Origin of the sequence: Prosthecobacter sp. (genome assembly GCF_029946185.1) — a bacterium.
In the GTDB taxonomy this organism is placed as follows: domain Bacteria; phylum Verrucomicrobiota; class Verrucomicrobiia; order Verrucomicrobiales; family Verrucomicrobiaceae; genus Prosthecobacter.
In genome coordinates this window covers 1-56,583 of record NZ_JAQSEA010000279.1, presented here as the reverse complement: position 1 = coordinate 56,583, position 56,583 = coordinate 1, and the positions used below count along the sequence as shown (strand labels likewise).

The window sequence follows — 56,583 nt, the reverse complement described above, 5'->3', positions numbered from 1 at the left end:
GGTTTCAGTGGCGACGGCGGCTGGATCAATGGCCATGGCGGCATTGACCAGCAATGTCATGACGAGGCTGACGGTGGCGAGTGATGAGAGAATAAGTTTCATGTTTTGGTTGGGCTATTTAATAAGATGTATCGCGGATGCATCAATCCACCGATCCTGCTCAGAGATGCGCGTTTGTTGCGCTCGCAAACAGGCCAATTCTCGCGCACAACGTCACAGAAACAGTGGAGCGACATCGACAGTTAATGTTGCATTGTGCATGCATGTTTGAGACCAAGCCTGACATCGCCAGACGCGCCGAAATCGAAACGCTGGTGAACTCCTTCTACGACCGCATCCGCACCGATGAGGTGCTGGGGTTCATCTTCACTGAGGTGGCGCAGACAAACTGGACCGAGCATCTGCCGAAGATGTACGCCTTCTGGGAGACGGTGCTCTTCCGCACGGGTGGCTTCACGGGCAATCCCATCGCAACGCATGCCAAACTCGTGCCACTGACGGCCATGGGACGGGCGCAATTTGACCACTGGCTAATGCTCTTCCGCAGCACGGTGGACGATCTCTTTGCCGGCGAGAAGGCCGAGCACATCAAAAACTGCGCGGCGGATATGGCAAACGTCATCTACTCACGCATCAATCAAGTTCCCGATCCACGTTTTGATCCCGCCACCCTCACACCGGAGCAACGTGAGCGCTACGCGCGCTACCAACCCTCATCACCATGACAAAAATCGCCAACCGTATTCTTCTCGCACTCACTGCCATCTTGCTCACACAATGTGGCGATGGAGAACTGAGCCCAAACCAAAAAATCTCTCAGGAAACGTTCATCAAAGAGACGGAGTCTTATTCCAAGACTCCTGCGGCCGAAACAGTGGCTGCCACTCTGACGCAGCCGGACCGGCCCCTCTCCGGCAGTGAAGATGCCGTGCTCACCGATGCGCCCAATGTGCCGCCGCCGATCACGCGAGATCATCCCACGAAAGTCACCGTGAAGCTGGAGGTGCAGGAACTGGTGAAACGCATGGCGGATGGCGTGGACTACACCTTCTGGACCTTCGGCGGCAGTGTGCCGGGCAAGTTCATGCGCATTCGCCAGAATGACGAGGTAGAGTTCCATCTCATGAACCGCCCTGACAGCAAGATGCCTCACAACATTGACCTGCACGCCGTGACCGGGCCGGGCGGTGGTGCGGCAGCCTCGTTCACAGCCCCTGGACACGAGTCTGTGTTCTCGTTCAAGGCACTGGTGCCAGGATTGTTTGTCTATCACTGCGCCACAGCGCCGGTGGGCATGCACATCGCGAACGGTATGTATGGTCTCATCCTGGTCGAGCCGGTCGGCGGCCTGCCCAAAGTGGACCGGGAGTACTATGTCATGCAGTCTGAATTTTACACCAAGGGGCCGTATGGTGCGCGAGGCCTGCAGCCTTTCAGCATGGAAAAAGCACTGGCCGAGAATGCGGACTACGTCGTCTTCAACGGTTCCGTCGGCGCCATCGCCGGTGACAATGCCATGTCCGCGAAGGTCGGCGAGAAAGTGCGTCTGTTCGTCGGCAATGCCGGACCCAACCTCACGTCTTCATTCCATGTCATCGGCGAAATCTTCGACACGGTTTACCTCGAAGGCGCTGCTCCGCCCGCACAGCACAACGTCCAGACGACGATGATACCCTCTGGCGGATCGACCATAGTTGAGTTCGGCCTCGAAGTTCCCGGCAGCTACATCCTCGTCGATCACTCGATCTTTCGTGCCTTCAACAAAGGGGCGATCGGCATGATCAAAGTCACGGGCGAGGAGAACAAGGTGATTTATTCGGGCAAGCAGGATGATCGCATCTACCGGTTCGAAGGCGGTGCGATTCAGACCATGCCGCAGGTGGCCACGCAGCAGGCTCCGGCCGCAAACAAGGATGAGCGCATTGCACGCGGCAAAATCATCTACACCTCGGTCTGCTTCGCCTGCCATCAGCCGGAAGGCCAGGGCATCCCGAAAGCCTTCCCGCCACTCGCGAAGTCGGACTATCTCAATGCCGATCCCAAACGTGCGATCAGCAACGTGCTGCATGGACTGGAGGGCAAGGTCACCGTCAATGAAGAGACCTACGAAAGCATCATGCCTCAGCTCGGTCTGAACGACGAGCAAGTCGCAAACGTGCTCACGTATGTTTACAGCCAGTGGGGTAACAACGGCACCGAGGTGCTTCCGGCGACAGTCAAGGAAGTGCGTGAGACCGTTCCTGCGCCGGCCGCGCCCGGAACACATTGATGCATGAAAACTGCCCTCACATCACTGCTGATTTTTGCCGGTACGCTCAGCATCTTGCAGGCAGCAGCGCCGCAGCCGCCACCGCACATGGTTTTCATTTCCGGTGGTGACTACAAGCCGCTCTACGCGAAGGAGTCGAAGAGCCGCAAAACTCAGTCCTTCTTCATGGCTGTGGCGCAGGTGACGAACGGAGAATTTCTCCAGTTCGTGAAGGCGCATCCCGAGTGGCAGAAATCAAAGGTGAGGCGTTCGCTGGCAGATGCGAATTACCTGTCCAATTGGGCGGGTGATCTCGAACTCGGTGACAAGGCCCCCGGCAACGCGCCGGTGACGTATGTTTCGTGGTTTGCGGCGAAGGCCTGCTGCGAAGCACAAGGAAAGCGGCTGCCTACGCAGGATGAGTGGGAGTTCGTAGCACGCGCTGATGCCACGAATCAGGATGCGAGCACGGACCCGGCCTATCTGCGGCAGCTTTTGGAGTGGTATTCAAAACCTGCGACGTCAGCGCTAGAGGATGTCCACACCGGCACGCAAAACGTTTACGGCCTGCGCGGAATGCATGGTCTCGTGTGGGAGTGGGTGCAGGATTTCAACTCCACCTTGCTCGTGGGTGACTCGCGTGGTGACGGCTCACTGGAGCGGAAATTATTCTGTGGCGCAGGAGCGCTGCTCGCAACCGACGTCACCAATTACGCCGCCTTCATGCGTTATGCACTTCGTTCCAGCCTGAAGGGCGCGTACTGCGTGGGCAGCCTCGGCTTCCGTGCCGCTCAGTCCATCACACCGGGCACGCCAAAGAGTCCTGTCATCGCCTTTGCCACCGTCTATGATCTGCCCGGTGAATGGCGCGGCCAGGACAACAAACCGGCCACACTAGCCAGTCTGCGCGGCAAGGTGCATGTTGTCACCATGGGCTTCACACGCTGCCAATTCGCCTGCCCGCGCATCTTGTCAGACATGCAGCACATTGAGCAGGCACTCGGCAAAGACGCGGCCCGGACGGGCTTTGTTTTTCTTTCCATCGACCCGCAGTACGACACGCCTGAACAGATGACCGCCACGATGCTTGAGCGCAGCTTGAGCCCCGCCCGCTGGACTTTCCTTGCCGCCCCTGCTGACGTCGTGCAGCAGTCTGCCGTGGCGCTGGACTTCAAATATCAGCTGGTGGATGGCTTCTTCGCCCACTCCAACCTCATTGCAGTGCTTGATGCGGACGGCAGGGTGGTGCTCCGCGTGGAGGCCCTGGGTGCCGACATTCAGCCGGTCGTCGATGCGGTACGGAAGCAGCTGGAAAAACACTGAACCCCTTTTATCCCGTGAGCTTTCCCGCCTGCAAACATAAGAAGCTCAAGCCCGCCCGCCCGTGCCACGATGGTCTGCGCTGGCTCGCCGCAGAGCCGTATCGCGTGTTCTTTTTCAGCGGTGCCATTTGGAGCATCATCGGCGTGACGCTATGGCCTCTGTATTATGCGCAGCAGCTCGGCTTCTATCCGGGCTTCGTTCACGCGCGTATCATGATTGAAGCCTTCGGCGCGGCCTTCGTCGTCGGTTTTCTCGGCACCGCCGGGCCACGCATGGCAACGGCTCCGAAGCTCACACCACCGGAGCTGCTCTGGCTCTTCGCGCTGCATATGGCCTGCGGCATTTCCCATCTCACCCTGCACATGGCCTGGGGAGATATGTTCTTCATCGCGCTGCTCGGCTCGCTGCTGCTGTGCCTCATGATCCGCGTGGTGAAATTTCGCACGGAGGCACCGCCGCCGCAGTTGCTTCTCGCGTTCATCGGTCTGATCTGCGGTATCACAGGTGCGGCGCTGCTGCTGTCTCCAGCGACCTTGCTTGATCCAGCGCGTTTCCGCCTCGCGAATCTCCTGCTCTATCAGGGCCTGCTGCTGCCCCCGGTGCTGGGCATCGGCTCGTTTGTATTCCCACGCATGCTCGGCGGTGATTTTGGCGATCCAAAAACGGAGGCGCATCTTCGGACCAAACTCGTACGTGCTCTCCTGACCGCCGGCCTCCTCGTGAGCAGTTTCTTTCTCGAAGCCTGCGGTCAGATCATCGCGGGTTATACGCTGCGGGCGCTCGTGGCTGCGGGTTATCTGTTCATGGAGGTGCGCTGGAAAACGGAGCAGAGCGGATCCCTCACTACGGGGCTGCTTTGGTCGTTGATCCTCGGCTGGCTCGGTTTGGCGCTTGCCGGATTTTTCTACGCCCAGCATGTCAGTGTGGAGCATCTGCTCTACATCGGCGGTTTTGGCATGCTGATGATTATCGTCGGCAGCCGTGTGCTGTTTGGCCACAGCGGCGATCTTGACGGCTTCTCCGTGAAGAGCAAGTGGGTGCGCTTCCTGATGTTCCTCGGCATCCTTGCCGCCATCACCCGGGCCACGCCCGCTTGGAGGCCTTCGACCACGGTGTCACATCACATCTACGCCTCCCTGACCTGGGCGCTGCTCGCCACACTCTGGCTGCTGTGGCACCGCAGGCGGTTTGTGAAGCGCGATGATGATTAAAGCGAAGGAGGCGTCCATTCCGGAATGCCGCCGGACTTGAGCTGTTTCTCATAAAGCTCCCAGTAGGGCTTCGTGGGAGACATGGGCGCGGTTTCGTTGATCATGAGAGGGCGTGCTTCCTTCCAGAAGGCCTCGTAGGCGGTGTTCATCTTTTCGGTCACTTCAGGGTAGTCGCCGCTGACATCGGTCTTCTGATACGGATCGGCTTCGATGTCATAGAGCGCGCTTTTTGCGGGTGATGCAGCCGCCTTTTTGTTCTTCTTCGGATTGCCGCCACCACCTCGCGGGCCGACGAAGCGGAAGCGCTGGTTGCGCACGCCGTAGTTGATAAACTCGAACTTGTTCGGTTCTTCGCCCGTGGGCCAGCGTGCGACGTGGGTGAAGAGAAAGCGGTCCTCCCATTTGTCCGCCTTGCCTTCGATCAGCGGCAGCAGGCTGCGGCCTTCGACTTGGTTCTTCGGCAGCTCCGCACCGGCCAGCGCGGCAAAGGTGGGCAGCAGGTCAATGTGTGCGGCGATGCGGCTGATGTCACGCCCGACGTTGATCTTGCCATCCCAGCGGATGAAGAATGGCACGCGCACGCCGCCTTCATCGGTGGAGCCTTTCAGGCCGACCTGATCGCCGTTGAAGAACGGATACCCCGGGGCGAGATCCTTGCCGGGAACGCCGGAGCCGCCGCCAGTGGTGCCGTTGTCAGACATGAAAATGACGACCGTGTTTTGATACAGATCCCATTCCTTCAGCTTCTCCGCGAGGCGGCCCATGTTTTCGTCAATGTTCTCGATCATGCCGTAGAATCCGGCCTGATCTTTGCCAAAGCCCAGATCGGTGAAGCGCTTCGCATTCTTCTCCGGTGCGATGTAGGGGCCGTGCGGCGCGTTGGTGGTGAGGTAGGTGAAGAAGGGCTTGCCGCTGTCTTTCTGCTGCTTCATCCAGCCGAGTGCGGCGGTGAAGAAGACATCTGTGCAGAAACCGTGCGTCTTCACAAAGCTGCCATTGTGACGGATGACGGGGTCCATGTACTTGTTGTCCGGCACATCCGCACAGGAGCAGGGATAGGCCTGGCCGATGCCACCCGCGCCGTGGATGAAGGCTTCATCAAAGCCGCGCTTGTGCGGCTGATACGGCTCTTCATCTCCGAGGTGCCATTTGCCAAAGATGCCGGAGGTGTAGCCTGCGGTTTTAAGTACCTGCGGCAGGATGATCGCGTCCAGCGTCATGCGCTCGCGCTCCAAAATGGTGTGAGTGATGCCGTTCTTCATCGGATGCCGGCCCGTCATGATGGCGCTGCGCGTGGGAGCGCACGTGGGGCTGACGAGGAAGCGGGTGAAGCGCAGGCTCTGTTCATGCAGCGCGTCAAGGTTCGGCGTCTTCAGCCAGGGATGGCCATGACATGCCAGCTGGCCATAGCCCTGATCATCTGTCATAACGAGAATGATGTTCGGCTTGCCGCCCGCGAGATCCGCGAAGGCATGCAAGGAGAGGACAAAGAGAAGGGTCAGGGCGAGTTTCATGGTTGAAAGAGTGAGGACGCAGGCAAGCCGACGCTCTTTCAACGGAATGCCCTCAGGCACGTTCGGGCGCTATTTTTTATACGGCGTGCGCTTCACCTCCTCGATGACGGGCACGTCCTTGTTCATCACCTCATAGGCGGATAGGAGTCGTTTCACTTCATCAGGGTGCTGTGCGGCCACATCATGCTGCTCACCCGGGTCGTTTTGCAGATCAAAAAGCTGCATCTTCGCTGCGGCATCGCCGGTGTTGAGTCCAGGAAAGGCGTCGAGGTTATACTGCTCATACGGCGCGAGGATCGTGACGCCATCGGGCGCGCGTGGATCGGGCCACTTGCCATCCGCACCTGGCTTGAGCTTCAACTGTCCTGCGGGAAGCACATGCAGCTTCCAGCGCGCATCGCGGATGTTGGCCAGCTTGGAATTGAAATGACCAAAGATATACTCGTGCGGCGATTTTGCCGCGCTGGTGAACAGCGGCATGATGTTGAGGCCATCCAGCATACGCTCGTCCGGCATCTTTGCGCCCGTCACTTCCAGCACCGTGGCAAAGAGGTCCATGGTGATCGCCATTTGATCGCTCACATGACCGGCGGGAATCTTGCCGGGCCAGCGCGCGATCATTGGCACGCGGTAGCCACCTTCCCACTGCGCTCCTTTCATGCCACGCAGTCCGCCGCTGTTGCCACCGAACCATGGGCCGTTGTCGCTGGTAAAAAGCACGAGCGTATTTTCATCCAGCCCCAGTTCCTTCAGTTTCGCCAGCACCTGGCCTACGCTCCAGTCGAGTTCCTCCACGGCATCGCCATACAGTCCGGCCTCGCTCTTCTTGTAGAACGCCTCAGATACCGCGAGCGGCTTGTGCGGCATCGCCTCAGCGAGGTAGAGGAAAAACGGCTGGTCCTTGCTGCGCTCAATGAAGCCCAGTGCGCGCTCCGTGTAGCGCCGTGTCAGCGTGGCCTGCACCACGGGGTGCTCAATGACCTGCGTGCCTTCCAGCACCTGAACAGGCCGCATGTCATTCGAGTACGGGATGCCGTAATACTCATCGAATCCGCGATCCGTGGGCAGGAAGCCCGCTTTGTGGCCAAGATGCCATTTCCCCACCATGACCGTGGCATAACCGGATGTTTTCAGCGCCTGCGCCAGCGTGATCTCCGACTCCGGCAGATGCAGCGCATCCGCAGCCGGACCGCCATCCGGCGCGGGATTGGCAGTCATGCCGCAGCGGAAGGGGTAACGCCCCGTCATCAGCGCCGACCGCGTGGGTGCGCAAAACGGTGCCGGGCAGTTGAACTGCGTGAGCCGCGCACCCTCCGCCGCCATGCGGTCAAGGTTCGGCGTTTTGATCTGCGGATGTCCATAGCACCCGAGATCGCCATAGCCAAGATCATCAGCGAGGATGATGACCACGTTGGGCTGCTTCGCGCCCAATGAGGAAAGCAAAAGGACGAAGAACGAAAGCAGAGTCAGAAGTGGAGTCTTCATGCAGATGACGGAGTGGCGGTGGAATGTACTCCACGTACCTAGGTTGAAACTCTTTCAAATCCGGCAACGTCGTTGCACCTCCTTTGCGCTCAGTTCGCCTTGTCGCCTGTCGAGTCCGGATTGCTCGGTGCATCATGTCGCGGTAATCATTGCTGCAAGTCGGCTTTGATCTTGGCAGCCCTCGCGCCGCCAGCGTAGCGTCAGCGCTCGGTGGGCGAAAATATTATGGCTTGGGCAGGTCCTTGAGCCACGCCAGCAGCAGTTCCGGCCACTGTGCGGGCGGAAAGCCGTTTTTCACGCGCTGCGGAATCAGATTGCCCACGCCATGCGAGCCAACGTCAAAAATCTCCATGCGCACCGGCACACCGAGCTTCTCCAGATCCACCTTGATGGCCTTCGGCATCTCAATCGGCGCACCCCCGTTGATGCCATCATTCGTGGCATGCACGAGAAACACCGGCGGCGTGTCTTTCCGAAACACAAACGGCGACTCTTTCTGCCGCCAGTGCCACGTCGCGAGACCGACTGCGAAATCGGGGCGGCTGCTCTCGTGCTCGACAGGGTCGGAGGACTGCGCATCACCGCGATCAAAGTTTGCCGCGAGGTTCATGCTCAGATTTCCACCGGCTGAATATCCGGCGATGCCGATCTGCTGCGGATCAATGCCCCACTCCGCCTCACGATGCCTCACCAGTCGTACCGCTCGCTTCGCATCGAGAAGTGTCAGCGCCTGAATGCCGGCATTATCCAGCTTATGCGGCGGGCGCAGCCGATACTTCAGTCCGATGATGGCGACCCCCTTCGGATTGAAAACAGCGGCGGCGTACTCGACATGCGTTTTCCAGTCCAGCGCACCATAGCCACCGCCCGCGCAAACGATGATCGCCATGCCCGTGCTTTTGTCCGCGGGTGGCAGGAAGCGCGTGATCGTGGGCACGGTGACATTTCGTATCGTGCCGCGTTCTTCATGAGCTTCAGCAGGTGCGTTCTCAAGAAACTGCGGCGGCTTGTCCGGCCAAAGCGGAATGGATTCAGCAGCGCAGAGAGCGACGGCTGAAAAGAGCAATAAGGAGCACAGCAGTTTCATGAGCAGTCCCCTCAAACGTTGGCGCGGCCGAGTCTTTCGTGAAATAAATGCCGGGCGGCCACCTCTCACGGGCATGAAGCCCGCCTTTCAAGTATGACCCGGCGGTGATTTCACTGTCCCAGTTGATCGCCGCAGCGGAGAAGGTGGAGTGCGCAAATGCCGTCTCTGTACCTGCGGCGGACCTGCCCACGGCAAAGACCACGCGGCTCAAGGTCGGCACCATCTCCGGCTACCGCACGGCACCAGCCAGCGATCAGAAAAAGCAGATCAGCGGCACATCGGCGGAGAAGCTGACGCTCTCGCCAGCCCAAGCCATGAAAGTGAATGCATGGGTCCGCACGGATATGCGGAAGGCCCGCAGCTTCCTAACTAAATCGCAGCAGGCACGGTTCAAGACTGGGGATTGACGATGAGGCTTGCCATCGGCGGCGCCTCATACTCCCCCGTGTTTTCATAGCCGGGCAGCTCCTTGCCGCCATGCCGTTCTTCGCGTACTTCCACCCCCGCCCCGTAAGCCATGCGCAGTATTTTGAGATCCTGAATTTTGTCCTCCGCCCGCACTCCGACCTTCGTGTGGTACATCGCGCAATCCTCCACCCTCACCCGCGCATCTCCGCGCCCGCCAGGACCACGTGCACGGATGGCCACCTCATTATCATCAAACACACAGTGCGAGATCACCGCGTCGATGTGCTCCTTTAAATTCAGCGCGGCGCGTGTCGAAATCTGGCTGGGCTGGTTCCACCCATGCATGTAGCACTGGCGGATGATGAGCTTGCAGCGCTCGCCATCGGGAGGGGTTTTGGAGTCGAAGGCATTCTCCCCAGGACTCTGCCCCGCTTTAAATCCGGGCACGTCCTCTGCCAGTGAACCTGTCCACAGATGACACTTTTCAATCGTCAGGCTGCCGCGTGCTCGACGGTCCGGATCAAACTGAATGCAGTCGCCCGAAACGTGGGAGATGGCGCAGTTGCGGATCGTGACATCACCCCAGCGTCCGGTGATTCCATGGGCATCGTTCTGCTCCTCGAAGGTGCCGTTTAAGAGATGATGAATGCGGCAGTTCTCGATGATGACGCGCGTGCCAAACACACCCACGCCATTCCCCTTCCCATTGAAGATCTCGCAGTTGCGCAATGTGACATCGTCTGCGCTGATTTTCACGATGTTGCCACCCTGGCCCTGCGCATCGACACGGAAGTTTTCATACACACCGGGCTTCGTGATCTCCAGCCGGTGCACCAGCTTCGCGTCCGCCGGAGCGTCCACCGGACCCGGTGCCCCTGCCAGCTCAGCTGCGTGCAGTGGAGTCAGCAAACTGAGGATGCCCCCAAGGAGGACGGATGTTTGTTTCATCCATCCAGAACGTTGCAAGGGCAGGCCAGCTTCCAAAGCTTACCAAGGAATGACCGTGAGGTCTTTGACGAATTTTCCACGCAGGTCATGCGGTGATTCGAGCGCCAGCCAGGTCAGCGTTTCAGCGCCTTCATCGGGAGTACGGGGCGCATCGCTGCCGCCCATTTCTGTTCGGCACCAGCCAGGGCACATGCTGTTGATGATGACGTCAGGCAATGCGGCGGTGAGCTGCTGGGTGAGCATGTTCAGCGCGGTCTTGCTGATGCAATACGCCGGCGCCCAGGCCTGCGGCTCTCCATCAAGCTGGCCTGCGCCACTGGAGACATTGACAATGCGCGGCGCACTGGATTTGGCGAGCAGCGGCGCAAACGCCTGGCAGACCCGCAGCGTACCGACCACATTCGTGTTCAGCGTCTCCAGCAGCACCTCGGGCTTGAGTTCCAGCAGGCTCTGATAGTGGTCCAGAAGGATGGCGGAGTTGTTGGCCAGCACATCGAGCCGCCCAAACTGCCCCTCGATCTGCTTCACCGCAGCTTCCACACTCGTCTGATCCGTGATGTCGAGCGCCACACTGCTCACGTGGTCGCCGAGTTGAGCCGCAGCTGCGGCGGCACGGCTGCCGTCACGGCTGGCGATGATGACCTGCGCGCCACGAGTGGCGAGTTGTGTGGCGGCAGCGAAACCAATGCCACGCGTGGCTCCGGTGATGAGGATGACTGGGTGCATGGAAAGGATGGAGGGTACGGATGTTAGATCCGCTCCCAGCGCAATTTACGCTCCTCCTCGCGAATCGGTTGATCATTGATGCTGGCATAGCGTTTGGCCATGTAGCCGTCCGCATCAAACTCCCAGTTCTCATTGCCATGGCTGCGCCACCACTGGCCGGCGGCGTCATGCCATTCGTATTCAAAGCGCACCGCGATGCGATTTCCCGTGAAAGCCCAGAGCGTTTTCTTGAGGCGGTAGTCCTGCTCCCTGATCCACTTCTTTTTCAGGAACTCCACGACTTCGGTGCGGCCATTGAGAAAGACATCACGATTGCGCCATTCGGTGTCGGGCGTGTAGGCCAGTGAGACGCGCTCGGGATCGCGGCTGTTCCAGGCGTCTTCAGCCATCTGGACTTTTTGGATCGCTGTTTCTTCAGTGAAGGGTGGCAGGGGTGGGCGTGGGTTCATGGTGTGTGGAGTTTGAGTTGGGATTCGAGTTCGGCAATGCGGGCCTTCAGCGGTGACACAGCGTCTTGTACCTCCGCTGCGGTGAAGCGCGGTGTGATGAATTTAGGGCAGTTCCAGTCGTAGGATAAAACTTCGATGACAAAGATGCGCTCGACCTTGGCTGCATGCCCGCCGGGCGGGGCGATCTTGGCCACGAGATCGGGATGATCGCGCGCATCCAGCACTTTGGCGTGACCGAGAATCTTCAAACGCTCACGGGCCGGGTAGTCCATGAGAAAGAGACTGACGCGATCATTCTTTGCGAGGCTGCCGACGCTGATCATCTGGCGATTGCCACCATGGTCAGCGAACATGAGTTCATTCGGTCCGGTGACTCGAAGGAACCCCTTCGTCCCTCCGCGATGCTGCAGATACGGCCAGCCATTTTCGGTGATGGTGGCCATGTAAAAAGAGTCCCGCTGGGAGATGAACGCCGCTTCTCCTGTGGTGAGTGCATCACGCTCCGGGGTGGAGTCAAAGGCGGGATAAGTCCGCCCATAATAGTGTCGCTCCGCCTCGAACACGGCAGGCGTGAGCACGGTATGCATGAATCGGTCGGCCATAATCGAGGAGGAGTGGAGGTTGCTGATAAAAAGTGTTTGTCGGGTGATTGTATCAGAACACGAGTGTCTGCCAGCCTTCAGCCAGATAACGGCGGATGCTTGCCACCCCGGGCGTGCCGGCCAGTGCATGGTCTTTGATTTCAGGCAGACCGCAGGCTTCGACTTCCTTTGTCGCGCCAAAGACAGCGGCGCAGCCACAGGAGGCACCGGTGATGACTGGACGCACGGCATCGTACAGGCCATGCGCCGGATGCGTGGGCTTCGCGAGTCTGGCGGGCCAGCGGGTGCCGGTGCCGGCGAACACGACATTGACTTCGTCGTTCTTCGCCTGGGCTTCCGCTGCGAGAGCGAGGGCATTGAAGACGCGGCCGAGGGCTTCTTCGCCGTTTTGTGGATCTGAGGTGATGATGATTGCGATTTTCATGGGAGGGTGAGTTAGGGTTGATGAGCTCTCTTCGGAGCAAGTGGACACTGCGCCATCCGTGGGATGGCGGGTAATGCCTCTTGGCAGTTGCCGTTATGCCGGATGCGCATACCCTCGGCGGCATGATGGAACGCATCCGAGCCCTGCTCACCGTGATCGAAGAAGGCAGCGTCAACCGCGCTGCAGTGCGGCTGCGCATCACCCAGCCTGCGCTGAGCCGGCAGATGCAGGCTTTGGAAAACGAACTCGGCGGCAAGCTGCTGGAGCGCGAGAGCAGCGGTGTCAAACCCACGGGTCTCGGCCATGCCCTGGTGAAGTCCATGCGCCCACTGGTCGGTAGCTATGACGCAGCATTGGCGGAACTTCGCCGTCAGGCACGTGGCGAGCGCTCCGAACTTCGCGTGGGCTACCTGTTTTCCGCTGCCCAGAGCATGCTCACTCCGGCTCTGGCAAAGCTGCGCAAATCACAGCCGGAGGTGAAGCTCAAACTTCACGACATGTCTCCGCGCGAGCAGCTCGACGGCCTGCGTGCCGGAGAGCTCGATCTCGCGCTCATCGGCCAGGAGGGTGTGACCGCAGCGAGTGAATTTCACAGCACCAAACTCTGCTCACTCCATGTCTGCGTAGCAGTGGCCGATGACGATCCAATCGCGGCGCAAAAAAACATAGCGCTCAAAGAGTTGAAGGGGCGTGACTTTATCGGCGTGGATGAAGACCAGGTGCCGGGTCGCAATCGCTGGGCGACTGCCCTGTGCAAGTCAGCCGGGTTCAAGCCGCGTTTCGCCGTCGTGGTGGACGGCATCAGCAACGTGCTCTCCCAAGTCGTCTCCGAGTCGGCCGTGACTCTGCTGCCCGGCTACTTTGAAAAATTGCAGCATCCCGGCGTGACCTTTGTGCCCGTCAGCGATGAAAAAGCCCGCTGGGACTTCATCGTGCTCTGGCAAAAAGGCCGCGCCTCTGCCGCCACGCGTGCCTTGGTCGATGCCCTGAAGCAGGTCGCAGTGACACTGCGCTGATCAATGGAGCGAAAGGCCATGCTGCTGCCAGAACGACTGCAGCGCCGCTTGCGAGCCATTGAATACATTGCGCTCCACCGGCCGGTCGAGATTGCCGAAGTAGAGGCTGTTGCGGTGCGCCCCGTGATTGTAAACTTTCGGCTGTGAGCGGCCATGCGCCCAGTCCACGCCACCATACTGCCACAGCGTCCAGTCAGACCACACTTGGTATTGATGGACCAGTCCGCGCGGATTTCCCGGCGCTGGGTACACCGGCCCCGCACCGCTGTCATGCGCATACAGCGCCAGCCAGTAGGGCATGCGCCGCAGCTTGGCCTTCGTGGCCGGATCCGCGCTGCTGAGGAGCTGCTTCAAATGCGTGCTGTTTTCCAGATACGCCACAGGGACAACGCCTGTGCGCGATTCCACGCGGTCAATGAAGCGCAGGATGTCTGAGAGCCGCGAGTTCGCATCAAAGTCCGCGCACAGCAGCAGTGCTGGCGCATTCCAAGCCCGGCCACGAGCCAGCGACTGTGCGCGTGAGCAGAATTGATCCGCCTGCGCCACCGCATCCACGTGATTTTGTAGACGGTAGTAAACACCCGGCAGCATCCCCGCACGATCCGCTGCCGCGAGGAAGTTCCCGCACTTCTCATCCAGATTCCCCCCCTTGCCCGCCCGCGCGATCAAGCCACTCGCCCCGTTCGCTCGCAGCGCAGACACATCATGCTCCGAGTACCCCTGCCCCGTGCGCTGCTTCTCCTTCGGATCATAAGCCGAGACATTGATGATCTGCGGCATGCCCCAGGATGATGCCTGCGGCGGACTCCCCGGGGTGCCGCCAGATTGGGGCGTGGTACATTGAACAAAGACAAGAGCAAGCGGCAGTAGAAGGAGGTGTTTCATTGGAGAATGATTCACTTCGTAGGCGCATGCGCAAGGGGGCGTTTTCTGTGACACAATCTATTCTAAACCCATGTCCTGAACGAAGCGCTTGTCCTCGCTGTACTCTTCTTCAGTAAAACCGGTTTGATAAAGGGTGATGTTCCTCACGATCATGGCGATGTCCTCCCGGGTGAGAGCCTGACGCTCTTCAGCCGTTAGAATCTGCCGCCTATTGCAAGCCAGCCAATCGACCAGATCTCCGAGCGTTTGCAGTCGGACGGGGAAATCCGCGCTGAGCCCTAGCCAGCGCAGGTGCGGCCACTCCTTCGCATGAAGCTGTTGTCTGAGCTCCCTCCAATGGTGCCGTCGCAAACGGCGATCAGCAAACACAGCATCGAGTCTTAGATCCATGGTGACCGTTTTGTCAGCAATGCCTGAGGCCTGCATGGCGCACACCAGTTCCGTGCAAAGAGACGCATGTTTTTTCGGTGTTACGACGGCAGGACCCTCCACTTTTGTGCCCAGTGTGGCGACGATGAAGTTGATCACGTTGCGAGGCGTGCACATCTTTTCAGCCTCCTGATTCGGGATCGAGATTTGAAAAGTTTCCTCAAACGATAAAACAAGTTCAACGCTGTCGAGACCCATGACGTGCTTTGAACTTAGAATCGTGGTGAAGCAAGCAGTACATTTAAAACTCCGTCCGCGTCACTTTGCCACCATCCGCAGAATGAAGCTCAATCCAGTCGATCTCGACAGGCTGCTCCTGCATCGGCAGATAAAGACGCACGATGCCAAGCGGACCCGTGGTGGGCAGTTGCACGGTGATCTCCTGCCAGTCGTCGCCTTTCAGTGTGAACACCACGCGCTGCGCTTTGCCGCCACTGGGCACCCAGTCGAAGTGGGAGGTGCCGGGTTTGGCCTTGATGCGGAAGGTGGCGGTGCTCGGTCCGCTATGCTTGCCGGCGGAAAAACCGAGGAAGCATTCAAAGCCGATGTTCGTGACACGCAGGATGCCGTCCTTCACCGTGGCCTTGCACTCGCGTGCCTTCCAGCCCTGCAAGGCTGGATTGTCATCGTCTTTGGCCTTTGCTTTCGTCTTGGCCTTGGGCTGCTGCTTGCCTTCCAGCTCCGGGTGGTACTGCTTCGGATCAAAAGCCGGATTCGCCACCGGCACGACAGCATGGGTGTCCTTGAGGAATGTTTCAATGAGCGCGTCCAGTTCAGCCACAAGCTCAGGCTTCTGCGCCGCGAGGTTGGTTTTCTCACCGGGATCGTCCTTCAAATTGAACAGCAGGTAACGATGCGCGCCCTTCTCACCGCCATGAAAAATGCGGATGAGCTTCCAGTCGCCGCGATGCACGGACACAGCAGGCGGCAGCCAGTCGGGCACGACCGTATAGTGCGGGAAGTACTGGAAGATGGCCTTGCCGGGCAGATCTCCGCCTTTAAGCGCGGGCAGAATGCTGCTGCCGTCAAAGTGCTGCTCCGGCGCGGGCTTGATCTTCAGGCCTTCGAGCAATGTAGGATAAAAATCTTCGCTCTGCACCAGCGCTTGGCTGCGGGTGTCTGCGGTGGTGATGCCGGGCCAGACGATACTCCCAGGCACACGAGTGCCCCCTTCAAACATGCTGGCCTTGCCACCGCGCAACGGCGCGTTGCTGGTGGGAGTGGTGTCATCCACATTGTTATACATGTTGCCGCCGTTGTCGGAGGTGAAAATGATGACCGTATTGTCCGCGAGCTTGAGCCGGTCGAGCGTGTCCAGCAGCGTGCCGATGGCGTCGTCCATGCTCTCAACCATCGCCGCATAGGTCGGGCTGCGCTGCGGATCAGCCGGATTCACGCGGGCGCGATGCTTATCGATGAGTGCCTGCTTTGCATCAAACGGCGCATGCACGCTGAACATCCAGTAGTTCAGATAGAACGGCTCATCCCGGTGCTTCTCCATAAAGGCCACGGCCTCCTTCGCCATGCGATCCTCGATGTGTTGATCCGGTACATCTGGGTCCGCATCAAAGTCAGCAAACTTCCACGGCGCGATGTAGCTGCCCGCCGGACCCGGGCCCGGATGATGCGGCACATCGACATCAAAACCCTGTTGCAAAGGCGAAAAGGGCGCCGGGCCGAGGTGCCATTTGCCAAAATGCCCCGTGGCATAGCCTGCCTCGTGCAGCGTCTCCGCCAGCGTGCGGTATTCAGTCTTCAGCCGCGTCGGTGGCGTGGGTTGAATCGCCTTCTGATTTGGCGCGGCCCTCTTGGGCAGGGTCGTCTCCAGCACCACCTGCGGCATGTGGCAGTTGGGAATGGTGATGCCCGTGCGCGCTGGACTCAGTCCGGTGAGAATCGCCGAACGTGTGGGCGAGCACAGCGGGCTCGCCGAATAGGCGCGCGTGAAAGTCACGCCGCGCTTTGCCAACCGCTCGATATTCGGTGTCTTATAAAACTTCGTCGTGCCATAGAGCGTCGTGTCACTCCACCCGAGATCGTCGGCAAGGATGAACAGCACGTTCGGCTTCGTCACCGCGAAGAGTGGTGAACTAAGTGCGCATAGGCAGAGTAACAGTCTTTTCATCGTGAAGCAGATTTGAAATCGAGCGTGCGGAACTGAGCAGGGCCGGGTGGCAGATGTACACGCAAATGAATGACGCGGCCTTTGGCGGGGATTGGTACTGCATGCGTCTGCCAGTCGTCACTGCCCTTCACTTCAAAAGGGACGCGGTTCGCGGGGAGAAAATCTTTGTCCCCATCCACGCGCCAGGCAATGGCTCCTTGACCGGACGCAGCTGTTTTAAACGTCAATGTCGCAGTGGCGGGACCTGCGAGCTTGAGCTGGCTGCGCGTGATGAACATGCCTTTGCCGCCTTTGTCCGGTGTGAGCACGAGAACTCCCTCTTTCTCAATCAAGCTGCCGCCACGGGCGAGCCATCCGTGGGTCGGCTCGGCTTCGTGCTTTGGCGCGGTTTTACCATCGAGATAGTAATCGAAGTACTCATTCCAAACGGGTGCCATCGGTCCAAGCGCAAGGCCGGGCGGATTGAGCTCCGCGCACCAGGCCGTGAGCTTGGTGCGGAGGCGCGCTGCAACGTCCGGATGCTGCGAGGCGAGGTTGTGCTTCTCCTCCAGATCCGTGTCTAGATCGTAGAGGTACTCGCGCTCACCACCGCGCAGCAGTTTCCAGTTTCCCTCGCGAATAGCGCTCTGTGCCATCCAGCGCCACATCAGCGCTTCGTGCGGCGGCGTGCTGAGGCTGCCTTTGAGATAAGGCACAAGGTTCACTCCATCGAGGTCGCCGGGCTTCACGGAAAGATCCGCCACCGCAGCCGCCGAGGCGGCGACATCCAGCGCGCTGACGGGGTGCTCATACGACTGCCCTGCGGGGATGGTGCCCGGCCACGCGATGAGAAACGGTACATGCATGCCGCCTTCGGACAGCATGCCTTTTTCGCCATTGAGCGGTGTGTTCAGGCTGCCATCCCATCCACCCGCATCGCCATTCAGCGGTGAGTCGGTCTTGTGGATCTTCAGAGGTGCGCCGTTGTCGCCGATGAAAAAGAGCAGCGTCTTCTCGCTGAGGCCATTATTCTTCAGCGTGCTCGTGATCAGCCCTACGCCATCATCCACCGCAGCCAGCATGCCCAGCGCAGCGCGGCGTCGCTCGGGCATCGCGCCGGGAAAGCGGTCCTTGTACGACTGCGGCGCATCCAGCGGTGTGTGCGGAGCGCGGAAGGCGATGTAGAGAAAGAATGGCTGCTCCTTGTAGCGCTCGATGATCGATGACGCTGCTTTCGCGCAGCCATCGATATGATACATCTCCGGCCGCATCTCATTCATAGGCTGGTCCTTCCCTTCAACCGTGATGTTGGCGGTAAATTTCTGCTGGCCATGCTGCGCAAAGGAATGGGTGAAACCGTGCGTCGGGATCTCCGCCATGGGCCCGAGGTGCCATTTGCCAAACTGTGCCGTCACATACCCTGAACGCTGCAGGCGTGTGGCGATGGTGATTTCCTTATTGAAGCCCTCCAGAGTGGAGTTGTTGCTGTCCAGATTGAAGCGTCCCTGGAACTTCCCCGTTATCAATCCACCACGCGAAGGCACGCACTGCGGTGCGCTGCTGTAGCCATGTTTCGCGATGACTCCGCTACGGGCCAGCGCATCGAGATGCGGCGTTTTCACATCCGGCTCCACGCCATGAATGCCGAGATCAGCAAAACCGTGATCATCCGTGTAGATGACGATGATGTTGGGTTTGTCGGTGGCGTTGGCTGAGACAACGAGACTGCCGAAGTATAAACAACAGACGAGGAGGCGCTTCATGGGCGATTTTTCTTCTTTGTCGGCATCAATGCATTGGCTTCGTGGTCCACATGGCCGGGCACCACCGCGTCTTTGAGAAACTTCGCCAGCCGGGTGCGCATTGTAGCGGTGCGTTCGGGTTCTTTGTCGGCGAGGTTTTCTTTCTCACCGATGTCATTGGCGAGATTGTAGAGTGCGAGAGTTTCGCCGGACTCAGCGGCCTTCGCCCTGCCCTTTTTGCCTTTTCCTTTGCCCGCACCCTTGGGGCCTTCTTCGCTGTCGGTATGTCCACCGTTCATGACGAGCTTCCAGTCACCCATGCGCACAGCCGCGACGGTGGGGGATTGCACACTCAAGATGGCGTCATGCGGACAAGGCGCACCTTGCGTGAGCATGGGCCAGACGTCCTTGCCATCCAGCGGCGTCTTCTGTTCCAGCGATCCTCCGGCGAGTTTCACCAGTGTGGGATACCAATCCACCGTGTGCATGGGTTCTTTGATGCGCTTGGCTGCGGGGATGTGGCCCGGCCAGTTGGCAAAAGCGCAGCCGCGCACCCCGCCTTCGTAGATGCTGCCCTTGAAGCCGCGCAAGGGTGTGTTGTCACCGGGAGGCGGGCCGCCGTTGTCGCTGGAGAAGATGATGAGCGTATTCTCACGCTGACCGCTTTTTTCCAGCGCAGTCACGATCTGCCCGATGGCCTCGTCCACCGCCGCCAGCATGCCTGCGAGCTTCTGCCGGTTGCCCTTCAGCGTGCCGTAGGGCTTGAGGTAGTCATCCGGCACCTGGAAGGGTCCATGCACTCCATTAAATGGCACGTAAAGAAAGAGAGGTTTGGTTTTGTCCTTTTCCGTGATGATGCGGCAGGCTTCATGCGCGAGGAGATGCGTGGTATAGCCTTCCTCCTTGATTTGTTTGCCGTCGCGATACCAGTCGAGTTCGTCGCCGCGCAGATGCGTGAAGTAGTCCAGCATGCCAAAGTAGTGGCCGTAATGGTGATCAAAGCCACGTGCGGTGGGCAGGTAGGCGGGCTCATACTCGCCCAGGTGCCATTTGCCGGTGATCGCCGTGGCGTAGCCCGCATCATGCAGCGCATTGGCCAGCGTGCGCTCGGTGAGCGGCAGCCCCCACGTCGCATGCGGGCGCACGATCGTGTACACTCCCGTGTGGGTGGCGTAGCGTCCGGTCATCAGCGTCGCGCGAGTGGGCGAGCAAACTGGCTGCACATACAGCGATTCCAGCACCGTGCCTTCGTCCGCCAGTTTGTCGATGCTGGGTGTGTGGATCTCCTTGCCGCCATTAAAGCCGCAGTCCGCATAACCGAGATCATCGATGAGCAGGAAGACAATGTTGGGCTGCTTGTCAGCAGCGAATGACGAAACTAAAAGAACGAATGACGAAACGAGAGCAGCGATGATTTTCATGGGAGGGCAGGTCGAAGTTCGAGAATTTTGAGGCGTCATTATTTGTTTTGGCCTTTGGCTTTCTTCTTTTTGCCAGCGCCGGGATCAACCATGGTGACGGGTTCGCCAATCATCAGCGGCTTGCCAAAGACAGTCTGCTTGTCCCCCTGTTGCTGCATCCAGACGTCCAGGTCGGCGCGCATCTGCCGCAGGCGGCCTGCCTGGGCGTGATCGTCCGCGAGATTGTGCAGTTCAGAGGGATCGCTCTTGAGGTCGTAGAGTTCTTCTGCTGGACGCACGGCATACCGTTTCACCACAGCGGCAGCGGCGGGGCTGGTTTCAGCCGCAGTGAGCCAGCTCTGCCAGTAGTTGAGCCCACTTGTCACCTTGCTTGAGCGCGAAATATGGGATTGATGCTGAAACTCAGGATGCAGATTGCGGATATACTTCCAGTCACGCGTGCGGACACTGCGGATGGGATAGACATTGAAATAACCATCGCCACTGTGCGTGGTGAAAATGCGGTCCCGATGCGTCTTGGCCGTGCCGCGCAGCACACCGGCGAAAGACTTGCCGTCGATGCCCTCAGGCACCCTGCCGCCGCCGAGTTCGATGAAGGTGGGCAGCAGGTCCGGCCAGGAAATCATGGCGTCGCTGGTGGAAGCTGGTTTCAGATGTCCCGGCCACGTCGCAATGAACGGGATGCGGATGCCCGCATCATAGAGATTCCATTTCCCAAACGGCCACTGCGCGCCGTGATCGGCGGTGTAGATGAAGAGCGTATCTCCCGGCACCTTGTCCCTGGCCAGCGCACGCAGCTCACCGAGCAGCGTGTCCGCACGCGTGATGTCCGAGCAGTAGCGCGTCCGCTGCTCTCGCGTCTCCGCCGTGTCCACATGCGTGGGCGGAAGTTGGAGTGCCGCTGCGTCATAGCCTGCATTTTCACCCCACGGCACATGCGGATGACGAGTGCCGAAGAACAGGCACAGCGGCTTGGTTGCATCGCGATTGGCGAGGAACTTGGCGACTTCGACCGTGTCGCTGTCACCGATCTGATTGCCGCCCAGCACATCAAAGCCATGGTCCTTGCCGTAGTTTCCGTGCGCCACCTTGCCAAACGCCGCGACTTCATACCCTAGAGCGTGCAGCGCGGGCGGCAGCGAAGGCACCCCAGGATTCTTCGCCTTGTGGTTTGGTTCCGCACCATTGCGCGCCGGCCACAGGCCCGTGCACAGCGCCGTGCGGCTTGGGCCACAGGCAGGCGTGGCGACAAAGGCATGCGTGAACTTCATGCCCTCTGCAGCAAGCCGCGCTATGTTCGGCGTTCGGATATCCGTGGCCCCATAAGGCTCCGAATCCAGCATGCTGTGATCATCTGAGATGAACACGACGATGTTGGGCAGAGGCGTGGTTTTCTCGGTGGCGGACAGAGGCAGGCTCAGGAAAATAGCAGCTAGGAGCACGCATGGCTGGATGGACATTCGCCTTTAACGAGCGGTCCTGCCGCAACATCTCACGAAATGCTGAGTCGAATTTAGCCTCGAAGCGTCTCACGAAGCAAAACAAGGACGCCTGCAGTGATGCGGGCACTCTTGCCCGCAATCGAGTGTTCCAGGACATTCGTTGCGGGCAAAGACCGAAGCGAAGATGGCCAGCCGCAGACGGCCCGAAGGGCATGCGAAGGCATTACCCACATTACTTACTCAAAATGCCATTCACGCTTGTCATTTCCAGTGTAGCCTTTTAGGTTTTTGACGCCATGAATCCGAAACCACCCACCACCACCAAGCAGTCCGCCGAATACGCCATTTACAAACCCAACGGTCGCGGCACCGGCGGTGTGATTCGTTTCGAATTCAACCGCGCCAAAGGCGCTGTCTTCGTGGATGCGGCTTCGCAAAGCGGGGAGAAGCAGTTCGACTGGGAGCAGAAGATCACCATGAAATGGGGCCTCTCGGATCTCGGTGCGGTGCTGGCGACGCTGCAAAGCCGCCAGGAGCAGGCCAAGCTCTTCCACCAGTCTGAAAAAGCCAACAGCGCCTTCGAGCTCACCTTCCGTGATGATCCACAGAAGGCACCGTACTTCATGAGCATGTCACGCCAGGATGCAGCGTCGAAAACCGTGAAGAAGGTCATGATTCCTGTCACGCATGCCGAAGCGGTGATTCTCGAAACCGCTTTACGGGCTGCGATCACACGGCTGATCGGCTGGTGAGAATTTTTTCGTAGGTTGGGTGTGTTTGGCGCGCTGCACGTGTTCAACATCTGGAGACGTCTTCGCCGAACCGCCCGACTTTGGGAGGGTGCGAGTTATGGGACGTCTTCACACGCTGACAGACGGGCGGGCTGTCGCCACACCCAGCCCACGTTCACGTAAGCGCATCAAACTTCACCGTCAGCGAATCATATCCCAGCGTGCGGTCAAACTTCGCCTCGTGCTCCACGCGTTCCTCGGCTTTGAGAATCGTGATGCTCTTCACCCGCTCACAACACAGCCGCAGCAGTGTGCGCAGGATAAGCCGTGCGTGCGGAGCGCCGAGGCAGAGATGCGTGCCGAAGCCGAAGGAGAGATGAGGGTTCGGTTTGCGGTCCAGGCGGACTTCCTCGGGCTGAGGAAAGGCAGTGGCATCGAAATTGGCTGAGGCCCACGCGAGGGAGATGCGCTCACCGGCTTTGACGGTGGTGGCATGGACATCCGTATCTGCCGGGCAGACACGGCCGATGTGCGTGAGCGGCATGAAGACGCGGAAAAATTCCTCGCTGGCCAGAGTGATGCGCTTGGGGTCTGCGCGCAGAAACTCCAGCGCCTCAGGATGCTCCGCCAGATAACCCAGCGCGCAGGAGATCGTGTGGATGATCGTGTCACGCCCACCGGCGAAAGCGAGATTGGCAAAGCCCATCATTTCTTCGCGCGTCAGCTTGCGCCCGCGATACTCCGCCTGCGTGAGAGAGCTGAAAAAATCTGCGCCGGGATTCGCCTCGGCGCGGTCGAATTGCGCGTGGAGGTAGTCTTCCAGCACGTTGCCCGTTTTGAACTCGCCGCCAGTGACTTTGAACACATGAATGCCCCAGCCGATCCAGGTTTCGCCTTCGGACGCAGGCACGTTGAGCAGGTAGGTCAGCGCCCGTGACTGCACGGGCAGCGCGAACTCATTCACGATCTCGATGGAATCGCTGTTCAGTGCCTGTGTGAGCATGCCATCGAGCAGCGCCTCGACCTGCGCGATCATCGCCGGGTCTTTGGCACGCTGGAAGAATGGCTCGACGATGGCGCGGTACTCGGTGTGCTCAGGCGGATTCGTCTCGATGGGAAGCTGGCGCATCGTGCGCACGGCTTCCTCCGAAGGAATCGGCACGCGAAAGGGTGCGTCCGAGCTGAAGGTCTGCCAGTCCTTGGCCGCCTTCCGCACGTCCTCATGACGGAGGATCATGGTGATGTCTTCACCGTGAAACGGACACTTCAGCACGCCAGAGGCGCTGCGAACTTCGCGGAAGGGGTCGGAGAAAGCGGGCATATGTGGGGGATGATGAATGCAGAGTCATCAACGCTGAACGCAGTACGCTTTCAGCGCAATGTTTGCTCTTTGTAGAATGATGCCTGCGGCCTGTGCTAAGGCCGTTTGCTTACTTCTTCTTTGCCTTGCCTGCCTTCGGCGGCGCGGTGGGGTCTTCGTTGGGACTGCCATGCCACAGCGGCGGCACGTTTGTGGCATTCCACTCATCCCAGGCTTTGGCCAGCTTGGCAACAAGCTCGGGCTTCGCAGCGGCGAGATTGTTTTCTTCGCCAATGTCAGTGCTCAAATCATAGAGCTGCCAGCCAGACTGTGTTTTGGCCTCCATGTCGCGCACATCCACAAGCTTCCAGTTCCCTTGCCGGATGGCTTTCTGCGGACCGAAACGCCATGCTAGAGTGTCATGCGGTGGGGTGGCAATTTCACCCTTGAGATACGGCAGGAGGTTCACGCCCTCGACGCCCTCGGGTTGCTTCGCGCCGGTGACAGCGCAGGCCGTGGGCAGGATGTCCATGGCGCTCACTGGCTGATCGTAGGTGGTGCCTGCAGCCAGCTTCCCGGGCCAGCTCACGAAGAACGGCACGCGAATGCCGCCTTCGAGTGTCTGGCCTTTGTCGCCGCGCAGGGGTGTGTTGAGACCCGTGTTGTAGGCAAAGAAAGGTTTCCTGCCGGAGCCGCCATTGTCGCCGAAGAAGAACACGAGGGTGTTCGGGTACTTGGCCTTCAGTTCGGTGGTGATGCGACCTACGTCATCGTCCAGCCCCAGCAGCAGCGAGAGGTAGCCGCGACGATCTGGATCGGTGACGTCGGCAGGAATGCGGTCCTTGAGCTTGTCGGCAATCTCCAGCGGCGTGTGGACGGCGTTGTAGGCAAGGTAGATGAACCAAGGCTTGGCCGTTTTGCGGCTCATGAAGTCGAGCGCCTCATCGGTGAACAGGTCGGTCGTGTAGCCGTCGATGTGCTGCAGTTCGCGGCCACGGTAGATCATGTTGTGCGAATGCGCCGAGCCGAATTCGGGGTCCGCATCCTTGTGAAGCAGGAAGTTGTGCCCGCCCACGAGAAAGCCGGTGAACTCGTCGAATCCACGTGATAGCGGATGATGCGCGGCATTGAAGCCCAGATGCCATTTGCCGTAGAGCGCCGTCGCGTAGCCCGCATCGTGCATCACATTGGCAATCGTGCGCTGATCCAGCGGCAGCCCGAGCGTGGCTTCATCACCGACATGCGGATTGAACTCGTGCCCGAACCGCGTCTGAGCTTTGCCCGTGAGAAATCCCGCCCGCGAAGGGCTGCAGTACGGCGCGGTGACATAGCCATTGGTGCAGCGCACGCCACTAGCCGCGAGGGCGTCGATATTCGGCGTTGGCACCGCCTTGCCGCCCTGCACGCCGATGTCCGCGTAACCAAGATCGTCCGCGATGATGACGAGGATGTTGGGTTGGGGGGCCGCCGAGATCGAGGAGCAAACAGCGAGGAGAAGCAGGGCGTGGCGTTTCATGGGCGAAATATAACGAAGGAGAGAGGGAGTTCTGACAGAGGAGAGTTTTGATGACGCCGAGGAAAACAATCACGCCCAATGGATTCCCTGGATAGGAATGGAACAAAATGTGAGAGGCGATGAAAGGCCATCAATCCACCGATGGAAGTTTTGCAAGGTAATCCGACAAATCCTGACCGGTGTCGGCTGCACCGATGCCTTGAAGGTAACTTCGCACCGACGAGCGGAACCTATTTTGCAGAAAACCTAGCCACTTCTTTTTACGCTCAAGCAATACAAAGAACCATATGCGGTCGGGTTTTGTACTCTGCCGAGGTTGCACATCGACGATTTGGAGAACGATTTGGAGTCTGCCTTTGTCAAAGGAGTAAGTGCTTGGTGTGGGATCGTCTGGACCTACTGGACCCTGACAGTTTCTAATCCGAATGCGTGGATGCCCTGGTATATGGTCAGGCAGTGATCTGAGCACTGGCTCTGGAATGAAATAGACGTTTAGCATGGCGGCGTGAGAGAAAGTCTGGCACGCCACCATTCTAGCAACTGTCGATTCAGCTCACTTCGCAAACATCGCATTCGTCTTGTCTCCGCCGCTCAGCACGTAAGCCATGAGATCAAGGATCTCGTCCTTCTTCAGCATGGCGAGGAGCATCGGCGGCATCGGGGAAACGGTGCTGAGTTCGATGCTCTTCACTTCCTTGCGGTCCACGTTCACGCGCTGGTTCGGATCGGTGAGGTCGGTGTTGAGGGTGACGCCGTCGCCGCTGAGGTTCACGACAACGCCGCTCATCAGGCTGCCGTCGTTTTTGGTGACGATGATGGGGACGAACTGTTCGTTGATGACCTTGCTGGGGTTGATGATGTTGTCGAGCAGGTCATGCGGGCTGTAGCGACCGCCAGCACCGGTGAGATCCGGACCGGTCATGCCGCCGGCGTTGCCGAAGCGGTGACAGGTGTAGCAGGCGGCGGCGGTGAACATTTTGCGGCCGTTTTCAAAGCTGCGCTTCTTCATGCCGGTCTTGGCGGCGGCGCTGAGTTCGTCGAGCGTCCACATCGTGGGTGTGCGGCCCACGAACATGGTGCCGACGTTTTCGATGGCGCTCTTCACCTCGGGCTTCTTCGCGATGAGTTCGGCAAGCTGCGCGTTTTCTTCGGATGTGAAAGTGGCCAGCGAATCTTTGCGGATGAAGTCGATGAAGATGGCGAAGCTGCTGCCGCCTTTGTAGTTGGCGGCCTTGAGGAAGAACTCGAGTTGCTGCGTGCGGAGTTCCTTGGTCCAGCCCGTCTTCAGGAAGCGCAGGCTGCGGGCGTATTCGACCTGAGGCTCCTGGCTTTCAGCGGCGGCGATGAGGGCCATGCCCTTGGCGGCGGTGTTCGGTGCCTGGAGATAGGCCAGAGTTTCGGTGAGCAGCCAGTTGAGCTCAAAGTTGTCTGCCGGATAAGACGGATCAAGCTTGGCAATGATCGCAGCCACCGCGGCCTCATCGGGATTGCCAAAGCGGTGCAGCACGATCTCAACGAGGCGCACATAAGCCATGCGTTGGTCGTTCGTGAGCTTGTTGAAGTTGCGCTTGAGCAGCGCAGCGAGGATTTCATCACGCTTGGCCGTGTTCACCACGTCATCTTTGGTGCGGTGTGTGGGGCACACGCCGGTCATACGCGTCAGCGCGAGCAGCGCTTCGAGCTGCGCGGTGGCGTTCTTTTCATTCAGCGCCTTCGTTTCCCATTCAGCGACGGGGTTGTGCTCCAGCACGGTGCGTGCAGCACTGCGGATGAAGCGGTCCTTGTCACTGAGGTGCGGCCACGCGAATGCGACGGCTTTCGGGTCTGCTTTGCCGTGATAGGCGGCAAGCTCACGACGCAGCTCCGCTGCGGGCGTGATATTCGGCTTGGATGTCACCGGTGCGGTCGATTCCTTGCCGGAGTAAGTCACGCGATAGAGTCCTGACTGCACGCGGCGACCACCGATGGTGAAGTACATCGCACCATCTTTGCCGATGATGGCATCGCTCACCGGCAGCGGACCACCCGTCACAAATTCTTCCTTCGTTGCGGTGTAGCTCGCGCCCTCGGGTTTGAGATGTACGGCGTAGATTTTGCCCCAGCTCCAGTCGAGCACGTAGAAGGCGTCCTGATATTTTGCAGGGAACTTTGCGCCGTAGCCGAAGGTGGTGCCCGTGGGCGAGCCGGGGCCGATGTTCAGCGTGGCGGGCAGGTTGTCATAGTAAAACTCTGGATACTTGCCCGCGCCATTGCGCCAGCCGAACTCGGCACCGCTGACAACGTGATTGATGCGTGTGGGGCGATACCACGATGTGTTGAAGTCATACTCCATGTCGGCGTCATAGACGAAGAGTTCGCCATCGCGGTTCACACCGCCGTCGAAGATGTTGCGGAAGCCGTTGGCGTATTGGATGAATTCTTTTCCATCGGGCGAGACGCGATACACATTCCCGCCTGGGGCCATGACGCTGCGGTTGTGACCGCGACCATCAGGCATGCGCGGCAGCAGGTGGTCATCTCCCCAAAGCTTCTGCACGGGCGAAGTCGGGACGGTTTCTGTGAGCACGGCATTGTTGCCCGTGATGAGATACAGGCCTTTGCCATCGGGCGTGAGAAGCACGGCATGCACGCCGTGGTCGCCGCCGGAATCAATCGCGCGCAGCAGCTCGACTTTGTCGGGCATGTCGTCGTTGTCGCTGTCCGTGATGCGATACAGTCCGCTGGGGATCTTCTTTTCGTAGTCGTTCACGCCCACGTAGAGCGCGCCAAAGGCAAACAGCATACCATTCACCGCGCGGATGTCGGCGGGAACCTTCTGCACGTCATTCTGGCTCAGCGTCTGACCGGGGGCAGGCATCTTGAAGCGATAGAGACCGCCATACTGGTCACTGGCATAGATGCGGCCTTTGTCGTCCGTGCAAAGATTCACCCAGGAGCCTTCATCGCCGCCGGGCACGGAGTAGAGCAGTTCCACTTTGAAATCAGGCAGCGTTTTGATGTTCGTGACCGGCGTGGCCACATTAGCGCCAATGGCCGGACCGACCGCGTCAGGGCGCTTCGGCTTCACCTTGGCAGCCTTGCCTTTCGCGTTGCCCTTGGCCGGAGCAGGTTTTGGAGCAGGAGCGGCGGCAGGAGGCTGCGCTTTGCCTTTGCCCTTGCCCTTCGCGGGTGCTTTGGCCTCGATGATCTGCGCATCGCTGGGGATCGCGGATTTCTCAAACGAGATCACACCGCCATCTGGCAGTTCTTTGAGCATCACATCCTTGATCTGCACATTCATGGCGGGGCCGCGATGAATCTGAAAAGCCAGCAGTCCTTCCAGCGAGCGCTTCGCCAGTTCAAAGTCCAGCAGATCGATCGTCACCTTGCCGTCCACCTTGTGGATGAGGTGGTTGCCCTGCGCGATGATCGTATACTCATGCCATTCGGCGATGTCCACCTTCACCGGCTCATGCTCGGAGGCCAGCCAGCGTTTGCCTTCGGGATCAATCACCACGCTCTGCCCGTTCTGCACAATGATGCCGCGCCCACGCTCTTCATACACCATCGCATTGTTTGGTGTGGCCGGATGAATGTCGCACTGATAACCACCGATGGACCACTTGCCGTTCTCTGGCAGCTCCTTGCTGCGGTACTGGATGCCCGTGTTGTTGCCCGTCTCCTTGATCTTCGCGCGCAGCTCAAAGTTCTTCACCTTGCCGCCGCGCCAGATCAGAAACTGATTGTAGGCCAGTTGCTCCGGTCCCGTCGTTTTACCGGTGATGCAGCCGTCTTCGACGCTCCACAGCTCCGGATTGCCATCCCAGCCCGTGAGGTCTTTGCCGTTGAAGAGCGATTTAAAACCATCCTGCGCCGAAGCGAAAGAGGTAAACAGGAGGGAGAGTAGAAGGAGACGATTCATGGTTGGGCGCGTGGTTAAACGCGCCCAACTGTCAATAATTGCCAGCAAAGGATGTGTCGGATTCGGCAAACGGCCTAACGAGCCCCCATTTTTGGTCAAAACAGATATCAGTGGCAACCAATGGTTCTATGAATGCCATTGAAAATGCCATTTAATATGCCAACATGATTCCCATGACAGCCACCGTCACACTCGACAAAGCCGGTCGCCTTGTGCTTCCCAAGCCAGTGCGCGACCAACTGCACCTCCGTGCGGGTTCCAAATTACGCCTAGATGTCACGGGTGATCGCATGGAACTTACGCAGGAAGTGCCTGAGGTGAAGATCGAAAAGCGTGGGAAGCGTCGTGTGGTCGTGGGTTGGGAAGGCTTTGATGCAGCCAAGGCAGTACGGGAGATGCGCGAAGATCAGGTGGCAAGACTGGACGCTCCGTTCCGCAAAAAATGAGTGCCTTTATTGACACTTCTGTATTGGTGGCGGCAGTGGTCGCTACCGAGTCCTTCCACATCGAATGCGATGCGTTGTTCGATGGCAAAGAGCTTGGCATTTATGCGCATGGCATTGCGGAGACCTTCAGTACACTCACAGGTGGCAGAAAGCCATTCCGCATGCCTGCGGCACTCGCTGCTTCAGTGATTGAGGAAGACTATGTACCTGATCTCACCATCAGCACGCTGACTCCCACGGAAATGCTCCGTGCCATGCGTGAGGCGGAGGCACGCGGTGTGCGCGGCGGAGCCATCTTCGACTTTCTGCATCTCGTTGCCGCACGAAAGGCCAGGGCCGCACGGTTTTACACCCTGAACATCTCGCACTTCCGCGCCTTCCATCGCTCAGGCGATCCAGAGATTGTTCACCCATGAAAGGGCGGCGACCTGCCGCCCACCTCGCGAGCCCCTACTTCATCGGATGCAGCTTCAAAAGCTCGTCGGTGGTGAAGAGCATCATGCGGCCGGGGTTGGCGTCGCGGACGGCTTTGACTTCGGCGGCGGTGATGGGGTCGGCTTTGTTGCCGAAGTGGTTGCGGACGAAGGTGAGGACGCTGGCGATTTCTTCGTCCTTGAGCATGCCGCCGAAGGGGGTCATGGGGACCTGGCCGTTGTATTCTTTGTCGCCGACTTTGAGGGGGCCCATGAGACCGTACATGGCGATCTTGATGAGGCGGTCGCGGTCGGTGGTGACCCAGGGGCTGTTGACGATGCTAGGGAAGGCGGGGTCAATGCCGGCGCCGTTGGGCTGATGGCAGGTGACGCAGTGGCCTTCGCGGAAATAGACTTCCTGACCGAGCTTGAACTGCTTTTTCGCGGCAGCGCTGAGATGCGCAGGCGCTGGCACGACGGGATGCTCGGGCTTCACGATTTCGGCAATGCCGGCGAGGCGGTCTGCGGCGGTTTTTGCGGCGGCTTTGCTCCAGTCATCCAGTGGGAGCTTGGAGGCGATGGCGACGATGTTTTTCGCGGCAGGAATGTTCGGCAGCCAGGAGGCGGCGACGATGGCTTCCAGACGCACGCGGCCGTGCTCATCTGCGGCGGCTTTTTCGAGCAGGTCGATGCTGTCGGCGATGCGATGGGTGTTGTAGCGCAGCACTCGCACGGCGGCGGCGCGGGCGTGGAAGTCGCTGGATGCGAGCATCTCGCGCAGCAGGCCTTCATCGGCCTGATTCAGACCCCAGGTGACCCAGAGGGCTTCGAGTCTCGCGTGTGCATCCTTCTGCTCTGCGGCCCAGGTTTTGATGGCGGGCAGCACTTCCTTGGCGTCGCGGCCATTGAGTTCGCGGCGGGCGCGGTAGCGGGTGCGGAGTTCGGGTTCCTTGAGGTCTTCGAAAAGAGTGGCAAGCGGCGCTCCGGCCACAGGCACAGGCTTCACCAGCGGACGACCCGCGTAGGTGATGCGGTAAATGCGGCCGTGCACGTGGTCGCGCAGGGGATCACGTGCGTTGTGCTGCATGTGGCCGATGAGGACGTTGTGCCAGTCGATGACATAGAGCGAGCCATCAGGGGCGAATTCGAGATCGACCGGGCGGAAGTTGCCGTCCGTGCTGACGAGCAGGTCGTGGCGGTGCGAGGTTTTCCAACCCGTGCCGTCGTCTTCAATTTTGACCTGCTTGATGCCGAGGAAGCCGATGGCGTTGCAGTAAATGAGATCGCCCTGCACTTCGTCGGGGAAATTGCGGGAGGAGACGACCTCCAGGCCGCTGGTGGGGCGCACCTTGTGGTCTTTCGGCACGAGGTCCGCCGCAGACGGGGTCTTGCTGCCAAAGGTGGGCTTCACCTCGACGGGGAGCGCCCAGTTCATGGTGGTGCCGGAGGTGTGGAGGAGGAAATCCTGGCCCCACTGGTCAAAGGCGAAGCCCCAAGGATTGGGGATGCTCATCTGGATGGTGCGCTCCAGCATGCCGCGCTGAGGGCTGTAGCGGTAGAAGCCGCCATCGACGCAGCGCACGGGGCCGTAAGGCGTCTCGATGTTGGAGTGGAGGAATACGCCCTCGCACATCATGAAGGCACCGCTCGGATCAGCCGTGTAGGCGCTGATGGCGTGGTGGGTGTCGTGTGTGTCGAAGCCGCCGAGGATGATCTCCATGCTGTCCGCCTTGTCGTCGCCATTGGTATCGCGGATGAGCATCAGGTTTGGCTCCTGGCTCACATAGACACCCTCTGGGGAGAATTCGAAGCCAATGGGCAGGTGCAGCTTGTCCGCGAAGACGGTTTCCTTGTCCGCCTTGCCATCGCCATTCGTGTCTTCGTAGATGAGGATCTTGTCATCCGGCATCGGATCGCCGGGCTTGTAGTGCGGGTAGGTGGGCATCGTGGCGACCCAGAGACGGCCCTTGTTGTCGAAGGACATTTGCATCGGGTTGGCGAGATTTGGGAACTCCTTCTCTGAGGCAAACAACTCCACCTTGTAGCCTTCGGGCACCTTGAGGGACTTCAGCGCTTCCTCGCCATACAGATACTTCTCGCTGCCGTTTTTGACGCTGGGGACGTAGTTCGTTGGCACGGGTGGGAGCACATGCGTCTTGCTGTCATCGACTTTCAGGTCGGTGGTTTTGCCATTGGCAACCGCGTGGATGAGGACATCACGCAGCGCGGTCATTTCGCGCGTCTTCTGCACTTCATCCGGGTAGTTCTGCGGGCCATACGGATTGTAGCGGCGGCCGTGGGCGTGGACACCATTGAGGATGTTGTAGTCGTTGTTCCAGAACCAGTCCTTCTCCTTCACCGCTTCATGCACCAGCTTGGGGTTAGCCTTGGACTCGTAACTCGCGTGGCCATACAGGCCGGTGGCGAGCATCTTGGCCACTTCCACATAACCTTTGTCCGTCGGGATGAAGCCGCCCGTGGTGAAGAATTCGCCGCCCTTGGCTTCAAGCGCCTGCGTGGGGGTGAAGAGATCGATGTAGGTGAGGCCGTGTTTTTTGGCGACTTTCTCGATGGCGCTCGCATACAGCAGCAGGTTTGAGTTTTCGACGTCGCCTTTGGGCAGATCGCGTTTTGCGCTTTGGTTTTCGTAGGCGATGGGGCTCGCCAGCACGACGCGTGGAGCGGCCTTGCCGTTGTAGGCTTTGCTCAGGGTGTGAACGACCCAGGCATCGAGTTCGGCTTCGAAATTGCCGACCTTGCTGGGGCCGTCGAAGGATTCGTTGTAGCCGAAGAAGCCGACGACCGTGTCCGCCTGCAGATGCGTGAGCCACTGGTCCGGCGTGGCGTAGAAGCCCTGGCCGTTGTGGATGGGCTTGTCAGGATGAAACTTTTCCGCACCGGGGAAGGCCCACTGCGATGCACGTGAGGGATGCGGGCGGAAGCCGGGGGTGTCGCCCACATGTCCAATATTGCGGAAGAAGAGATCGCGGTCCGGGTAGCGGAGCTGCAGCTCGGTCTCGATGCGGCTGTACCAGGTGTCACGTTCGGCCAGGCCATTGCCCACGAGCACGATGCGCTCTCCTTTGCTCGGGGGTGCGACGGCTTGTGGGCGGGCGGAGGTGGCTGCGGTGGGTTCCACACTCGGCTCATGCGGGGGCTTGACTTCTTCCGTCTTTTTCGCATCCGCCTTTTTGCCTTCCACCTTCTTGGATTTGTCCTCTGGAAGGCCCATGGACGGGCTGCTGCCGGTGCCGAAGTCGCCGGGCTTCAGATTGCGCTGCTTGAAGTAGCCCGAGTCCTTGATGAAGCCGAAGGCGGTCGGTTTGAAGGGGTCGATGAAGGCGACATCCGCCTTGGCCGCCACGGGCAGCTTCAGCAGGGAGTAAACCGCATTGACGATGAGACGGCGGAGGTTTTCGTCCTTGTAGTCCAGTGACGCACCCATCGTGGTGCAGAAGGAGCGGCCTTTGGTGCTGCCGTCGGGGGCGGTGTACTCGTGCAGCCAGGCGATGGGCTGCATGGGTTCATTCTTCGCACCTGCCACGTTCTTGGATTTGGGATCGAGTGTCTCGGTGACGGCCCCGCGCAGCAGGATCGTTTCGTTTTCGGGCTTCACATTCGGTGCGCCATAGACATCCGTGGTGCAGAAGATCTCACCGACACCGCGCAGGATTTCATTCTGGCTGTTGGCTGGCACTACGACGCTGCGGGTGCCTTCCTTTTTGTGCGCGCCGTGGTGGCTGACCCACTTCTCCCCGAGGATCTTCAGGCCGAATTCGCTCCACTTGAAGTCACCGGTCTTCGCGCCGCCAGTGAAGGCATGCGTGGCGGTGCGGAAGCCGATCACCGGCTTGCCGGCGTTCAAGAACTTGGCGAAGTGTGCCAGGCTCGCGTCGGGGAGCTGGCGGAAGCGGGTGCCAATGATGAGCATGTCGGCGTCATCCAGCATTTCGGTGCCACGGATGTTCTTCTGGTTGTTAGGGTCGATGAAGCCCGCCTTTTCGTCCGTGGAGAAGAGCACAATGCAGTTGAAGCCGTGCTTCTTGGCCAGGATCTTCGCCAGCATGGGCATGCTTTCCTCCGTGTGGTATTCCTCGTCACCGGCCACGAGGACGATCCTTTTGCCGCCTCCAGCTCCACCTGGATTGGCCGCGATTTCGAGGTAGTCCTGCGCGTGCGCGGATGCGACCGAGCCAAGCAGGGCGAGAGTAAAAAGAAGATGCTTCATGGTTGGGAAAAACTGGCGGGGGAATGTTTATACCGCATGGCGCGTTAAAACCGGACAATAAAAATGCACGAAATGACTGAGATTGATCGTCGGTGCATGTGATGTAAGATTGACAGCATGACACGCACCCAGATACAGCTTCCAGACGAACTTTACCAGCGGGCCAAGTCTTTCGCCGCCAAGCGCGAGATCTCCTTGGCGGAAATGACACGCCGGGGGTTGGAACTCTTTCTTGCCCGGTTCCCTGAAGAGACGCCGCGCAAACGTGCCTGGAAGCTGCCGAAGGTGCATAGCGGAGGCACGCAGGTTCCACTTGAGGATCTGCACAACATAGCCACCAAGGATGAGGAAATGCGCAGCCTCGGCGGGAGATGATCTCCATCGACACCAATATCCTCTTCGCGGCTCTGGACGTGGATCACGCCTTTCATTGCCAGGCGTCTGATTTTATCGACTCAATGGCAGAACGCAGCGAAGTCATCATCAGCGAGTTGGTGCTGGTGGAGCTCTACATTTTGCTTCGGAATCCTGTGGTCATGAGTGAACCACTCACTGCCAGCGCTGCTGTGGAGGTTTGCGAATCCTTCCGTCAGCATCCCCAGTGGCAAGTCATCGGCTTCCCTCCCGACAGCCGTTTCTTTCACGACACCTTCTGGCCGCGCCTGCGCACCCCAAACTTTGCCCGCCGCCGTGCCTTTGACTGGCGTGTTGCACTTAGCCTGCTTCAACAGGGTGTCACCGAATTTGCCACGGTAAATGAGAAGGATTTTCAGGGATTCGGGTTCAAACGCGTGTGGAATCCACTTGCCCTGCCCCCCGGCAAGCCTCAGGAGGCCGTCTAACTCTCGAGACTGGCTGCATGCAACAGGCCACAGAGCTAGCGGGCCACCACATCGCGGCTCAGGAAGCCGGCGGAGGTTGCCGGCATGGGAATGAGTGGAACAAATGCCCATGCGTCGAGTGTCCGCTCAGCACGGGGCGGCTTAGTTGGCCCCGTGGGTGCGGCGCCAGCCTTCCTGGAAGGCATTGCCATAATCTTCGGAGCCGGCGCCAATGACTATACCGTCCGCTCCGAAGCGCACGACGTGCTCTTCGACCTTGGCCCAGGTACCATAGACCGGCACATGACGTTTCCAGTTCTGCTGTGCCCAGCGCCAGAGTTCGCCATTGGCGGTGGGTTTCTTTTCTTCAGGCTCTCCCCATGCCTCGATGACCTGAGCTTTGGTCATTCCAGGCTTGATCGTTCCATCACCGGAAGAAGATCCCAGCGGCGCCGCAGCGCTTCCGTCGTTGCTGGCAGGGGCCACGCACTGGCTAAGGCTGAGCGTGAGGGCGGCGAGTGATAGGAGAGGGATGAATTTGAAGGTCATAAGCCGCCCTTTTTATCCAGAGCGGCTTCAGTCGTCAAGCATGAGTGCAAGGAGCGGTGGGATGTGCACTGCCGCGTTTCCACTGCTTCATTCAGCAGCCTACCCCTGCCAGCGAGGGTTGGTGCCGCCGTGGGGTGGTCAAACGTGAAGGCTTGAGAAGCCATGTTTGTTATTGAAACTGTTCTAAAGAACAGTCACCATTGAGGCATGTCTGTTCCACTCGTTCCTACAACGCCCATTTCTTTTGGCGACCTCATGCATGACAGCGTGACTTACCTCCGGAGTCGCCCGGAGTGGGGACGTTTCGTTTCTCAAAATGGAGCGACAGGAACGGGAGGGCGGCAGACCTCATGATGGACATCACCCGAAAACTCGAAATTCTGGCTGATGCGGCGAAGTATGATGCTTCGTGTGCGAGCAGCGGCGCAGCGCGGAAAGATTCGCGGGGCAGCAACGGCGTGGGGTCCACGGGTGGGGCGGGGATCTGCCATTCCTACACGCCGGACGGGCGCTGTGTCTCGCTGCTAAAGGTGCTCATGACGAATGCCTGCCTGTATGACTGCCACTACTGCATCAACCGCCGGTCCAGCAATGTGACGCGGGCCCGCTTCACGCCGGACGAGGTGGTGCAGCTGACACTGGATTTCTACAAACGGAACTACATCGAGGGCTTATTCCTGAGCAGCGGGATCATTCGCAGCGCAGACCACACCATGGAGCTGGTGATCGAGGTCGCCCGGAAACTGCGGGAGGTGCACCAGTTCCGGGGCTACATTCACTTGAAGACAATCCCCGAGGCCTCCCAGGCGCTTATCGCCCTGGCCGGGCGTTATGCGGACCGCATCAGCATCAATGTGGAACTGCCCAGCCAGCAAAGTCTCAACACACTGGCCCCGGAGAAGAACCTGGCGCGGACGGAGTCAGCCATGGGGCATATCCGGGGCAAGATCGACGAGCGGTATGCCGAGAAACGCAAGCCGGATGCCCCCAAGCCGCCGCCTTTTGCCACGGGCCAGAGCACGCAGATGCTAGTGGGGGCCGATGCCTCGACAGATGCGGTGATCCTAGGCTGTGCGGACAAGCTCTACACCGCCCACCGCCTGCGTCGGGTGTACTATTCGGCCTTCAGCCCGATCCCGGAACCGTCTGCCATTTTGCCGCTGAAAGCCCCGCCGCTGATCCGTGAGCACCGGCTGTATCAGGCGGACTGGCTGCTGCGGTTCTATGATTTCAAGGTGGAGGAGATTGCTTCGGCGAACGCTCCCAACCTCGACTTGGCACTGGATCCCAAGCTCTCTTGGGCGCTGCGAAATCGGGCCACCTTTCCCGTCGATGTGAACAAAGCCCCACGGGAGCTGCTGCTGCGCATTCCCGGGCTCGGCGTGCGCAACGTGGAGCGCATTGTGAGGGCACGGCGTTACACCGGCCTGCGGCTGGCGGATCTGATCCGGCTGCGGCTGCAGATGAAGAAGCTGCTGCCATTCATCACCGCAGTGGATCATCATCCGGCCAAGCTGGGACTGGACAGCGACTCGCTGCGGGCGCGGTTTTTGCCGCCCCCGGAGCAGCTGGAAATCAACTTTGACGCACCGCCGACACCTGCCATGAGCGACTTCCTCTCGGTGAGATCCGGGGAGCTCTGAACCGGCCATGCGCACCATCGTCATCGAGCCTGAGTATGAAGCGTGGAGAGCCGCGGCGCGCCGCTTGCTGGCGCAGGGCATGGCCCCTGAGGAGGTGCTGTGGACAGATGATCCGCAGGAAGCATCTTTGTTTGTCCGGGAAACGCCTGCCGCAGCTGTGCAGGAGGCCGATGCCATCAAAGTGCCGGCGGCTTTCATGGATCTGGCACGGAGCGTGGCGACGCATACGGATGCGCGGCGCTGGGGCATGCTCTACCGCGTGCTATGGCGGCTTACGCGCGGGGCGGAGCGGCACCTGCTGTCCATGGCCACGGACCCCGATGTGCGGCAGCTCCAGGACTGGAGCAAGGCCATAGGGCGGGACATCCACAAAATGCATGCTTTCGTGCGCTTCCGGCTGGTGGGTGTGGACACCACCACGGGGCGCGAGCAGTTCGTGGCGTGGTTTGAGCCGGAGCACCGCATTGTGAGGCTGGCGACACCGTTTTTTGAGAAGCGCTTCGCTGGCATGGACTGGTCCATCCTGACGCCGTATGAGTGCGCGCACTGGGATGGCAACCGCCTGCATTTCACCGCAGGTGTGTCCCGCAGCAGCGCCCCAGATGAAGACGCGCTGGATGACCTGTGGCGCACCTATTACCGGAACATCTTCAATCCTGCCCGGGTCAAGATCAGCGCCATGCAGTCGGAGATGCCGAAGAAGTACTGGAAGAATCTGCCCGAGGCCTCGCTGATTGCCGGCCTCATCGCCGAGAGCACAGGGCGTGTGCAAGGCATGCTGGAAACTGAGGAACGCGCCGCCAAACCCGCGCCTAACAATACCTATTTGAAATCGCTTCACGCCATGAATCAGACGGAAGCCGCTGCCCAAAACCACGAATCAGACCCGGCATGAGAGGCGTGAAAAAGCAGGATCTTCCGTCCAAGCCCTGTCTCGTCTGCGGGCGGCCCTTCACCTGGCGCAAGAAATGGGCGAAAGTGTGGGATGAAGTGAAGTTTTGCAGCGAGCGCTGCCGACGAAGCAAGGGGAACGTACCCGAGGCGAGGTAGCGGTCTAAGAGACCAAGTGGCGCAGCTTTTGGGTCACCTCATCACGGTTCAGGATGCCAGCAGTGGTTTCGAGGGTGAGGTTTTCCCAGTCATCTGCATCAAGGTCATCGCTTTTTAGGAGGCCGTTTTCACTCAGAAAGACCAGGCAGGTGGCCAGGGCGGCGGGCTTGTTGGCGTCGAGGAAAGCGTCGTTGCGGCAGAGGTAGAATAAATAGGCTGCTGCGATTTCGATGGGGTCAGAGATCACCGGGGTTCCAAGAAGCGCGGCCTGGGGAGCGGCTAGGGCGGATTCCAGCAGATCGCGGGAACGCAGAGCGGGACTGCCACCATGAGCAGCCAGCACCTCGGCATGGATCGCGAGGACTGCATCAACCGGCGGATGTAGGAGCCGCTGGCTCATGACAGGCGGCGGAAGAGTTCGCTGTTCTTTTGAAGCAGGCGTTTGACCGTTTCGGCGGCTTTGGCGGCCTCGATGACGGGCGGTGCCATGGGCGTGATGGTGATTGTGCCGCCCGCATGGACTTCGACGTTCACCTCATCTCCCACCTTCAGGCGGGCAAGCTGGAGCAAGGCTGAGTCGAAGATGAGCCCCTGAGAGTTTCCGATCTTGCTGATGGTTTTGAGCATGGGTTAAACTATGTATTACGTTGGGGTTGTCAATGATCTGGACTGGTCTGCAAGACATAGGGTGATTTTTCTATATTGTGTTCAACGTGAGTTATATAGCACTTGGTGTCACCGGCGTAACCGGTTGTTTAGAGGGGCATTGCGTGAGCGTTGGGTGGACGGGCGGGCTGTCGCCACACCCATCCTACGAATGGCGTGCTGGACGCCGTTTCAGAAACTTGAGGCTAGCCCTAACGGCGCAAACATTCGACTTGGAGGGTGAGGCTGCGAATGGATGTAAAACCAAGTTTTACAGGTATGATCGACAAAGCCTTTTGATTCTGCGAAAGCCTTGTGCTGCTTGCGGAGCAAGATGAGCTACTTCGCAAGCGTCGAGATTTCCGCATCGCTTAAGGCACGGTCCCAGAGGGCGAACTCGTCCATGGCACCGCTGAGGTGGCGGATGGCGACACCACCTGTGGGGCGGTCGTTCCAGTTGCCGAGTTCGGCGATGCCGATCTTGAGCGGCTCGGTGCTTTTCAGAGCGGAACGTGTCAGCAGCTCGCCGTTGGCGTAGTGGCGGACTTCCTTGGTGACGGGGTCAAACACCACGGCCAAATGGGTCCAGCGGCCAAAGCGTTCTGGGGTGAAAAGGACGGGGGTGTCATGGTCCGCGTGAGAGGCACCTGCGCCGCCGGCGACGCCCAGGCGCACCCTGCCATCACGCGTGATCTGCCAGTGGACTTTGCGGTCGCCCCAGCGTTCGGACATGAAGAGGGAGTTGAAGGAGCGATCCAGCCCGTTGACGCGCACCCAGACGGCCAGGGTCAGCGACTTGGTTTCGCCGGGAATGTTCAGGCGCACGCGGTCGCTGACGTTGCGGAATTCGAGGGCGCGCTTGCCGGGCCAGCGGCCGGTGGTCCAGGAGGCACCGACGATGCTGCCATCGGCGATTTGGCTGCCGTTCACGGCGTGATTGCGCAGTGAGCGCGAGCCTTCGTCGTCCTGGAAGTCAAAACGCAGGCGCAGTCCGGGATCGGCGTTCACCTTGGCGCTGGAGGCGAGCCATTTCTCAAACTGGAAGCGCTGGGACATGGCGCTGCGGGCGTCGATCTCGTTGAGCGAGGCGAAGCTGGAGGCGTTTGCGGCGAGCATGGCGGTGTTGCCAGCGATGGCCATGGCCTGACCTTCTTTGAGGGACTTCATGGTCAGGGCGGGCTGATGCAGCTCGACCTCGCCTTTGAACACATGCACCTCCTCATTCGCGGCGCTGACGTCGAGGCCGAACTCGGTGCCGAGATCGACGATGGTGCCTTTGGGGGTGTTGATGCGGAAGCCTTTGGCCTGCGGGGGGACTTGGGCGCTGAGTTTGCCGCGCGTGCAGGTGGCTTCGCCGGAGGAGACGAGCTGGAGTTCGGCGGGGCCTTCGATCAAGACGCGGGCACCTTGGTAAAACTCGATCTGGGCGATGCCGGACTTCAATTTCAGCCAGCCCGGCGAGAGAGGTGTGCCGGGGGTGATGGCTGCGGATTCCCACTCCAGATTCACGCCGCGTGTCAGCACGGCGACGGAGGCGGTGGTCTCTTCGGCTTCGGGCCGCAGTTGCAGCACCTCGTTAAGCACCCAGGCACCCAGCAAGGCGATGCAGGCGGCCATGGCGGCCACGCTGGTGACGGTGGCGAAGGTGAAGCGGCGCTTGGGCAGCAGTGCGGGCCGGATGATGTTGCTGGCGACCAGTGGCTTCGTGGCGTGCAGCATGGCGTCCATGTCGAACTGCTGGAGCAGGCGCTCGCCGATTTCGGGCTGTGCTTTCAGCAGGTCGTGCAGTTGCTCCGCTTCGGCATCGCTGAGGGTGCCTTCGAGGTAATGCTGGATGAGGGTGTCTGAATCAAGCATGGGCGGGGCCTCCTTGGGTCGACGAGCGCTCGATGCACTCGCGCAGTTTTTCGCGCACGCGAGAGAGGGCGCGGCAGACGGTGTCCGCCTTCATGTTGATTTGATCGGCGATCTGCGGTGTACCGATGTCGTTGTAGTAGTAGAGTTCCACCAGTTCGCGGCTTTTCTCCGGGAGCTTTTGCAGGCAGTTGCGCAGCACGCTGATTTCTTCCTCGTAGCGCGGCGGTGCCTCGCGCTCTTCGGCCAGCAGGCGGATGTGGTCGGCGAGCTTTTGCACGACTTCGGGCTGCTGGCGGGTGCGCTCGCGCCACTGCCGCATGGCGATGTGGCGCGTCATGGTCGCAAGGAGTGGTCGCGCATCCGTGCTGAGGTCCCATTGGGATTCCTTCGCCATGAACTCTAAAAACACCTGCTGGGCGATGTCTTCCATCAGCCCCGGCCACGGCGCATACTTCAGCGCCACGCCCCTCACAAAATCGTGATGAGCGAGGAAAACCTGCGCGGCCTGGGTTTCGTGCGTGTTCATGCGTGTGGCATTATCTCACGCGGGGAGGGGAAACCGGACAGGGATTTTTGGCAGCCTCAAGGATTCGCGGCGAGCCAGTCAATTGGAGTGATGCCGTCCGCACGTTGCAGATGTTCGTTGTCCCACGAGACCAATGGACTCTGGCTTTGCCGAGCGACAGTGGCATAGAGCGCGTCGGCACCTCGGAGAAACTGGCTGGTGCCGATGTTCTCCGCCTCATTCAAGAACGCGGTGTCCATGGCTATCTCCGAGGTGACCATTCGGTTCATGAGTGAACGCGTCAATTGCTGCCCCTGCACTCCATCGCGAAGCCGGCGGGCCAGTGCGCAGGCAACTTCGGTGCTTCCAAAGGCCGGTTGTATCACTGCGATTCCAGCCGCGACAATTTTACGCAGAAGATCACGGCTTGGCTGATGGAACTTGTCCGTCGCATCTGCGGCGGCGATCCAGACGCTGCCATCAATCGTCAAGCTCACGATTTTTCGAACCGGTTGCGGTCTTGCATGAGAAGCTCCCGCGCCGAAGGCCCTGCTGGGGCACGAGAAGCCGCCTCGTCCGCTGAGCGGAACCAGTCTTCCAACCAATGCGCATCCACAGGCTGTGCTATTGCCGGAACGAATGCATCTTGGTCATCAACAAGCCAACGCTCATAGAGTTCTACCGTCACCTCAGGCACACGACGTCCGAGCGAAGCGACACGATCGGTCACTTTCTTGTAGAGATCATCTGGGATGTCGATCACGGCAGTCATGGGTCAAATGTTCTTCACCGACGAACCCATGTCAACCTTGCCGGCAGCAGCGTGCTACGGTGCACTGCACTTACCCCACCACATAATCCCGCATCGTGGTGAGCATGATGACGACGGAGCAGGCACCGGCGTCGGGGAATCCGATGCAGGCTTCGCCGAGGGTTTTGGCGCGGCCGAATTGAGCGATCATGGCTTTGCTGGCTTCTTTGCCGGACTCGGCAGCTGCGGCGACGGCGGTGAGGGCTTCGGTGAGTGAGAGGGCGACGGATTCGCGGGCCTTTGTAGCAGCGGGAGCGATGGCGTCGATCATGGTTTTGTCGCCGGGCTTGGCACCGCCGCGTTTCATGACGCCTTCGAGGGCTGCTTCGAGGAGGAGGGCGAGGGCTTCGGCATCGAAGGACGGACGACCGGCGAGGGCTTTGCCACCGGCGCGGTAAACGGTGCCGAAGAGGGCACCGGAGGCACCTCCCATGCTGGTCATCATGGCGGTGCCGGTGGTGACGAAAACCTGCTCCACGCTGGCGGGTTCCATGGGTTCGAGCTGGGCTTTGACGGCTTCCATGCCGCGCTTCATGCCGAGACCGTGGTCGCCATCGCCGAGATCGCGGTCGGCTTGGGAGAGCATGGGTTCAGCGACGATGATGGCATCGGCGACTTGAAGCATCATGAGCCGCACCTGGTTGGAGTTGAGTTGCATGGAAGGAGAGAAAGCGGAGGTGAAGGGAGGAGGGGGATCAGGATGACCCCCTCCTTTAAATGATGTTTGGAACTACTTCTTGCGCAGCTCTTTCTTCTTGAGGTCGTTGTACATTTCGAAGGCCTTGTTGGCGCTTAGGCCACCGTGAACCACGCCTTGGACGGCCTGCATCATCGAGACCGGAGCATCGCTCTGGAAGATGTTGCGGCCCATGTCCACGCCGCTGGCTCCCTGCTTGATGGCGTTGGCGCACATCTTGAGGGCTTCGAGTTCTGGCAGCTTCTTGCCGCCGGCGATCACGATTGGCACCGGGCAGCAGCTCGTGACGGTGTCGAATTCGGTGTCGGTGTAGTAGCACTTCACCACGTTCGCGCCGAGTTCTGCCATGATGCGGGTGGCGAGGCGGAAGTACTGCGGGGTGCGGGCCATCGCACGGCCCACGGCGGTGACGCCCATGACGGCGATGCCGTAGCGGCTGGCGGCATCGACGAGGTCGGTGAGGTTCTTGAGGGACTGGCGCTCGTAGGCGCTGCCGATGAAGACCTGCACGGCGAGAATGGAGGCATTCAGGCGGATGGCTTCTTCGATGTTGAGAGCGGTGCTTTCGTTGGATAGGGGCTCAAAGCCCGGGCGGCCGAACTTGGCTTTCTTGCCGTCGATTTCGCCTTCCCATTCTTCCATGGGGCTGATCATCGAGGTGCCGCCGGAGGCGCGGAGGGCGATGGCCTTCGTCGTTGAAGCAGGGATGACGGAACGCTGGATGCCACGGGTGAGCATGAGGCAGTCTGCGTAGGGGGCGAGGGGGAGGATCGTCTGGTCCACGCGCTCGAGTCCGGTGGTCGGGCCCTGGAAGTAGCCGTGGTCAAAGGCGAGCATGACGGTGCGGCCGTCCTTGGGATTGAAGACCTTGGCGAGGCGGTTTTTGAGGCCCCAGTCGTACTGGTGGCAGCCCTTGAGGAAGAAGCCGGGGGCCTCCTGGGGGGTGTCGGTGAAGAATTCTTTTTCCTTCTTGTCTGCTGCGCTGGTTTGGATGTCGGCCATGGTAAGTATAGTTTTGGTTGAGCCTTAAGCCATAGGCACTCGGTGCTTGCCGTCCATGGACATGCTCGCTAGATTTGTGTCGGATTTCGCAATGGGCATGAAAAAGGACAGCATTCTCAGCCTCGTGCCCGCCGGTTCTCAACATCGCGTGCAGGGGGAGCGCACGGTCGCGCTGCCAGGGGTGACGGTGGACATTCTGACTACGCGCAAGATCGAACTGCAGCAGTGGGAGCTGCGGCGGCTGAACGATCCGTACTGGCGGCTGTACTGGCCGGTGAGTCCGGGAGGGGTGGTGGAAATTGGTGGCGAGAAGACGCAACTGGAGCCGGGCTTCATGTATCTGATTCCGCCACACACGACTTTTAGCACGACGACGAGCCGTCCGTTTAGCAAGTGGTATGCGCATTTCAATCTGGGTCCGCTGGCGGACCGCGCGGCACCGGGGATCCACCGATTCCCGACCAATGCGCTGATGCAGAGTCTGATCCCCGGCCTGATCAAGATGAGCCAGGAGAAGGTGGCGGTGAGGTTTCCGTGGCCCACGATCCAACTTGTGATTGCTGCCGTGGAATGCCTGCCTGAGAGCGTGTGGGAGAAGCAGCACTTGGACGCGCGTGTGCTGCGGGCGATGGAGTTCATGCATCAACATCACGGGCTCAAACTGACTGCGGAGCAGGTGGCGAAGCATGCGGGGCTGAGCCTGCGGAATTTGAACCATCTCTTTCAGCAGGAACTGCAGCAGCCGCCGATGCGCGTGCTGCTGGACTACCGGCTGGATGAAGCCTGCCGCAAGCTGAGGCACACGAAGGAGAGCATTGAGACCATCTCCGAGCAATGCGGGCTGACGAACCGGTACTACTTCAGTCGCATGCTGCGGCAGTACCGGAATACTTCGCCGGCGACGTATCGGGACGAGAGCTGGGGGTGATCAGGGGAGCTGGGGCTTTAATGCCTGTGCTGAATGGCACTCGGTTAAGGGCTGCCATCGTGAATTTTCGATGATCCTGGGCGCAAGCGTGTGGCGGTGTGTTTGTCAGACGCTGCTGGTGGACTGAAGGTGCAGCGGAGCGCTGGATTTGCTTCCCGGTTGCTGGCGTTGAAACCCAGGGTCGCCTCGCTGAGGCTCGGCTGACCCTGGGCTATATTCCGCAGCCCATTCAGGGCTGGTTTGTCGCGGAGCGGCATGGTGAAAAGGGGGCGTTCTTCCACTGGAAAATGTCGCTGGCGGACAGCATGAAATCGACGAAAGGCCGTCTTAACCGAGTGCCATTCATGCCTGTGCTCCGGTGGCGGGGGGGCGAGAGAGCGCTATGCTCCCATTCACTCGATGAACTCCAGCGTGCCGTCGGTGAGGCGGTAGAAGGCGCCGACGATTTTGATCTCGCCCTGGTCTTCCATGTCTTTGAGGATGGGGCTGTGGAGGCGGATGTTGGAGAGTGAGAGGCGGACGTTGTTTTCTGCGACGTATTTGACGTAGAGGGGATTGGCGGAGGTCTTCTCGCCTTGGAAGTCTTCGCTCATGGCCACGGCGGGTTTGATCTTGGCGATGAGGGTGGTGAGATTGCCGAATTTCACGTCGTCGATGGCACCGCGAATGGCACCGCAGTGCTGGTGGCCCATGACGAGGATCATCTTGGCTCCGGCCAGTTTGCAGGCGAACTCCATGCTGCCGAGGAGGTCTTCGTTGACGAGGTTTCCGGCGACGCGGCCGACGAAGACATCGCCGATGCCCTGATCGAAAACGTCTTCCACGGGGACGCGGCTGTCGAGGCAACTGAGGACCATGGCCTTGGGGAACTGGCCGGGGGCGGATTTGCGCACCTGCTCGCGGTGATTGCGGCGTGTGACCCTGCCGGTGCGGAAGCGCTTGTTGCCGTCTTTGAACTGCTGCAGCACGTCATCGGGTGTGAGGAGGGCCTGCTCCTCGGCGGTGGTGACGTGGCTGATGATGGGGGAGTGATCCTGCAGCAGCGTGGAGTCAAAAGCCGAACCCTGGGAGACGAAATCCGGATAATCCTGTGCGGGGGAGTGGGATTTGCTGATTTTTCGTTCGGGCATTGCAGGAAACTAGAATGCCTGCTTCCATTGTCAAACCTGCCTGCGTCTGGACGTTTTGCAGGCATGCGGCCGCGCCCCACTTCACTGGGTGAGCGCGATGGTTTTTCATGCGGCTGACTTGGTGCCCCGGGCTATGCCGCTGCATGGGCCTCCCAGCCGCCACCGGCGATGTAGCGATGGATGGAGCGACCTTCGTCGGTGATGGCGTGGAGGTGAAGCCAGCCGTTGTCCACGAGCTGGCGCACGCTTGTGTGTTTGGCGATGACCGCGTCAATGTCAGGGCACGGGGCCTCGATGAAGACGTTCAGGCGCATGGGCTCGTGCATCCACTTGTTGCCATCGTGGACGCTTTGCAGCGGCAGCCCGGCCTGGAGGTCGCCAGCGTTGCCCTGCTGGATGCCGAAGGTGCCGACGACGTTGTGCGTGACCTTGCTGCCACTGCCCCAGAGGCGGTTGTTCACCGTGCTGGCGTAGTATTGCAGATTGATCCAGTTGGCGACGACCATGGGGGCGATCATGATCAGTTCGAGCGTGGACTTCTGCGTGTCGGCGGCGTGGTTGTAGTTGTGCAGAAAGACACGGCCCTGCAGATCTAGGCTCCGGGTGCGCTCACGGGGTGCGGCGATGAAGGCGGCGTTTCCGGCCAGACCCCACTCCGGCCGGACCTGCGCCCAGTCGAGGCTGCGCTGGATGACGCTGGCGTCGAGCTGCTCTCCGGTGACGCCGCCGAGGCCGAGCGTGGGTGAGCGGAGACTCCGGGTGCCATGGGTGGCCGCATGGAGCCAGACCTGCACCTGCTTGAGGTCGGCCTGATGCGTGGCGGGCACCTGGGGCACACCGAACAGGGTGATGCGGTCGGTGGTGGTGTCGTGCAGGGCGGCCAGGAAGTGGGTGTCTGCCGGGATGTGAATGCCCTGCTCTGCAAGCCCTGCGCGGACGGCGGGCTGATTAAGGATGGCAGCAGCGACGCGGGCATTGGAGTCACCGGCATGACCGCCGCAGGCACCGCAGTCGAGACCGGCGGCGTAGGGGTTGTTCGTGGTGCTGCTGCCGTGGCCGCAGACCATGACGAGTCGTGCGAAGTTGCTGGTGAGCCCCATGTTTTTCAGCGCTGCCAGGGCGATCTGCACCTGGTCGTCCTGCGGGATGCCGGACTCGATGCGGGCTGCATCGGGCGCGTCCTGAGGAGCGTGTGGGTGGTGCTGCAAATTCGGTGTGGCACAGGTGCTGCACGAGTGGCTGTGGGATTTCGTGTCGAGCTGGAAGCTGTCCTTCACGAGTTTCCAGGCGAAGCCGACGCCGGCGGTTTCGACAAAGGAGAAGCAACTGACGGCGGAGGTCTTGAAGGCGTTCCAGGAGTGGTTGAGCCGCCTGCCGAGTTGAAGCTTCCTCAGCGCGGTTTTTTCCTGCACCGGGGTGGCGTGCGGGAGGTGCTCGCGTATGCGGTATTTCGGTGAGAAGAGCACCGGCACCTGCGAAATGCCATGGCGCTGGCCGAAGGGCACATGCTCGATGAACATGCCGAAAAAGCCCGCGAAGCCGAGTGTCTCGATCTCGGGCGCTGTGGCCTCCAGCGCGCGGCGCATGACCTCGGAGCGCACATCGATGCAGAAGATGGCCTGCAAGGCTGGCCGGGCTTTCGCCGTGGCAGAGGGTGTGCGAGCGGCCTCCAGCAGTCTGCCGCAAAGATCGCGCTGGAAGCCGATTTCGAGCGCGGAGTGCCAGAGGAGGAGCTTGGCCGTGGAGGCAGAAGTTTTGGCGTCTGCGGTGCCTTCATTGGCGGTCCAGAGCCGATGCAGATCCGAAGGCGCGATTTTGTCCAGCAAGGCGACTTCGAAGACCAGCCGCACGGTGAGCAGATCGAGCAATGATTCGTCATGCTGGCCGTGCATGGATTTGTCCCGCACCCGATACTGCACGTAGCTGCTCCAGCCGGGCAAGGTCATGAGCAGGCGGTGAAGGTAGTCTTCCGCGCCCTGCTCGCTGAGTTGCAGCTTTTCAAGCAGCGCGGGGATGGCTGCCGCCGCTGTGTCAGGCAAGGCGGCGACCCTGGCGCGAAACCCGGTCAGGCCGAGCAGTTCGGGGGTGGCATCAATGCTGGCGGCCTGCTGCCATGCTGCGTAGAGCGGGAGCTTCTTCCAGGGCATGCGCCAGGCGGACTGGCCTTCGTCAAAGTAGGCCGCGCACCACTTCGACATCTCCTCGGTGATGAGCGTGCGCCAAGGGTCCAGAGCAGAACCGGCGGCGATATCGGCGACCGACCGCACGAGGGTCGGCACTTCCAGCGGGGGACTTTCCACCCAGTCGATGAGCTCGGCGGGGGTGAGCCCAGACCTGGCCCGCGCCACCGCCGTGCTGAGGTCTGCCAGGGTGATGCGCTGGCTGTCATATTGCTGGCGGAAGTAGTCGCTGGACATCAGCATGCTTTCGTGGGTGACGCGCGCCATGAGGTTGCAGACTTCTGCGAAGGGTTTGCCAGCGAGTCCCACAAAGGGATTCACGGCCACGAAGCTATGCAACGGCCACAGGGGTGGCACGCGGAGGCAGGAATTGCGGGCGATGTTCAGCCAGGGTGGAGGAGGTGAGGAGTTCATCATGTTTTGGGTGGGGAGGGTTGTCATGGTCGTGAGGGGGTGGTTTAAAAGGTCAGGCGGAGATTTTACGGGTGAGCCGGCCAAAGAGCGTGCCGAGGTAGAAGCCGTTGCTGGCATGCACGTAGAGTCGTGCGAAGGCTGGCCGCGATGCCCACAGCGGGAGCTGTGACTGAAAGACGAGCACGGCGAGGAAGAGCAGGCCGATGAAGGCCAGCACTGCGTGCTCGAATCCGCTGCGCAGCGGCGCGTATTGCGGCAGCGCCGAGGCCAGCAGGTGCTCGAACCCGCTGTGCAGTGCGAAGCATGCGGCGGTGGCACCGGTGATGATCAGCAGGCCCCAGAACAGCAGGCCCGTCCGCAGTGAACTGCTCCAGAGCGTCCAGAGCAGGTGCGCCAGGGCCATGATGAAGACCGCTACGAGCAGGAGGTGTCCCGGGTCGGAATCGATTCCCAACCCAAACACCGCCGCGATGCCGAAACCGACCGCCAGCGCCGCAACGACTGAACTCAGCACGACGACCGGGTGTGCAGCGGGCCTGCCCGACGGTGTCCAGGCGGACTTGCTGATGTTGACGATGCTGCCACTGCTGAGAAAGGCATGCGCTTTGTAGAGTGAATGCGCGACAAGGTGGAGCATCGCGAGAGCGAAGGCACCCAGTCCGCATTGCAGCATCATGAAGCCCATCTGCGCGACGGTGGACCAGGCCAGCGAGCGCTTGATGCTGGTCTGCGTCATCATGATGACGGAGGCGAAGAGGGCGGTGAAGGCACCGACGAGAGCCAGCGCATTCAGCGCACCCGGCGACTGAGTGAGCAGCGGACTGAGCCGCACCACCAGAAAGCCGCCCGCATTGATGATGCCAGCGTGCATGAGCGCGGAGACAGGCGTGGGCGTTTCCATTGTGTCCGGCAGCCAGGAGTGGAAGGGAAACTGCGCGGACTTCATCAAGGCACCGGCCACCAGCAGGCCGCAGATCCAGGAGATGGCAGGTCCAGTGACACCCTTGGCGGCGGCGAAGATTTCGCGAAACTCGAAGCTGCCAAACTCATGCCACACCAGCGCGAGGGCGACCAGAAGGCAGAGGTCACCCAGCCGGCTGATGAGGAATTTCTTCTTTGCCGCCAGCATGGCACCCGGCCGCTCCGGGTAAAAGGTCAGCAACTTGTGCAGGCTCATGCTCGTCGCCACCCAGGCGATGGCAAACATGAGCAAATTTCCCGACACGACCAGCATGGCGACCGCGAAGATGGTGAGGCAAAGCCAGCTGGAGAAGCGCGCCTGACCAGGATCGCCGTCAAGGTAGTTCACCGAGTAGCGCGTGACCACCATGCCGAGGAAGGTCACCAGAACGAGCATGAGAACCGAGAGCGCGTCCAAGCACAGACCCAGCTTCACCGCACCCAGATCCAACAGGAGTAATTCCACCGGACCGGTGAGGAGCACGGTGAGCGCAGCGAGCACCGCCGCCAGCAAACCGGCCACCGCAGCCTTTGCAGCATTCATCGCCGCCTGCCGCCCCGGTGCCAGTGTGCCATAGATAAAAGCGACGACGACGAGCACCAGCGGGGCGAGCAGTCCGGGGGATGTGATGATCTGCGGAGGAATGAGTGCGAGGACGGGAGACATGGGGGATGCGGATGAGGATTCTTTGCGCGAGCCATTCATCCCGAAAAAGTTCCCTTCTTTCCAATTCATGTTTTGTCATTCATCGTTCGTTTGGGTAAATGTGAGACCATGGCTTTTCTAAACTACCACCACCTGCGCTACTTCCGCGCCATCGCCACGGAGGGCAGTCTCACTCGCGCGGCGCAGCACCTGAAGCTTTCGCAGTCGGCACTCAGCGTGCAGTTGCGGCAGTTGGAGGAGAATCTGGGCCAGCCGCTGTTTGAGCGTAAGCACAAAGCGCTGGTGCTCACTGAGGCGGGGCGCATCGCTCTCGAGTATGCGCACAGCATCTTTCGCAGCGGGGAGGAGCTTACGGACCTCATGCGGAACCGTGCGTCGCGGAGTCGCAGCTTTCTGCGCGTCGGGGCCGTGGCCACGCTCTCACGCAACTTTCAATTCAACTTTCTGCGTCCGCTGGTGTCGCGGGAGGACGTTGAACTCATCATTCATTCCGGCAGTTTGCGCGAACTGCTGGCGCAGTTGCAGGCCCATACGCTCGACGTCGTGCTGTCAAATACGCCCGTGAGACGGGACGCGGAAACCGGCTGGTACAGCCACCTGCTGGATTCGCAGCCTGTGAGTCTTGTGGGTCACAAGCCGCGTGGGCGGAAGGTGTTTCAATTTCCTGAAGACCTCAGGCACACACCCATCGTGCTGCCGAGTCTGGAGAGCAGTGTGCGCGTGGCCTTTGATGTGCTGATGGACCGGGCAGGCGTGCGGCCGATCATCGCGGCAGAGGTGGATGACATGGCGATGCTGCGACTGATGGCACGTGAGACGCACGGGGTGACGCTGGTGCCGCCAGTGGTGGTGAAGGATGAGCTGGAGAGCGGGGAGCTGGTGGAGCGGCACAAGTTTCCGCAGATCAAGGAGAGCTTCTATGCGATCACGCCGAGCCGGCGGTTTCCGAATCTGATTTTGCGGGAGCTGATGAAGCCGAAGGCAGGGCGGTAGGTGCGGTGGGAGCGGGGTAAAGACGAGTTAGCCAATTCTACGGAGTCATCTTGTTATCATCCTTTTAATCCTGTCAAAGACAGCCATCGCATGACCCTGTTGGTAGGTGGTTTGGTGGCCGTTTTTGACAGGATTAACAAGATGCCAGAATTATGCAGGATTTTTTATTCTGAAGGGCTGCAATGCTTCGGATGTGTTTTGGGTGGTTTTAAACCCGCTTCGTCGAGTGCAGGGTTATCTTTTCATAATCCTGGAATTCTGAAATTTTGTTAATCCTGTCAAAGACAGTCATCGCATGCCCCTGTTGGTGGGTGGTTGGGTGGCCGTTTTTGACAGGATTAACAAGATGCCAGAATTATGCAGGATTTTTTATTCTGAAGGGCTGCAATGCTTCGGATGTGTTTTGGGTGGTTTTAAACCCGCTTCGTCGAGTGCAGGGTTATCTTTTCATAATCCTGAAATCCTGAAATTTTGTTAATCCTGTCAAAGACAGTCATCGCATGACCACTGAGGCAACGAATCTGGAAGTTCGTTTTACGGTTGGCTTTTACCACCCGCCGCCCATGGCTTTCACGAGGCGGACGGTGGCGATGAAGCGCTGCGCAGTCACCTGATTGGCCTGGCGTTCGGTTTGCAGGCGGGGGGCGCGGTTCATGCCTGGCATCGTATCTGATGGTATCTTCTATTATAGACTCGCCACGTCCGGTGCCGGTATGCCCCGGCGCCCCGCAAACGCCCTTTTCCGGCGGCAAGGCTGCCCGAAGCGGGCGGTTTCCCTCATCTTGGGTCTTTCATGCCGGGGATGAGAAATCCCGGCGCGTGGCACCGTACCTATCCCGCCCTGGGCTCTGCACGGGGCATGCTGCCTGCGGCGGCATTCCATTTGTCCCTACCAGCCCCTGTTGTTTATGAATATCCTCCCGACCTCGCGCCGCCGGTTTCTTCAAGCCGGTGGCCTCGGCGCTCTGAACCTCGCCATCCCGGGACTCGTCGTCGGCAAGGACAAGCTGGACGCCTCAGGCAGGGCGGTGGCTTCCAAGAAGCGCTGCATCTTTCTGCTGCTGTGCGGCGGGCCGAGCCAGCTCGATACCTGGGATCTGAAGCCGGACGCACCGTCGGAGATTCGCGGCCCCTACAAACCCATCCGCACCAAGGTCCCGGGCATGCACTTGAGCGAGCTGCACCCCATGCTGGCCAAGGTGACCGATCAGTTCTGCCTCATCCGCTCAATGACGCACACGGGGCCGATCAACAACCACTTCGACGCGATGCACAACCTGCTCAGCGGGCAGTTGATCGAGCGCGTGAAGCAGGGCGAGCCCGACGGACTCCCCTACCTCGGCTCCGTGGTGGCCAGCCATCTGCCGAGTGAGCACAACCTCGTCTCCAATGCCTGGCTCATCAAATGCGTGGGGCCGCCGGTCTTCTGCGCGCCAAACATCGGCTCCGGCGGCTATCTGGGCTCTGCGCACGCGCCGGTGTTCATCGGCTCCGAGACCAACCATCCCGCCATGCCGAATTTCAAGCCGCCGGAGATCTATGACATGGGCGATCCCGAGCGCTTGTGGGAACGGCGCAAGCTGCTCGCCGATCTGGAATCCCAGCTCCTCGCGGACAATCCGCAGGGCAAGGACTGGAACGAACTGCGCGAGAAAGCCTACGACTCCATGACCCGCCCGGAAGGCCGGCAGGCGTTTGATTTGAAGAGCGAGCCGCTGGCCGTGCGCGAACGCTACGGCATGCACCCGCTCGGCCAGAATCTCCTGCTCGCCCGGCGCATGGTCGAGGCAGGCGTGCGCTTCATCACCGTCAATGGCTGGGTCGGTGCCGCGTCGGACGAAAAAGGCGGCGGCCCACCGAGTTCGAGCTGGGACATGCACGGCGGCAATATGGGCATGGGCAACGCCTTCGGCGGTGGCTCCTACGGCATGAACTTCTGCCTGCCACGCCTCGATCAGGCGCTCTCCGCGCTGCTCACTGATCTGAAGCAGCGCGGGCTGCTGGAGGACACGCTGGTCGTTGCCGTCGGCGAATTCGGGCGCACGCCCATCATCCTCACGCAGGGGCCTCCCGGACGCCAGCACTGGCCCAAGTGCTTCTCCGCCATCGTGGCCGGCTGCGGCATTCGCGGCGGCGCGGTTTACGGCGAGTCTGACAAAACCGCCTCCGCTCCCGTGAGCGATCCCGTCACTGTGCAGGATCTCCACGCCACCGTGCTCCATGCCCTGGGCGTGCCGTTAAACGATCTCACCATGAACACCGGCCTCTCCCGCCCTCCCTTCTCCACCGGCAAGCCGGTCATGGGCCTGTTTGGATAGAGTATTTCATAATAGGATACAGCCTGCCTGGCTCATGGCAGTGAGGCTCGCGTCATAGTGTGACGCACTCAAAGGGGAGGATCAGCCTTCCCTCATCACGCTGGTCAAGCCTGTCATGGGATCCCGGCAGGGAGCAGAGAGATGAGCCGGTTGTGAAGCGGTACCGCGCAGCGAGAACCACCGGACCATGAACATGAATGCCCCATTCAGGGCCGCATGCCGGAGGAATGCGAGATGCGTTCATCCACCCAGTGCACGCGGGGTGCTCTCGCACGGTTCTCACTTTTCCAGCAGCATCTCCCCTGAGAAAGAGAGTTCTTGGCCACGGCGTATCCTTCCGCGCTCCAAACGACCCCGCCAGGATGGACAACGCAAGTGCGTCGCAAGCAACCCTCACACCTCATGCTCAAAATCCTCGCCCCATCGGATCACGCCAGCCCGCTCTGTGACGGTGTGTCGCGGCGGAACTTCCTCAAGATCGGCGGGCTCGGCTCCGTGGGTCTCTCCTTGCCCAAGCTGCTCGCGCTTGAGTCCCAGGCAGGCATTCGCAATTCGCACAAGTCGGTCATTCTCATCTACCTCGTCGGCGGGCCGCCGCATCAGGACATGTTTGATCTCAAACCGAATGCGCCCAGGGAGGTCGCGGGCCCGCACAAGCCCATCGGCACCAATGTGCCCGGCATTGAAATCTGCGAGCTCTTCCCACGCATGGCGAAGATGATGGACAAGTTCACCATCATCCGTTCGCTCGTCGGTGCGCAGGCTGGTCACGACGCCGCCCAGTGCTACACCGGCCATGTGCCCACCGGAGTGGCACCGCCGGGCGGATGGCCGCAGTTCGGCAGCGTGGTGAGCAAGGTGCAGGGAGGGCTTGATCCCGCCGTCCCGCCCTTCGTCAGCATGTGCTACGACTGCACCCACGGCCCCTACAACGAGCCCGGCCCCGGCATGCTCGGCTCCGCCAATGCGGCCTTTCGTCACACGGGCCCCAGCCGCGGAGACCTCACCCTGCAAGGCATCACCTATGACCGCCTCTCCGATCGCGCCCGCCTGCTCTCCAGCATCGACCGCTTCCGCCGTGATGTGGATTCCAGCGGTCGCATGGAGGGCATGGATGCCTTCACTCAGCAGGCCATGGGCGTGCTTACCTCATCCAAACTCGCCGATGCGCTGGATCTCTCCAAAGAGGACCCGCGCATCGTCGCACGCTATGGCACCGGCGACACCGTCAAACGCATCGACGGCAACGGTGCGCCGCGCGTGCCGCAGAGCTTCCTCACCGCACGCCGCCTCGTCGAGGCCGGAGCACGCGTCGTCACCGTGAACTACAGCAAGTGGGACTGGCATGGCGGAGCCGGCAATGACATTTTCACCCGCGAACGCGAAGACTTCCCCATCTTTGATCAAGGCATCACCGCCCTCATCGAAGACCTGCACCAGCGCGGGCTCGACAAAGACTGCACAGTGCTCGTCTGGGGAGAATTTGGCCGCACTCCCATCATCAGTCCGCAGGGGGGGCGTGACCACTGGCCGCGCGTGGCCATGGCCCTGCTCGCCGGAGGCGGCATGCCCAATGGCCAGGTCATCGGCTCCACCGATCGCCTCGGCGGCGAAGCCGACAGCCGCCCCGTCACCTTCCCCGAAGTCTTTGCCACGCTCTACCGCAACCTCGGCATCGACGTGAACACCACGACCGTCACAGACAACAAAGGCCGCCCCCACTACCTCGTCGAAAACGGCGCGCAGCCCATCAAGGAGCTCATTTGAAACTTTGAAAAAAAGGGCGTGCACGAATGGCCCCCAATTTCGACAGGAAGAACAAGATGACGGAATTTCAGGATTTTAGCAGGAGAACTCTGCACACGCAGAAGCAGGGTTTTAAACCGTCCAAAACACATCGGTCCCATAGCGGCAGAGCCGCCTTTCAGAAGAAATGATCCTGAAATTCTGAAATGCTGTGAATCCTGCCAAAGCAACCTTCGCCGCTTGAGCCTCACCACCCGCCGCCCATGGCTTTGACTAGTTTCACGGTGGCGATGAATCTTTGGGCGGTGACTTGATTGGCCTGGCGTTCGGTTTGGAGGCGGGTGCGTTCGGCGTCGAGGAATTCAATGTAGCCGGTGGCGCCGCTGTCGTAGCGGGCGCGGGTGAGATCGGCGGCTTGGGAGGCGGCGGCGAGGGCTTCGTTTTGGGCGGCGGATTGCTCGGCGCGGTAGCGGGTCTGGGCGAGGGTGGTCTCGACGTCTTTGAGGGCGGTGAGCACGGCCTGACGATAGGTGGCGATGGCTTCCTCACGGGCTTCGCGTTTGAGGCGCACATTGGCGCGGATGAGGGCGAAGCCGGTGATGGGCAGGCTGAGGCTGGGGCCGAAGGACCAGACGCGGCTGTCTGCGGTGAAGAGATCGCTGGTGTTTTTGCTGAGGTAGCCGCCCTGGGCGGTGAGGCTGATGGCGGGGAAGTAGGCGGCGGTGGCGACGCCGATGTCGGCATTGCGCGCGGCGACGAGGCGCTCGGCTGAGGCGACATCGGGACGGCGCTCGAGGATGCTGGCGGGAAGCCCGGCTGGGATGGTGGGCGGTGAGCCGCGCAGGGGGCGCTCGGTCATGAGGAAGTTGGTGGCGGGCACGCCGCAGAGGAGGGAGAGATTGTCGCAGGCTTCCTGACGCTGGCGTTTGATGTCGGCGAGTTCGGCCTTGGCGGTGGCGACTTCGGTTTTGGAGCGGGCGAGGTCGGTCTCCTGAATGGTGCCGGCGGTGAAGCGCTGCTGGATGATGCCGAGGCTCTTGTCACGCAGGGCGATGGTGCGGCGCAGGGAGGCGAGATCGGCATCCAGCGCACGAAGCTGGAAGTAGGTGGCGGCGACGTCTCCGGTGAGGGTGAGGAGGACGTTGTTGAAATCGGCAGCGCTGGATTCTGACTGAGCGCGGGCGGATTCAAAGGAACGGCGGACCTTGCCCCAGAGATCGATCTCGTAGCTGAGGTCGAGGGCCTGGCTGAAGGTGTTGATCTGCGAGGAGGGGATGTTGACGGGGACGGGCGTGGGCAGATTGGCGGAGGTGCGCTCGCGCTTGTTGCGTGAGTTGAGTTCGAAATTGGGGAACCAGTCGGTGGCGGCGGCGCGGGCATTGGCGCGTGACTGCTGGATGCGGGCGTAGGCGGCGCGGAGGTTTTGATTGTCGGCGATGGCGAGGGCTTCCAGGCGGTCGAGCTCGCTGTCATGGAAGACTTTCCACCAGTCGCCTTTGGGGGCGTCATCGCGCGGGGCGCTGGGCTGCCAACGCCAGGTGGCGGGGGTGATGTCGGTGGTGTCGGGCTTCTTGTAATCGGGCCCGACGGTGCAGGCGCCGAGCCCCAGGAGGAGGACGGGGACGAGGCAGAGGCGGGGGGTGGAGAGGGGCCTGAGGACGGAGGGGG

General features: G+C 60.4%; 50 protein-coding genes (1 of these 50 only partly in view). 18 read left to right on the top strand and 32 right to left on the bottom strand.

The genetic code is table 11. The features are described from left to right. On the bottom strand, nt 1-102 hold the beginning of the coding sequence (locus tag PSV43_RS22850) for a group 1 truncated hemoglobin (protein WP_300203246.1). Its footprint begins 492 nt before the window's first position; only the first 102 of its 594 coding nucleotides appear in the window; its start codon is at nt 100-102; its stop codon lies beyond the left edge, outside the window. Nucleotides 103-263: 161 nt separating this feature from the next. Between PSV43_RS22850 and PSV43_RS22845 the strand changes: the two genes are divergently transcribed. From PSV43_RS22845 to PSV43_RS22830, 4 genes are read left to right on the top strand one after another with little or no spacing between them, the layout of a single operon-like run. Further along, entirely contained in the window at nt 264-725 is a 462-nt protein-coding gene (locus PSV43_RS22845; RefSeq protein WP_300203244.1) for a group III truncated hemoglobin, read from the top strand. Continuing rightward, on the top strand, nt 722-2,269 hold the full coding sequence (nirK, locus tag PSV43_RS22840; RefSeq protein ID WP_300203242.1) for a copper-containing nitrite reductase: 1,548 nt from the start codon (nt 722-724) through the stop codon (nt 2,267-2,269). The genes PSV43_RS22845 and nirK overlap by 4 nt, the downstream gene beginning before the upstream one ends. Before the next feature lie 3 nt (nt 2,270-2,272). Continuing rightward, nucleotides 2,273-3,571: an SUMF1/EgtB/PvdO family nonheme iron enzyme gene (locus tag PSV43_RS22835; RefSeq protein WP_300203239.1), complete on the top strand. Its 1,299-nt coding sequence runs from the start codon at nt 2,273-2,275 to the stop codon at nt 3,569-3,571. A 14-nt stretch (nt 3,572-3,585) separates the two neighbouring features. After that, entirely contained in the window at nt 3,586-4,782 is a 1,197-nt protein-coding gene (locus PSV43_RS22830) for an NnrS family protein (RefSeq protein ID WP_300203237.1), read from the top strand. Here the strand turns inward: PSV43_RS22830 and PSV43_RS22825 are convergent. From PSV43_RS22825 to PSV43_RS22815, 3 genes are all read right to left on the bottom strand, one after another. Then, nucleotides 4,779-6,296 carry an arylsulfatase gene (locus tag PSV43_RS22825; RefSeq protein ID WP_300203235.1) on the bottom strand — a complete coding sequence of 506 codons (1,518 nt, stop codon included), beginning with the start codon at nt 6,294-6,296 and terminating at the stop codon, nt 4,779-4,781. The two genes, PSV43_RS22830 and PSV43_RS22825, sit on opposite strands and share 4 nt — an antisense overlap. Nucleotides 6,297-6,365: 69 nt before the next feature. After that, nucleotides 6,366-7,781, bottom strand: coding sequence for a sulfatase (locus tag PSV43_RS22820; RefSeq protein ID WP_300203233.1), 1,416 nt, complete (start codon nt 7,779-7,781; stop codon nt 6,366-6,368). Between the two features lie 223 nt (nt 7,782-8,004). Then, the gene (locus PSV43_RS22815) at nt 8,005-8,868 is read right to left on the bottom strand and encodes an alpha/beta hydrolase (protein ID WP_300203232.1); all 864 of its coding nucleotides are present in this window, start codon (nt 8,866-8,868) and stop codon (nt 8,005-8,007) included. Between the two features lie 104 nt (nt 8,869-8,972). On the opposite strand from PSV43_RS22815, the gene PSV43_RS22810 reads away from it, so the two are divergent. Next, nucleotides 8,973-9,275, top strand: coding sequence for a hypothetical protein (locus PSV43_RS22810; protein WP_300203230.1), 303 nt, complete (start codon nt 8,973-8,975; stop codon nt 9,273-9,275). On the opposite strand, the gene PSV43_RS22805 is transcribed toward PSV43_RS22810, so the two are convergent. The 5 genes from PSV43_RS22805 to PSV43_RS22785 are packed head-to-tail and all read right to left on the bottom strand — an operon-like array spanning nt 9,259 to nt 12,425. After that, nucleotides 9,259-10,224 (bottom strand): right-handed parallel beta-helix repeat-containing protein, encoded by a 966-nt coding sequence (locus PSV43_RS22805; RefSeq protein WP_300203228.1) that lies wholly within the window; start codon nt 10,222-10,224, stop codon nt 9,259-9,261. The two genes, PSV43_RS22810 and PSV43_RS22805, sit on opposite strands and share 17 nt — an antisense overlap. Nucleotides 10,225-10,263: 39 nt before the next feature. After that, complete coding sequence (locus PSV43_RS22800) at nt 10,264-10,950, bottom strand: SDR family NAD(P)-dependent oxidoreductase (protein ID WP_300203226.1); 687 nt, start codon at nt 10,948-10,950, stop codon at nt 10,264-10,266. A gap of 23 nt (nt 10,951-10,973) precedes the next feature. Then, a complete protein-coding gene (locus tag PSV43_RS22795) occupies nt 10,974-11,399 on the bottom strand; it encodes a nuclear transport factor 2 family protein (RefSeq protein ID WP_300203224.1) in 426 nt (141 codons plus the stop codon). Next, complete coding sequence (locus tag PSV43_RS22790; RefSeq protein WP_300203222.1) at nt 11,396-12,001, bottom strand: pyridoxamine 5'-phosphate oxidase family protein; 606 nt, start codon at nt 11,999-12,001, stop codon at nt 11,396-11,398. Before PSV43_RS22790 ends, PSV43_RS22795 begins: the two co-directional genes overlap by 4 nt. A 52-nt stretch (nt 12,002-12,053) precedes the next feature. After that, nucleotides 12,054-12,425, bottom strand: coding sequence for a hypothetical protein (locus tag PSV43_RS22785; RefSeq protein WP_300203220.1), 372 nt, complete (start codon nt 12,423-12,425; stop codon nt 12,054-12,056). A gap of 80 nt (nt 12,426-12,505) precedes the next feature. Here PSV43_RS22785 and PSV43_RS22780 point away from each other — a divergent pair, with 80 nt between their 5' ends. After that, nucleotides 12,506-13,441, top strand: a complete 936-nt coding sequence (locus tag PSV43_RS22780) for a LysR family transcriptional regulator (RefSeq protein WP_300203218.1) — start codon at nt 12,506-12,508, stop codon at nt 13,439-13,441. On the opposite strand, the gene PSV43_RS22775 is transcribed toward PSV43_RS22780, so the two are convergent. Genes PSV43_RS22775 through PSV43_RS22750 form a run of 6 tightly spaced genes read right to left on the bottom strand, consistent with a single transcriptional unit; the run spans nt 13,442 to nt 21,482 of the window. Further along, nucleotides 13,442-14,326 (bottom strand): GH25 family lysozyme, encoded by an 885-nt coding sequence (locus tag PSV43_RS22775; protein WP_300203214.1) that lies wholly within the window; start codon nt 14,324-14,326, stop codon nt 13,442-13,444. 57 nt (nt 14,327-14,383) lie between these two features. Further along, nucleotides 14,384-14,953: a hypothetical protein gene (locus PSV43_RS22770; protein ID WP_300203211.1), complete on the bottom strand. Its 570-nt coding sequence runs from the start codon at nt 14,951-14,953 to the stop codon at nt 14,384-14,386. A gap of 43 nt (nt 14,954-14,996) precedes the next feature. Further along, a complete protein-coding gene (locus tag PSV43_RS22765; RefSeq protein WP_300203209.1) occupies nt 14,997-16,880 on the bottom strand; it encodes a sulfatase in 1,884 nt (627 codons plus the stop codon). Continuing rightward, on the bottom strand, nt 16,877-18,622 hold the full coding sequence (locus PSV43_RS22760) for a sulfatase-like hydrolase/transferase (RefSeq protein ID WP_300203207.1): 1,746 nt from the start codon (nt 18,620-18,622) through the stop codon (nt 16,877-16,879). Before PSV43_RS22760 ends, PSV43_RS22765 begins: the two co-directional genes overlap by 4 nt. Further along, nucleotides 18,619-20,022: an arylsulfatase gene (locus PSV43_RS22755; protein ID WP_300203205.1), complete on the bottom strand. Its 1,404-nt coding sequence runs from the start codon at nt 20,020-20,022 to the stop codon at nt 18,619-18,621. The genes PSV43_RS22760 and PSV43_RS22755 overlap by 4 nt, the downstream gene beginning before the upstream one ends. Nucleotides 20,023-20,060: 38 nt before the next feature. Then, nucleotides 20,061-21,482 (bottom strand): sulfatase, encoded by a 1,422-nt coding sequence (locus tag PSV43_RS22750; protein WP_300203203.1) that lies wholly within the window; start codon nt 21,480-21,482, stop codon nt 20,061-20,063. 278 nt (nt 21,483-21,760) lie between these two features. Between PSV43_RS22750 and PSV43_RS22745 the strand changes: the two genes are divergently transcribed. Then, nucleotides 21,761-22,216: a hypothetical protein gene (locus tag PSV43_RS22745; protein WP_300203200.1), complete on the top strand. Its 456-nt coding sequence runs from the start codon at nt 21,761-21,763 to the stop codon at nt 22,214-22,216. Nucleotides 22,217-22,370: 154 nt separating this feature from the next. Here PSV43_RS22745 and PSV43_RS22740 read toward each other — a convergent pair whose 3' ends face one another. The 3 genes from PSV43_RS22740 to PSV43_RS22730 all read right to left on the bottom strand — a co-directional run bounded on the left by PSV43_RS22740 (nt 22,371) and on the right by PSV43_RS22730 (nt 28,912). Continuing rightward, entirely contained in the window at nt 22,371-23,516 is a 1,146-nt protein-coding gene (locus tag PSV43_RS22740; protein WP_300203197.1) for a cytochrome P450, read from the bottom strand. Between the two features lie 109 nt (nt 23,517-23,625). Then, nucleotides 23,626-25,011 carry a sulfatase-like hydrolase/transferase gene (locus PSV43_RS22735; protein ID WP_300203194.1) on the bottom strand — a complete coding sequence of 462 codons (1,386 nt, stop codon included), beginning with the start codon at nt 25,009-25,011 and terminating at the stop codon, nt 23,626-23,628. Between the two features lie 553 nt (nt 25,012-25,564). After that, nucleotides 25,565-28,912 carry a family 16 glycoside hydrolase gene (locus PSV43_RS22730; protein WP_300203192.1) on the bottom strand — a complete coding sequence of 1,116 codons (3,348 nt, stop codon included), beginning with the start codon at nt 28,910-28,912 and terminating at the stop codon, nt 25,565-25,567. A gap of 164 nt (nt 28,913-29,076) precedes the next feature. Between PSV43_RS22730 and PSV43_RS22725 the strand changes: the two genes are divergently transcribed. Together PSV43_RS22725 and PSV43_RS22720 are read left to right on the top strand one after the other, a co-directional pair. Next, nucleotides 29,077-29,358 carry an AbrB/MazE/SpoVT family DNA-binding domain-containing protein gene (locus PSV43_RS22725; protein ID WP_300203189.1) on the top strand — a complete coding sequence of 94 codons (282 nt, stop codon included), beginning with the start codon at nt 29,077-29,079 and terminating at the stop codon, nt 29,356-29,358. After that, complete coding sequence (locus tag PSV43_RS22720; protein WP_300203186.1) at nt 29,355-29,774, top strand: PIN domain-containing protein; 420 nt, start codon at nt 29,355-29,357, stop codon at nt 29,772-29,774. Before PSV43_RS22725 ends, PSV43_RS22720 begins: the two co-directional genes overlap by 4 nt. A 34-nt stretch (nt 29,775-29,808) precedes the next feature. Here the strand turns inward: PSV43_RS22720 and PSV43_RS22715 are convergent, their stop codons facing one another. Beyond that, the gene (locus PSV43_RS22715; protein WP_300203182.1) at nt 29,809-33,999 is read right to left on the bottom strand and encodes a PVC-type heme-binding CxxCH protein; all 4,191 of its coding nucleotides are present in this window, start codon (nt 33,997-33,999) and stop codon (nt 29,809-29,811) included. Nucleotides 34,000-34,116: 117 nt separating this feature from the next. On the opposite strand from PSV43_RS22715, the gene PSV43_RS22710 reads away from it, so the two are divergent. Together PSV43_RS22710 and PSV43_RS22705 are read left to right on the top strand one after the other, a co-directional pair. Further along, nucleotides 34,117-34,374 carry a CopG family transcriptional regulator gene (locus PSV43_RS22710; RefSeq protein ID WP_300203179.1) on the top strand — a complete coding sequence of 86 codons (258 nt, stop codon included), beginning with the start codon at nt 34,117-34,119 and terminating at the stop codon, nt 34,372-34,374. Continuing rightward, nucleotides 34,371-34,841, top strand: coding sequence for a PIN domain-containing protein (locus PSV43_RS22705; RefSeq protein WP_300203176.1), 471 nt, complete (start codon nt 34,371-34,373; stop codon nt 34,839-34,841). The genes PSV43_RS22710 and PSV43_RS22705 overlap by 4 nt, the downstream gene beginning before the upstream one ends. Nucleotides 34,842-34,982: 141 nt before the next feature. On the opposite strand, the gene PSV43_RS22700 is transcribed toward PSV43_RS22705, so the two are convergent. Further along, on the bottom strand, nt 34,983-35,369 hold the full coding sequence (locus PSV43_RS22700; protein ID WP_300203173.1) for a hypothetical protein: 387 nt from the start codon (nt 35,367-35,369) through the stop codon (nt 34,983-34,985). Nucleotides 35,370-35,722: 353 nt separating this feature from the next. Between PSV43_RS22700 and PSV43_RS22695 the strand changes: the two genes are divergently transcribed. Genes PSV43_RS22695 through PSV43_RS26160 form a run of 3 tightly spaced genes read left to right on the top strand, consistent with a single transcriptional unit; the run spans nt 35,723 to nt 38,062 of the window. Next, nucleotides 35,723-37,012, top strand: coding sequence for a putative DNA modification/repair radical SAM protein (locus tag PSV43_RS22695; protein WP_345784688.1), 1,290 nt, complete (start codon nt 35,723-35,725; stop codon nt 37,010-37,012). 7 nt (nt 37,013-37,019) lie between these two features. Next, nucleotides 37,020-37,907 carry a TIGR03915 family putative DNA repair protein gene (locus PSV43_RS22690; protein ID WP_300203168.1) on the top strand — a complete coding sequence of 296 codons (888 nt, stop codon included), beginning with the start codon at nt 37,020-37,022 and terminating at the stop codon, nt 37,905-37,907. Between the two features lie 5 nt (nt 37,908-37,912). Next, entirely contained in the window at nt 37,913-38,062 is a 150-nt protein-coding gene (locus tag PSV43_RS26160) for a DUF2256 domain-containing protein (RefSeq protein ID WP_345784687.1), read from the top strand. A gap of 4 nt (nt 38,063-38,066) precedes the next feature. On the opposite strand, the gene PSV43_RS22685 is transcribed toward PSV43_RS26160, so the two are convergent. From PSV43_RS22685 to PSV43_RS22650, 8 genes are all read right to left on the bottom strand, one after another. Then, nucleotides 38,067-38,462, bottom strand: a complete 396-nt coding sequence (locus PSV43_RS22685) for a Fic family protein (protein ID WP_300203165.1) — start codon at nt 38,460-38,462, stop codon at nt 38,067-38,069. Then, on the bottom strand, nt 38,459-38,689 hold the full coding sequence (locus PSV43_RS22680) for a hypothetical protein (protein ID WP_300203161.1): 231 nt from the start codon (nt 38,687-38,689) through the stop codon (nt 38,459-38,461). Before PSV43_RS22680 ends, PSV43_RS22685 begins: the two co-directional genes overlap by 4 nt. Before the next feature lie 357 nt (nt 38,690-39,046). Further along, complete coding sequence (locus PSV43_RS22675) at nt 39,047-40,564, bottom strand: LamG-like jellyroll fold domain-containing protein (RefSeq protein ID WP_300203158.1); 1,518 nt, start codon at nt 40,562-40,564, stop codon at nt 39,047-39,049. Continuing rightward, nucleotides 40,557-41,090, bottom strand: coding sequence for a sigma-70 family RNA polymerase sigma factor (locus PSV43_RS22670; protein WP_300203156.1), 534 nt, complete (start codon nt 41,088-41,090; stop codon nt 40,557-40,559). The genes PSV43_RS22675 and PSV43_RS22670 overlap by 8 nt, the downstream gene beginning before the upstream one ends. 56 nt (nt 41,091-41,146) lie before the next feature. Beyond that, nucleotides 41,147-41,566 carry a PIN domain-containing protein gene (locus PSV43_RS22665; RefSeq protein ID WP_300203154.1) on the bottom strand — a complete coding sequence of 140 codons (420 nt, stop codon included), beginning with the start codon at nt 41,564-41,566 and terminating at the stop codon, nt 41,147-41,149. Beyond that, nucleotides 41,563-41,841, bottom strand: coding sequence for a hypothetical protein (locus PSV43_RS22660; RefSeq protein WP_300203152.1), 279 nt, complete (start codon nt 41,839-41,841; stop codon nt 41,563-41,565). Before PSV43_RS22660 ends, PSV43_RS22665 begins: the two co-directional genes overlap by 4 nt. Nucleotides 41,842-41,911: 70 nt before the next feature. Then, nucleotides 41,912-42,538 carry a dihydroxyacetone kinase subunit DhaL gene (gene dhaL / locus PSV43_RS22655; protein WP_300203150.1) on the bottom strand — a complete coding sequence of 209 codons (627 nt, stop codon included), beginning with the start codon at nt 42,536-42,538 and terminating at the stop codon, nt 41,912-41,914. A 72-nt stretch (nt 42,539-42,610) separates the two neighbouring features. Beyond that, a complete protein-coding gene (locus tag PSV43_RS22650) occupies nt 42,611-43,579 on the bottom strand; it encodes a 3-hydroxy-5-phosphonooxypentane-2,4-dione thiolase (RefSeq protein WP_300203147.1) in 969 nt (322 codons plus the stop codon). Nucleotides 43,580-43,640: 61 nt separating this feature from the next. On the opposite strand from PSV43_RS22650, the gene PSV43_RS22645 reads away from it, so the two are divergent. Continuing rightward, nucleotides 43,641-44,507, top strand: coding sequence for an AraC family transcriptional regulator (locus tag PSV43_RS22645; RefSeq protein WP_300203144.1), 867 nt, complete (start codon nt 43,641-43,643; stop codon nt 44,505-44,507). 392 nt (nt 44,508-44,899) lie between these two features. On the opposite strand, the gene PSV43_RS22640 is transcribed toward PSV43_RS22645, so the two are convergent. The 3 genes from PSV43_RS22640 to PSV43_RS22630 all read right to left on the bottom strand — a co-directional run bounded on the left by PSV43_RS22640 (nt 44,900) and on the right by PSV43_RS22630 (nt 49,858). Further along, nucleotides 44,900-45,637: a carbonic anhydrase family protein gene (locus PSV43_RS22640; protein ID WP_300203141.1), complete on the bottom strand. Its 738-nt coding sequence runs from the start codon at nt 45,635-45,637 to the stop codon at nt 44,900-44,902. 131 nt (nt 45,638-45,768) lie between these two features. Continuing rightward, nucleotides 45,769-48,258, bottom strand: a complete 2,490-nt coding sequence (locus PSV43_RS22635) for a DUF2309 domain-containing protein (protein ID WP_300203138.1) — start codon at nt 48,256-48,258, stop codon at nt 45,769-45,771. Nucleotides 48,259-48,283: 25 nt separating this feature from the next. Further along, nucleotides 48,284-49,858, bottom strand: a complete 1,575-nt coding sequence (locus PSV43_RS22630) for an NADH-quinone oxidoreductase subunit L (RefSeq protein ID WP_300203135.1) — start codon at nt 49,856-49,858, stop codon at nt 48,284-48,286. 108 nt (nt 49,859-49,966) lie between these two features. On the opposite strand from PSV43_RS22630, the gene PSV43_RS22625 reads away from it, so the two are divergent. From PSV43_RS22625 to PSV43_RS22615, 3 genes are all read left to right on the top strand, one after another. Beyond that, on the top strand, nt 49,967-50,851 hold the full coding sequence (locus tag PSV43_RS22625) for a LysR family transcriptional regulator (protein ID WP_300203132.1): 885 nt from the start codon (nt 49,967-49,969) through the stop codon (nt 50,849-50,851). 908 nt (nt 50,852-51,759) lie between these two features. Then, on the top strand, nt 51,760-53,169 hold the full coding sequence (locus tag PSV43_RS22620) for a DUF1501 domain-containing protein (RefSeq protein ID WP_300203129.1): 1,410 nt from the start codon (nt 51,760-51,762) through the stop codon (nt 53,167-53,169). A 402-nt stretch (nt 53,170-53,571) separates the two neighbouring features. Beyond that, nucleotides 53,572-54,936, top strand: coding sequence for a DUF1501 domain-containing protein (locus PSV43_RS22615; protein ID WP_300203126.1), 1,365 nt, complete (start codon nt 53,572-53,574; stop codon nt 54,934-54,936). A gap of 226 nt (nt 54,937-55,162) precedes the next feature. Here the strand turns inward: PSV43_RS22615 and PSV43_RS22610 are convergent. Then, nucleotides 55,163-56,583, bottom strand: a 1,421-nt coding sequence (locus PSV43_RS22610) for an efflux transporter outer membrane subunit (RefSeq protein WP_300203123.1), incomplete at its 5' end; no start/stop codon positions are given.

What these genes read in the sequence shown, in the direction of transcription:
- PSV43_RS22845 (WP_300203244.1), top strand. Translation starts at nt 264, where the DNA reads ATGTTTGAGACCAAGCCTGACATCGCCAGACGCGCCGAAATCGAAACG.
- nirK (WP_300203242.1), top strand. Translation starts at nt 722, where the DNA reads ATGACAAAAATCGCCAACCGTATTCTTCTCGCACTCACTGCCATCTTG.
- PSV43_RS22835 (WP_300203239.1), top strand. Translation starts at nt 2,273, where the DNA reads ATGAAAACTGCCCTCACATCACTGCTGATTTTTGCCGGTACGCTCAGC.
- PSV43_RS22825 (WP_300203235.1), bottom strand. Translation starts at nt 6,296, where the DNA reads ATGAAACTCGCCCTGACCCTTCTCTTTGTCCTCTCCTTGCATGCCTTC.
- PSV43_RS22820 (WP_300203233.1), bottom strand. Translation starts at nt 7,781, where the DNA reads ATGAAGACTCCACTTCTGACTCTGCTTTCGTTCTTCGTCCTTTTGCTT.
- PSV43_RS22815 (WP_300203232.1), bottom strand. Translation starts at nt 8,868, where the DNA reads ATGAAACTGCTGTGCTCCTTATTGCTCTTTTCAGCCGTCGCTCTCTGC.
- PSV43_RS22805 (WP_300203228.1), bottom strand. Translation starts at nt 10,224, where the DNA reads ATGAAACAAACATCCGTCCTCCTTGGGGGCATCCTCAGTTTGCTGACT.
- PSV43_RS22800 (WP_300203226.1), bottom strand. Translation starts at nt 10,950, where the DNA reads ATGCACCCAGTCATCCTCATCACCGGAGCCACGCGTGGCATTGGTTTC.
- PSV43_RS22795 (WP_300203224.1), bottom strand. Translation starts at nt 11,399, where the DNA reads ATGAACCCACGCCCACCCCTGCCACCCTTCACTGAAGAAACAGCGATC.
- PSV43_RS22790 (WP_300203222.1), bottom strand. Translation starts at nt 12,001, where the DNA reads ATGGCCGACCGATTCATGCATACCGTGCTCACGCCTGCCGTGTTCGAG.
- PSV43_RS22785 (WP_300203220.1), bottom strand. Translation starts at nt 12,425, where the DNA reads ATGAAAATCGCAATCATCATCACCTCAGATCCACAAAACGGCGAAGAA.
- PSV43_RS22775 (WP_300203214.1), bottom strand. Translation starts at nt 14,326, where the DNA reads ATGAAACACCTCCTTCTACTGCCGCTTGCTCTTGTCTTTGTTCAATGT.
- PSV43_RS22770 (WP_300203211.1), bottom strand. Translation starts at nt 14,953, where the DNA reads ATGGGTCTCGACAGCGTTGAACTTGTTTTATCGTTTGAGGAAACTTTT.
- PSV43_RS22765 (WP_300203209.1), bottom strand. Translation starts at nt 16,880, where the DNA reads ATGAAAAGACTGTTACTCTGCCTATGCGCACTTAGTTCACCACTCTTC.
- PSV43_RS22760 (WP_300203207.1), bottom strand. Translation starts at nt 18,622, where the DNA reads ATGAAGCGCCTCCTCGTCTGTTGTTTATACTTCGGCAGTCTCGTTGTC.
- PSV43_RS22755 (WP_300203205.1), bottom strand. Translation starts at nt 20,022, where the DNA reads ATGAAAATCATCGCTGCTCTCGTTTCGTCATTCGTTCTTTTAGTTTCG.
- PSV43_RS22750 (WP_300203203.1), bottom strand. Translation starts at nt 21,482, where the DNA reads ATGTCCATCCAGCCATGCGTGCTCCTAGCTGCTATTTTCCTGAGCCTG.
- PSV43_RS22745 (WP_300203200.1), top strand. Translation starts at nt 21,761, where the DNA reads ATGAATCCGAAACCACCCACCACCACCAAGCAGTCCGCCGAATACGCC.
- PSV43_RS22740 (WP_300203197.1), bottom strand. Translation starts at nt 23,516, where the DNA reads ATGCCCGCTTTCTCCGACCCCTTCCGCGAAGTTCGCAGCGCCTCTGGC.
- PSV43_RS22735 (WP_300203194.1), bottom strand. Translation starts at nt 25,011, where the DNA reads ATGAAACGCCACGCCCTGCTTCTCCTCGCTGTTTGCTCCTCGATCTCG.
- PSV43_RS22730 (WP_300203192.1), bottom strand. Translation starts at nt 28,912, where the DNA reads ATGAATCGTCTCCTTCTACTCTCCCTCCTGTTTACCTCTTTCGCTTCG.
- PSV43_RS22725 (WP_300203189.1), top strand. Translation starts at nt 29,077, where the DNA reads ATGATTCCCATGACAGCCACCGTCACACTCGACAAAGCCGGTCGCCTT.
- PSV43_RS22720 (WP_300203186.1), top strand. Translation starts at nt 29,355, where the DNA reads ATGAGTGCCTTTATTGACACTTCTGTATTGGTGGCGGCAGTGGTCGCT.
- PSV43_RS22715 (WP_300203182.1), bottom strand. Translation starts at nt 33,999, where the DNA reads ATGAAGCATCTTCTTTTTACTCTCGCCCTGCTTGGCTCGGTCGCATCC.
- PSV43_RS22710 (WP_300203179.1), top strand. Translation starts at nt 34,117, where the DNA reads ATGACACGCACCCAGATACAGCTTCCAGACGAACTTTACCAGCGGGCC.
- PSV43_RS22705 (WP_300203176.1), top strand. Translation starts at nt 34,371, where the DNA reads ATGATCTCCATCGACACCAATATCCTCTTCGCGGCTCTGGACGTGGAT.
- PSV43_RS22700 (WP_300203173.1), bottom strand. Translation starts at nt 35,369, where the DNA reads ATGACCTTCAAATTCATCCCTCTCCTATCACTCGCCGCCCTCACGCTC.
- PSV43_RS22695 (WP_345784688.1), top strand. Translation starts at nt 35,723, where the DNA reads ATGGACATCACCCGAAAACTCGAAATTCTGGCTGATGCGGCGAAGTAT.
- PSV43_RS22690 (WP_300203168.1), top strand. Translation starts at nt 37,020, where the DNA reads ATGCGCACCATCGTCATCGAGCCTGAGTATGAAGCGTGGAGAGCCGCG.
- PSV43_RS22685 (WP_300203165.1), bottom strand. Translation starts at nt 38,462, where the DNA reads ATGAGCCAGCGGCTCCTACATCCGCCGGTTGATGCAGTCCTCGCGATC.
- PSV43_RS22680 (WP_300203161.1), bottom strand. Translation starts at nt 38,689, where the DNA reads ATGCTCAAAACCATCAGCAAGATCGGAAACTCTCAGGGGCTCATCTTC.
- PSV43_RS22675 (WP_300203158.1), bottom strand. Translation starts at nt 40,564, where the DNA reads ATGCTTGATTCAGACACCCTCATCCAGCATTACCTCGAAGGCACCCTC.
- PSV43_RS22670 (WP_300203156.1), bottom strand. Translation starts at nt 41,090, where the DNA reads ATGAACACGCACGAAACCCAGGCCGCGCAGGTTTTCCTCGCTCATCAC.
- PSV43_RS22660 (WP_300203152.1), bottom strand. Translation starts at nt 41,841, where the DNA reads ATGACTGCCGTGATCGACATCCCAGATGATCTCTACAAGAAAGTGACC.
- dhaL (WP_300203150.1), bottom strand. Translation starts at nt 42,538, where the DNA reads ATGCAACTCAACTCCAACCAGGTGCGGCTCATGATGCTTCAAGTCGCC.
- PSV43_RS22650 (WP_300203147.1), bottom strand. Translation starts at nt 43,579, where the DNA reads ATGGCCGACATCCAAACCAGCGCAGCAGACAAGAAGGAAAAAGAATTC.
- PSV43_RS22645 (WP_300203144.1), top strand. Translation starts at nt 43,641, where the DNA reads ATGCTCGCTAGATTTGTGTCGGATTTCGCAATGGGCATGAAAAAGGAC.
- PSV43_RS22640 (WP_300203141.1), bottom strand. Translation starts at nt 45,637, where the DNA reads ATGCCCGAACGAAAAATCAGCAAATCCCACTCCCCCGCACAGGATTAT.
- PSV43_RS22635 (WP_300203138.1), bottom strand. Translation starts at nt 48,258, where the DNA reads ATGACAACCCTCCCCACCCAAAACATGATGAACTCCTCACCTCCTCCA.
- PSV43_RS22630 (WP_300203135.1), bottom strand. Translation starts at nt 49,858, where the DNA reads ATGTCTCCCGTCCTCGCACTCATTCCTCCGCAGATCATCACATCCCCC.
- PSV43_RS22625 (WP_300203132.1), top strand. Translation starts at nt 49,967, where the DNA reads ATGGCTTTTCTAAACTACCACCACCTGCGCTACTTCCGCGCCATCGCC.
- PSV43_RS22620 (WP_300203129.1), top strand. Translation starts at nt 51,760, where the DNA reads ATGAATATCCTCCCGACCTCGCGCCGCCGGTTTCTTCAAGCCGGTGGC.
- PSV43_RS22615 (WP_300203126.1), top strand. Translation starts at nt 53,572, where the DNA reads ATGCTCAAAATCCTCGCCCCATCGGATCACGCCAGCCCGCTCTGTGAC.